Consider the following 57,353-nt stretch of genomic DNA (forward strand, 5'->3'; position numbering starts at 1 on the left):
ACCCACACCAGCCATGAAAGGCTTAGGTCCTCGCGCAGGGCCATGATGATGCCGCCAACGCACATGATCGGCGTGGAAACCATGAAGTTCAGGCCCATCAGGACCAGCATCTGCACCTGCTGGACATCGTTGGTGCCGCGCGTGATGAGGGTGGGCGCGCCGAACTTGTTAACGTCCTGGGCGGAGAAACTGCTGACTTGTCGGAACACACTGCGCCGGAGGTCGCGTCCGATGGCCATGGCCGTCCGCGAGCCGAAATAGACGGCCGCTATGGCTGTCACCACCTGGCCCAATGCCACCGCGAGCATAAGTGCGCCGGTCCGCCAGATGAAGTCGGTGTCTCCGCGGGAGACTCCCTCATCAATGATCCGGGCATTAAGGCTGGGGAGATAGAGCGTGGCGATGGTGGACGCCAGCTGGAAGATGAGGACGGCCACAATCTGCGGCACATACGGTCTTGAATAGCGCCGTATCAGGGTGACAAGCATGCCCACGAATCCTTAAGGAGAGAGTGAGTGAATGAGGTAAGAAAAGTTCTAGCAGCAGGCGCTGACAGTATTAGCCTCCCCACTCTACGAAATCCGTTGCCCCAGCGAAACAACCTCGGGGAAAGATCATCCCAGCGGAGTATCTCGTCGGCGGAAAAGGCATGCGACGGATAGGTAAGTCGCCGCCTCAACCGCGTCAGCGGAGCTGATCCCGTGCTTGTGTGCCGAGCGGCGGACGTTCACGCCGCGTGTGACCAAGCGGCCAATGCGGCGCGGATCGCTTCAGACCGGTTGAGGTGCTCCCGCTCGGCTCGTGCCATCACCGCTGCAAGCTCGTCGACTGTCAGTCGTACGGGAATGACCTGAGACGCCTCCGCTCCCCGGGCCGGGCGCCCCATCCGCGCCTTCAACTCCTCGGGGTCGTAACCGGCGTCGGCCTCCTCGACCCATTCATCGATCTCGGTCTCCGAGACCTCTCTGCCGTGCATCTTGCGTTCCATGCACACAATCGTATTACGAATATCGGTGAGTGACCATGGCAGACTCATCGAGGCTGGCGGGCCCAATCACGGCAAAGCGCCGGCTGGAATCCCAACCGGCGCTTTCATCATGCCCTGTCCGCTTCATTCCGCACAGTTCGGAGGAGCAAATCTGCACAGGAACTGCTGGCAGTTCTAGCCTGCGTGCTTGCCGTGGTCGGCCCGGGACTCAACTCCCTGCAGAAGCAGCAACGCCATGCGTTCCTGCTCGCGGCGCTCACGCCTGAGTTCCTTCCGGAGTGCCTTCAACTCGTCGGCAGTGCGGGCCTGCTGTTCCGCAACAGTCTGCTGGTCACGCAGACGCGCCTGGAGCTCAACATTGGCCCGGCTGAGCTGGAGCTGCTGTTCAGCCAGGACATACTGCGTCCTGGAGAGTTGCTCCTGGAGTTCCTTGACGTCGGACGCGGTGTGGGGCCGTTCCTGCGTCAGGATCCTGGCGAACTCGAGGTCAAGGTCATCGGCTGACCGTCCCCCCGCCGCCGGACGGCCGGGAACCTCACCGGAACCCGCACGCTCCCGGGAACCTGCACCCGGGCGGTTCCCCGCATTCCGGGGAGCTCCGGCACCCAGCCGCGTTCCGGCGTCGTGCGCCTGGTCCGCACCGGACGGGCCCGGCTCCGCGTTCATGGACGTCGTATCCAGTGCCATCGCGGCCTCGCCGGAAGCGGCGGCGATCAGTTCCTTTTCGGGTGCCGCATCAACGGTCCGGCGAAGCGGGCGTTCCTTGATGAACAGGACAGCCAGGAGGGCAACGACGCTGATGAAGGCAGAGATCAGGAAGATCTGCGCGGTGGCATCGCCGTAAGCGGCACGCATGATGTCGCGGATCGGAGCGGGCATGTCCGCCAGGTCCATACTGGCCCCGGAGGCACCGCCCTGGACGGGAATGCCTGCCGCTGCCAGGCCTTCGGTGGCCAGGTCCTTCACATGGTTGGACATGATGGCCCCGAGGACCGAAACGCCGATCGCGCCACCTACGGAGCGGAAGAAAGCAACCGAAGCACTGGCAGTACCAATGTCCTTGGCCTGCACGGTGTTCTGTACCGCGAGCACCAGGTTCTGCATGAGCATGCCCAGGCCGAGGCCGAACACGCCGGTGTAGATGGCTACGATCCACAGCTCGGTGGTGTGGTCCATGGTGCCCGCAAAGGCGAGCCCGCCGATCAAAAGGACAGAACCTGCGATCAGGAACCGCTTCCATTTGCCGAAGCGGCTGATCAGCACACCTGAAGCCACCGAACCCACCAGGTTTCCTGCGATCATCGGCAGCGTCAGGAGGCCTGCCTCAGTGGGTGTGGCGCCGCGGGAGACCTGGAAGTACTGGCCCAGGAAGGTGGAGGAACCGAACATCGCAATACCAACGGCAACGGATGCCAGGATGGCCAGGGCGGTGGTGCGCTCAGAGATGATCTTGAGGGGAATGATCGGCTGGGAAACCTTGGTCTCCACGAACACCAGGAGGGCCAGGAGCGCCACGCCGCCGCCCACCATGAGGGCCGACTGCCAGGACACCCAGTCGTAGTATTCGGGGTTGCCCGCGAAGGAAACCCAGATCAGGAGGAGGCTCACGCCGGAAGTCAGCAGGATCGCACCGAGCCAGTCGATCCTGGCCGGCCGCTTGATGTGTTCGATCTTCAGGGTGATCTGGAGCAGGATCAGCGCAATGACGGCCAGCGGCACGCAGACGAAGAACGTCCAGCGCCAGCCGAGCGGACTGTCCACGATGAAGCCACCCAGCAACGGGCCACCGGCTGTACCTACAGCCATGACTGCACCCATGTAGCCGGAGTACTTGCCGCGGTCCCGGGGCGGGATCATGGAGCCGATGATGGCCTGGGCAAGGGCGGTGAGACCGCCCATCGCCACACCTTGGATGACGCGTGCGGTCAGCAGCAGCGGAATGGTCTCGGACAAACCGGCCATGACCGAGCCGGCTACGAAGATGATGATGCTGAGCTGGACCAGGAGTTTCTTGTCGAAAAGGTCGGCCAGCTTGCCCCAGATGGGCGTTGTGGCGGCGTTCGCCAGGAGTGCCGCGGTAATGACCCAGGCGAAGTCCGTCTGGGTGCCCTTGAGCTCGGACATTATGGTGGGCAGGGCATTTGCAACGATGGTGCTGCTCAGGATGGCGGTAAAGAATGCTGCCAGGAGACCGGTGAGGGCCTCCATGATCTGGCGGTGCGTCATAGGTGCCGGGGCTGCATTCCGCCCTGCGGCCGGTGTTTGGACTACTGGTGTGGCCATAGTTGTGGCTCCTGAACTGTGGGATTCGTTGTTGTGGAACCGGCCGCCGTTGCCCGGATTGAGTCTTTGAGGGACCCGGTGAGTTTCTGCAGCACCAGGGATGCCTCGAGCGCATCTTCTTCACTCCAGTCCGCGAGATAGTCGCGTAGCCTGGCGCTGCGTTGTTCTTCGACCTCGCGGAGCTTTGCCGTCCCGCTTTCGGTCAATGCAAGGAGTTGCGCCCTTCCGTCTGCGGGGTCGGGCCGGCGCACCACGTAGCCAAGCTCTTCCAGCTCGGACACGTGCCGGCTGAGGACCGGCGCGCTCACTCCCAGCCGTGCGGCCAGGTGCGTCGCGCGGGTCTCCCCCTCGCCAATGAACCGCATCACGCCCTGGACTGCCATTCCGACGTCGGGAACGCGGGCCAGGTGGGCGGTCACCACACAGCGCAGAGTCCGCTGGAGGTCAAAGATGTGATGAACAAGATCGGTTGCCGTGGCTGAACCGACGGACATGGAAAACACCCCTTTTTGTTTGCCTAAAGCAACTATACTCCTAAATGATTGCTTTGGGAAACTAAAGAAGGTCACCCCCAACTGACTGGCAGTAGTGGTTGTATTGACGTCTCAAAACAACCACTACTGCCAGTCAGTTGGGTTCTGGATACTCCGGTTGCCGCGTCAGCGCCCTGGCCGCGAGAATCACTTCCTCCACGCGCCGGGGGCGGCTGACACCCGGCGGAACCACTGCTACGAGCTCGTTGGCCGGCAACTTGTCTTCGATGGGAACCAGCGCCACCCGGGCACCTGTGTAGAGGGACTCGATGCCAGGCCAGACGTTGGTCACAGAGTAAGCCTGCCCGCTGGCCACGATGCCACGGATGGTCTGCGCCACCACGCTCCTCCACCGCACCTTGGGTTCGATGCCAGCCGAGTGGAACATCGCAATGACACGCTCGGCACTGGGTGGAACATCGAACAGGACCACGTCTTCCCCGGCCAGGTCGGCGAACCTGAGGGACTTCCGGCTGGCCAGAGGATGGTCTGCGGCCAGCATGAACTGCGGCCGTGACGCGGCTACCGTCAGGATTTCGACGCCGGGCACCGCCTGGAGCGAATAGATGAAGGCAACGTCCAACTCACCTTCCCCCACCGCCCTTTGCAGCTCCTCCGCGTTGCCTTCCACGAAGTCCAGTTCCACCTCCGGCCACTTGGCGGCGAAGGCCCGGATGAGTTCGGGGATCAGCCGGGGCGAGATCGCAATCATGCACCCGATGGACACGCGCCCCCGCATGTCTTCGTGGGAACCGCGCAAGGCCCCTTGCAAGTCGGCCGTTTCGCGGAGGATCCGCCGTGCCCGCACACCCAACTCCACCCCCGCAGCTGTGGGCTCCACGCGCTTGGCGCGGGTCCGGATCAGGAGGTCCAGCCCGAGGCTCTTTTCCAATTGGGCAATTGCCATGGAGGCAGCGGCCTGGGAGATATTGCTCTCGCTGGCGGCCTTGGTCAGCGATCCGTGATCCAGCACGGCCACAAAATACTCGAGCTGCCGCAGCGTGAACTCACCCATCAGTTCTCCTTATGAACTCCTTAGAATTGATTGATTATACAAGTGACGTGGTGCGGACCACACTGGAAGAAAGCCATTCCGAACAAGGAGAACCATGACGCCGACGTCATCCCTCAAGCCGCACATCGTCACGCTGGGAACAGCAGGCGGACCACGTTGGTGGGCCGCAGCCGACTCCGGCGAGCGCACGGGAATCGCCACGGCCGTTGTGGTTGGGGATGCCTTTTACCTGGTGGACTTCGGACAGGGCGCGGGACGTCGGCTCAGCCAGTCAGGGTTGCAGCTGAAGGACCTGCGTGCCCTCTTCATCACGCACCTCCACTCGGACCACGTCTACGACCTCGCCGGTCTCGGCATCTTCGGGCTCTACGCCTTGACCGACCGCACGGAGAATCCAGTGCGCATCATTGGACCCGGCAACCGGGGCGAGCTTCCCGCTGTGTCGCCGCGCGCCGTCGTCGAACCCCAACCGCTGGCGCCGGAGAATCCGACGCCGGGCACCCGCCAGATGTTCGAACAGCTCATGAAGGCACATGCGACGGACCTCAACGACCGCATCCTGGACAGCCTTCGGCCAAGCCCGCTGGACATCTTCCACGCTGAGGACATCGTCATTCCGGCGGACTCGGGCTACCACCCCAACAACAATCCGACTCCGGACATGGAACCGTTCGAGGTGTACCGCGACGAACTGGTGACCGTGACGGCCATCCTGGTGGAACATCCTCCTGTGGCCCCGGCTTTCGCCTTCCGGTTCGATACCGCCGAAGGCTCGGTCACGATCTCCGGAGACACCGCGTACACGCAGAACATGATCACCCTGGCACAGGATACGGACCTCCTCCTGCACGAGGCGATCGACTTCGCGTGGGTGGAGTCGCTCTATGCCGACAAGACCGACGAATCCAGCCGCGCCTCCCGCGACCACCACTACAAATCCCACACCAGCGTCCGCGAAGCGGCCAAGCTGGCCGAAGTTGCCGGCGTCGGGCATTTGGCCCTGCACCACCTGGTTCCCGGGTCCGCTTCCGCAGCCGTATGGCAGGAGGCCGGCGAGCACTTCAGCGGCACCTTCACCATTCCCAACGACCTCGACGCCATTCCGTTCAACCGTCAGCGCTGACGGACGAAGAACCCAACCTGAGGAAGCACATGAGCACAGCACCAACAGCCCCTGACACAGGCGCTGCCACTCCCACAGCCACGTCCATGAACTCCAAGGACATGCGCCGCATTCTCGCCTCCAGCTTCGTCGGCAGTGCCATTGAGTACTACGACTTTGTCCTTTACGCGACGGCGGCGAGCCTGGTCTTCAACAAGGTCTTCTTCGCCAACCTTGGCCCCGGATTCGACCTCTTCGCTTCCTTCGTGACGCTCGCCGTAGGGTACATCGCCCGGCCCTTGGGCGGCCTGATCTTCGGCCACTTCGGCGACCGCCTGGGCCGCAAAAAGATGCTGGTCCTGTCCATGCTGATCATGGGACTCGGCACGACGGCGATCGGCCTGCTTCCGCCCACCGCCCAGGTTGGCATGGCTGCACCGATCGCCCTGGTGATTCTCCGCCTGGTCCAGGGCGTCGCCGTAGGTGGCGAATGGGGCGGCGCGGCACTCATGGCCATTGAGCACGCACCCAAGGAGCACCGGGGGTTCGCTGCGGCCTTCGCCAACGCCGGCGGGCCGGCGGGCGCGATCCTTGGCACGCTGGCACTGTCCCTTTTCGCGGCGGTTTCCGGCAACGATTTCCTTGTCTGGGGCTGGCGCATACCGTTCCTGCTGAGCGCACTGCTCATTGTGGTTGGCATGGTGATCCGCTTGAAAGTTGCCGAGACACCTGCGTTCCAACGCCTTGAAGCAGCCGGCGAAAAGCGCCGCGTGCCGCTGCTCGATGTCCTGAAGAACAACCCCCGGGCCGTGGTACTTGGCCTGCTCGCGACCACGTCGTTCTATGTCTGCCAGTCGATGACCACCGTATGGGGCGTTTCCGTCGCAGTGGAAAGCGGCGCCGACAAGAACGGCGTCCTGAACATCAAGGCCCTGGCTGCGCTCCTGACCTTGGTGATCTGCTTCTACTCCGCACGCCTCAGCGACCGGATCGGCCGCCGTCGGGTGCTGATCGGGGCCTCCCTTTTGGGTGTGGTGCTGGTCTACCCGATCCTGCTGCTCATGAGCAACGGTGAACTGTGGGGCTTCGCCCTCGCGATCATCCTGGGCAACGGGCTGGTTCAGGGTTTCCTCTACGGTCCGATTGCCGCCTACGTGGCCGAGCAGTTCCCCACCCGCAACCGTTACACCGGCGCCTCCCTCGCCTACCAAGGCGCTTCGATGGTGGGCGCAGGCTTCACGCCGATGATCGTGGCTGGCCTGAGCCTCGTTGCCGGTGGTGGATTGTGGCTGATTGCCGCGTTCTGGATCGTCGCCCTGCTGGCCTCGGCCATCGCCGTCAAGGCCACGCCGGAAGGCACCCACCGCGAACTCGACTGACGTGCGTGGCCCGCAACGCAGGAAGCCCCCGCATGGTGTTCCATGCGGGGGCTTCCTGCTGTTCGTTAATCGTCCAGGTGGGTGGGACCGAACATCTTGAGGAGCGTTTCAACCACGACGACGTTGGGTCCGTCCGCGGCGAAGGACGCCTTGAGCGCGTCCCCCACCTGGTCCGGGTCGACTCGAACGGCCGGCACGCCGAAGGACTCGGCCAGCTTGACGAAGTCGGGGCGGGCGAGCTCGGTGGCCGTGGCCTTGCCGAAGGCGCCCACCATGTATTCGCGGAGGATGCCGTAGCCGCCGTCGTCCACGATCAGCCAGGTGACCGGGATGTTGTGCTGTTTGGCGGTGGCGAGTTCGGAGATGGAGTACATGGACGAACCGTCACCGGAAACAGCCAGTACCCGGCTCGGCTTTCCCGTAGTTTCCAGGCCCACGGCCCCGCCGATCGCAGCCGGGAAGCCGTAGCCGAGCCCACCGGCTCCCTGGGCGGAGTGGAACTGTCCGTCGCGGGAATCCCAGCAGGACCATCCCCAGTACGCGGAGATGGTCATGTCCCAGAAGGTCTGCATGTCCGCCGGTACTGCTTCGCGGATATCGGCCATGAACTTCAGTTCCTTGGCCAGGTCCTGCGATTCCAGGCGGGCCTTGACCTTGGCCAGGGACTCCTTGACCAGTTCTTCCGGGCTGGCGCCGTGCCAGGACCGGACCGCCGACGTCGCTGCCCCGGCCTCGGAGAGGGCCGCATCCAGTGCTGCGAGGGCCTGCCCGGCATCGGCGCGGATGCCCAGGCCGGGGCGATTGGATTCCAGGACCCGGGGTTCGGCGTCGATCTGGATGATCCGGCCGCGGGGTTCGAACGTGAAGTAGTTCGAGGTCACCTCGCCCAGGGACGAACCGATCACGATCAGCACATCCGCGTCCTCAAGGACATCGGTCATGTACCGGTCCTCGATCCAGGACTGCAGGGACAATTCGTGGTTCCACGGGAACGCACCATTACCGCCCGGGGTGCAGATGACCGGCGCCCGGAGCTGTTCGGCGATGGAGAGCAGCGACTTCTCCGCCCGGCCACGGCGCGTACCGCCGCCTGCGATGATTGCCGGACGTTCCGCCGTCGAGAGCCACTTCACGGCTTCGCGGACCAATTCCACGCGCGGCGGGTTATCGAAGGCTTCGGCCAGCGCGTCCTCCACCGGCGGCACCACGATCGGGTCCAGAAGCACGTTCTGCGGGATCTCGATCCACACCGGGCCCTGCGGGGAGGAAATGGCCTCGGTCCACGCGTCCTGGATGGCCGACGGGATACCAGAAGCATGCTGGATCAGCCGCTGGCTCTTGGTGACGTTGGCGGCGGAGGCCTTTTGGTCATCGAGCTGGTGGAGCATGCCCTTGCGGCGGGCACCCAAACCCTCCAACGGGATCTGGCTGGCAACCACAACCATCGGCACACCCGTGGCATACGCCTCCTGCAACCCCGCAAGCGAGGTCAACGCCCCCGGGCCGGTGGAAAGAAACAAGACGCCCACCTCACCCGTGGCACGGGAATAACCATCAGCGGCGAACGCCGAGTTGTTCTCCACCCGCGAGGAAACGAAGTGCAGGTTCCCGCGGCCCATGGCGTCGAACAAGCCAAGGGCGTGTTGGCCCGGAATACCGAAAACCGTCTTCGCGCCGAGCGCTTCAAGGGTTTCGACGACGAGGTCCCCGCCGTTACGCTCCCCGGTCTCCCTGGTAGGGGCTGCCGTGCCCGGGTCGAAATCGATCATCGCTGCGTGGCCTTCGCGAGTTCCTCAATGCGCGCACTGAGGGCCTGCTGGGCGTAACCGTTCGGCGCACCGTGTCGGTCCCCTTCCACGGCGTTGTCGGCCATGAGGGTCACCAGTTCATAGGCCACGTGGCTGCCCGCAACACCGGTGATTTCGGCGTGGTCGTAAGCCGGAGCAACTTCCACTACATCAGCGCCAACGAGGTTCATGCCGCGGAAGCCACGGATGATCTCCAGGAGCTCACGGCTGGTGATGCCGCCGGCTTCCGGTGTTCCCGTGCCGGGTGCGTGGGCCGGATCCAGGACATCAATGTCAACGGAAATGTACAGCGGGCGGTTGCCGATGCGGTCCCGGATCTTGGCCACCGTCTCGGCCACGCCCTGGTAGTAGACGTCCGCGGAGGTGACGATGCCGAAGCCAAAGCGGTGGTCGTCGTCGAGGTCCTTCTTGCCGTAGAGCGGACCGCGGGTACCAACGTGGCTGATGGCTTCAGTGTCCAGGATCCCCTCTTCCACTGCGCGGCGGAACGGGGTGCCGTGCGTGTACTCTGCACCGAAGTAGGTGTCCCAGGTATCCAGGTGAGCGTCGAAGTGCAGCATGGCGATGGGTTCACCGGCACGTTCGGCCGCGGCCCGCAGAAGCGGCAGTGCGATGGTGTGGTCGCCACCGAGGGTGACCAGCTTGCTGCCGTTCGCGGTCAGGTCCAGCGCGTTCTGCTGGATGGTCTCAATGGCCTCGTTGATGTTGAACGGGTTCACGGCCATGTCACCGGCATCGGCGACCTGGATGTTCTCGAACGGGCTGACGTCCCAGGCCGGGTTGTACGGGCGCAGCAGACGGCTGGCCTCGCGAACATGGTTGGCGCCGAAACGGGCGCCTGGACGATAGGAAACGCCGGAGTCGAAAGGCACGCCGACAACGGTGACGTCGGCCTTGGTGACCTGGTCCAGACGGGGAAGCCGGGCATAGGTCGCAGCGCCGGCATAGCGCGGGATACGGGATGAATCGATAGGGCCGAGGTTCCCGTTGGCTTCAATGCGGAGCTCTTCCAAAGTTGCGCCACTCCTTAGATAGATGGATCTGGGTTGTGACACCCATCATACACTCAAAGTTGTCCAATATGCATCATCTGTTTACGACAGAGGCAGCGTATCCGGATGCAGTGAGATGCCGGTCACAGGAGGCGTTAAGATTCCATAAAAACCGGGGTCCGCGGCGGAAACGGCGTCCTACGCTCCTTGCTGAAGCAGCAGGGTGCTGCGCGAGAGGACACCGTGACAACGCTGACGAGGCCCCCGGCCGATCCGTCCAACCGGCCCAAGGGCGGCTTTCACTTGAAGGCCTGGCTGCTGGAAGGCATGCCGGACACGTCGGGGAAACGGCAGGGGCCCCACGGGAGGCCGTCGGAGTCCCACAAGCCCCAGTCATGGTGGAAGGTCATGTGCCTGACGGGCCTGGACTACTTCTCCACCCTCGGCTACCAGCCTGCCATCGCCGCGCTTGCTGCCGGCCTTCTGTCGCCACTGGCCACCCTTCTGCTGGTAATCGCTACACTGGCCGGCGCATTGCCCGTCTACCGGCGGGTTGCCAAGGAAAGCCCCCGCGGCGAAGGATCCATCGCCATGCTTGAACGGCTCCTTCCGCGCTGGGGTGGCAAGCTCTTTGTCTTGGCACTCCTGGGCTTTGCCGCTACCGACTTCATGATCACCATTACCCTCTCCGCCGCCGACGCGACAGCCCACCTGATCGAGAATCCGTTTGCTCCGCATTTCCTCGAGGGACAGCAAGTGGTCATCACCCTTGCCCTGATCGCAGGGCTGGGCATTGTCTTCCTTCGCGGATTCAAGGAAGCCATCAACGTGGCGGTCGTCCTGGTGGGTGTCTTCCTGGCCCTGAACCTTGTTGTGGTCGTTGTGGCGCTCAGCCACCTCTTTACCGAATCCCACGTCATCACCGACTGGTGGGCGGCACTGACCACGTCCCATGGCGATCCCCTCCTGATGATCGGCCTGGCCCTCCTGGTCTTTCCCCGCCTGGCACTTGGCCTGTCCGGGTTTGAGACCGGCGTGGCCGTCATGCCGCAGATCAAGGGCCACGCCACCGATACGGACAAGAACCCCGCAGGTAGGATCAAGGGCGCGCACAAGCTCCTGACCACGGCGGCCATCATCATGAGTTCGTTCCTGATCACCTCCAGCTTCACCACCGTGATGCTGATTCCCGCAGCGGAATTCGAAACAGGTGGGAAGGCCGAGGGGCGCGCCCTTGCCTACCTGGCCCATCAGTTCCTGGGTGACGGATTCGGCACGGTTTACGACATCAGCACCATCGCCATCCTGTGGTTCGCCGGGGCGTCGGCCATGGCAGGACTCCTCAACCTGGTCCCGCGGTACCTTCCCCGCTACGGCATGGCCCCCGCCTGGGCCCGCGCACTGCGCCCGCTGGTCCTCGTTTTCACCGTGATCGCCTTCGCCGTGACCATCATCTTCCAAGCGGACGTGAACGCGCAGGGCGGTGCGTACGCCACCGGCGTGCTGGTCCTCATCACCTCGGCTTCCATCGCCGTGACCCTCTCAGCGCGACGCAAGAAGCAGCGCGGCCAGTTCATTGGCTTCGGCATTGTCTCCCTGGCGTTCATCTACACCACGGTGGTCAACTCGATCGAGCGTCCCGACGGCCTGAAAATCGCAGCCTTGTTCATCCTGGGCATCGTGGCGGTCAGCTTCGTTTCACGGATACGACGGGCCTTCGAGCTCAGGGCCACCCACATCAAAATGGACGAGGCGGCCTTGGAATTCACCGCTAACAACGCCGACGGTCCGGTGCGGATCATCGCCCACGAGCCCAAGCACCTGAGCGCCAGCCGGTACCGGGAAAAGCTGCGGCACGCCCAGCAGGCCAACCACTTGCCCGTGGACAGCGACGCCGTATTCATCGAGATCATCGTGGACGACAGTTCCGACTTCGAGCAGGAACTCCAAGTGGTGGGCAGGAAGCGCCACGGCTTCAAGATCCTGGAAGTCCACAGCAACAACGTGCCCAACACGCTGGCAGCCGTTCTCCTCCACATCCGGGACGTCACCGGCTACATGCCGCACATCTACTTCCGGTGGACGGAGGGCAACCCCATCTCCAACCTGAGCAAATTCCTGTTCTTCGGCGAAGGCGAGATCGCTCCCGTGACCCGCGAAGTGCTTCGGGAAGCAGAGCCGGACGTGACCCGCAGGCCTTGGGTCCACGTGGGCTAGCAATCCCCGCCCAGATGGCACTTAATGACAATGTTTCCCCCCGACATTGTCATTAAGTGCCATCTCGCGGAGACGGAAAATTACCGACTGGCTGCCGGCACCAGGACCCAGAGCACTTCCACGGTTTCATCGGTGGGATTGATCCACGTGTGTGGTTCCCGGCCGGGGAAGGAAAGGGTGTCCCCTTCCTCGAGGTCATATTCCTCATTGGTCAGGATGAGCTTGATACGTCCCTTGACCACATGGAGGACGTCAACATCGCAGTCCACGGCGTAGAGCTCATTCTCACCACGGCCATGCGGTTCGATGGTTGCCTGCAGGATCTGCAGCCGGCGCTCCGATCGCGCGGTAAGAAGCCGTTCAACGATGCCCTGGCCACCCAGGGAAATGCGGGGACCATCATCCCGCCGCGTCAGGTGGGTTTCCGGCGCCGCGAACAAATCGCCAACCGACACTGAAAGCACCTGGCACAGGGTAACCAGTGAGGCGACCGACGGCGAGGTCAGGTCCCGCTCCACGCGGCTCAGGAAGCCTTTGGTCAGGCCGGTGGCATCCGCCACTTGCTCAATGGTCAGCCGCTGGGCCTGCCGCGCGGCGCGGATGCGGGAACCGATGGCAACGGGGACGTTGCTCGGTTCAACGGGGAGAGCCTTCATTCACGAACCTTTCAGGCCTGCCATGCGGCCCTGTCATTGGAGCAATAGTAGCCGGATCATCTTCCGCGCAGCGCTGTTCCGGCGTAACCATAACCAAAGGACCTTGACTGTTACTCCAGTCACAACATATCCTCATAGGCAACAAGTGTTGTCTGTGAGGCACACAACACGAGCCAATCTCCCGTCATCACGCACAGAGCTTCCGGCCAGCCCAACACAGCGCCGGAAATCCCAACCTCTGTGCATCAGCTCCAAGGAGCCACTCATGGACTCTTCGTTCATAAACATCGCCATCGTGGTGTTGTACTTGCTGGCCATGCTGGCCTTCGGTTGGTGGGGCAAGTCCCGCACCAAGAACAACAGCGATTTCCTGGTGGCCGGCCGCCGCCTGGGTCCCTTCCTGTACACAGGCACCATGGCCGCCGTGGTCCTTGGCGGCGCATCCACCGTGGGCGGCGTTGGCCTGGGCTACAAGTTCGGTATCTCCGGCATGTGGCTGGTGGTGGCCATCGGTTCAGGCGTGCTGCTGCTCAGCCTCCTGTTCGCCGGCACCATCCAGAAGCTCAAGATCTACACCGTCTCCCAGATGCTGACCCTTCGCTACGGCAGCAGGGCGACGCAGACCTCCGGCATTGTCATGCTGGCCTACACCCTGATGCTGTGCGCCACGTCCACCGGCGCCTACGCCACCATCTTCGTGGTGCTGTTCGGATGGGAGCGCTGGCTGGCCATCGCCATCGGCGGTGCGATCGTGCTGGTGTACTCCACCATCGGCGGCATGTGGTCCATCACCCTGGCCGACCAGGTCCAGTTCGTCATCAAGACGGTGGGCATCTTCTTCCTGATGCTTCCGTTCGCCATGAACGCTGCCGGCGGCCTGGACGGCATCCGTGCACGCGTTGATGAAAGCTTCTTCGACATCGGCGGAATCGGCCTCCAGACGATCATCACGTACTTTGTGGTCTACACGCTCGGGCTCCTGATCGGCCAGGACATCTGGCAGCGCGTCTTCACGGCCAAAACGCCCAAGGTAGCCCGCTGGGGCGGCGCAACCGCAGGCGTGTACTGCATCCTCTACGGCCTGGCCGGCGCCCTGATCGGCATGGCTGCAAGCGTTGCCTTGTCCGGTATCGAGATCGAAGCCAAGGACGACGTCTACGCCGAAGTCGCCACCAACCTGCTCCCGATCGGCATCGGCGGCCTGGTCCTCGCCGCAGCCGTCGCAGCCATGATGTCCACCGCCTCCGGCGCACTCATCGCAGCCGCAACCGTGGCCCGCGCCGACGTTCTCCCGTTCGTGGCCGGCTGGTTCGGCAAGACCGTCAACACCGACGACTCCGACAACCCTGAGCACGACGTCAAGGCCAACCGCTACTGGGTCCTGGGACTCGGCATCCTGGCCATCATCATCGCCATCTCCACCAAGGACGTCGTGGCGGCACTGACCATTGCGTACGACATCCTGGTGGGCGGCCTCCTGGTCGCGATCATCGGTGGCCTGGTGTGGAAGCGTGGCACGGGAATTGCCGCCGCTGCGTCCATGGCCGTGGGCTCCGTGGTCACCCTGGGCACCATGATCATCCTTGAGATCAACGCCAAGGCTCCCATGGACGGCATTTACGCGAACGAGCCCATCTACTACGGCCTGCTCGCCTCTGCGATCGTCTACGTGGCTGTTTCACTGTTCAGCAAGCCCACCGACCCGGCGGTCATGAAGGCCTGGACGGACCGTGTTGCCGGTACCCGCGTGGCCGAGGATGAGCTGAGCTCACCGGCCAAGTAGCTGCAGCTTCTGCAAGCAACGTCCGACGGCGGCGCTTCCCTTTGCGGGGAGCGCCGCCTTGTTGTTTTCCCGGGCCAGGGGACCGAATCCGGCAAACCTCTCGTTGCCCGGGTGCTGTGAGTGGGCAGTGTCAGGCAGCCAGCACCTTGGCGAGGTTCTTGAGGTTGCGGCGGAGGGACAGACCCAGGAACCATTCCACCAGCGGCCCAGGCAGTTTGCCCATCAGGCCCTCCATGGGTGTATTGAGCCGCAGTTGCTCGGTAACGCGGGTCCCGCCATCAACGGATTCCAGGGTGAACGTCGCCGTCAAATCCCGCTCACCTTCGATCGAGCGGGACACCATGCGGCGGGGTGGATCGAATTCCGTATATTCAACCATCCAGTCAAACTGCCGCCCCATGATCCTGGTGGTTCCCCGGCCCCGGGTTCCCAGCCCTGGCGGAGCATCGCCGAGCGGCCCGGACGAAATGACAAAAGCATCATAGGTGGAGAGTTTTCGAACCGTGCCAGGAAGTCGAAGACCTCCTGCTGGGGCCGGGGAATATCCACGCTTTTCTCTATCGAGGGCATTGGGCCTCCTGGTGCTGGCTGATGCTTCCTTGAACAGTGTGTTCCTGCGGACGGGACCGGAACAAGAAGGCCCATGCGGTAGGGTGGTGCCAGCTTCAAGAGAGGTGGCGCCAAGCTCCGACTGGCCACACACCAACCCCATGTTCACGGGTGGTTCGGATGAGGAAGCGGCCCGTTCCGGACCAGAGACAACCGAGCGGGCAAGAGCACTCCCCAGGAGATCCATCCTTGCCGTTCCAAGCCCACCCCCTGAGCGAAACAAACACCCCTGCCCTCCCCCAACGTCCCGGCGTGCCGGTGGTTCCCGGCGTGGACGTTGTCAGGGGAACCGTGACGCTGTTCCTGGACGGCCGCTTGCAGCGGTTCCTCTGCGCGGACGCTCACAGGATGGAACGCGCCCTGGGCCAAGCGGTCCGTCCCACGCGATGGTGCAGCGCGATGCGGACGCTGACGGTGACCGTTGCCGCCGTCGGACAACCTCGGGGGCGCGAGCGGCACTTCCTGCTGAGCGACATGCAGGACTAGAGTTCGTCGTCGTCCTCGCGGAAGTCGTCCGCGTCGTCGATCGGGACCACCCGCTCGTCGTCGTCGGGAGCGTCCACTTCCTCAACCCACGGTTCGTCCACTTCCTGGTCCTCGCCGTAATCGTAGGCAGGATCCGACTCGATGGTTGCCCGTTCGGGGTGGCTTGCGTGCGGTTCGGTGCTGTTCATGCTCCAACCTCCGTGTGGTGGGCCGGCAAGCAGCCCTTCGGCCGAATGCGGGGAGTCCCCCGCCCCTGTCCTTCCATCTGAGCACCGGCCCCGGCGAACGGTCAAGACACCCGACCGGCACGTCGGAACGCAGGTGGAGCGGGGCTCCGAATTAAGGTCCGCCGAACATTCCGGTTGAGGAATACCGGCCAAAAAACCGCGGAAATAAGCGGTACAGTGGGCGGTGCAATGGGGCCGAAACCACCCCACCCAGCACAGGAGATAACGTGCAGAAGCACCATGAATCCCATGATCCGTTGAGCCCCGCTCCGGGTCCCGCCCCTGAAACGGCCCCGGCAGCGGAATCAGCTCCGGCAGCGGAAACGCCGCCACCGCCGTCCGCCTCCGACATCAAGCGCTGGCGCCAGTACCTGGCCGACGAACGGGCCGAAGCCGCGGTGTACCGGGAACTCGCGCAGCGGCGTGAGGGCGAAGAACGCCAGATCCTGCTGGCCCTGGCCGAAGCCGAGGGCCGCCACGAGGCCCACTGGCTCAAACTCCTCGGCGAACACGCCGGAATGCCCAAGGCAGCATCCGGCCGGAGCCGCTTCCTGGGCTTCCTCGCCCGCAACTTCGGATCGGTCTTTGTCCTTGCGCTCGCGCAGCGGGCCGAAGGCAGGTCGCCGTACGGTGCCGAGCCGGCCGCCACGCCCGCCATGGTGGCCGACGAGCAGATCCACGAGGAAGTTGTCCGCGGCCTGGCAACCCGGGGGCGGAACAGGTTGTCGGGCACCTTCCGGGCAGCCGTGTTCGGTGCCAACGACGGCCTGGTGAGCAACCTTTCGCTGGTCATGGGCATGGCGGCCACCGGCGTTCCCAGTTCCGTGGTGCTGATGAGCGGCGTGGCCGGCCTTCTCGCCGGAGCGCTGTCCATGGGTGCCGGCGAGTACGTATCCGTCCGGTCCCAGCGGGAGCTGCTCAGCGCCACCCTCCCCACCCAGGCGACGCTGACCGCGGCACCGTCACTGGACATCGAGCACAACGAACTCGTGCTGGTCTACCTGGCCCGCGGCATGACGCGTGAGGCAGCCGAACACCGCGCCGCCGAACGCCTGGGCCTGTTCAGCTGCGACTGCGACCCCAGCCTGTCCCTGCAGCCGGAAAAGCCGCCCACCGACGACCACGAAACCGTAGGGTCTGCTTGGGGAGCGGCACTGTCCAGCTTCTGTTTCTTCGCCTCCGGAGCCATCGTCCCCATCATCCCCTTCATCTTCGGCATGACGGGCGTGGCCGCGCTGGCAGTAGCCGGTGCGCTGGTGGGCATCGCACTGTTGGCGACGGGCGCCGTCGTGGGCTTGCTGTCCGGAACATCGCCGCTCAGCCGGGGTCTGCGGCAGCTGGCCATCGGCCTGGGGGCAGCGGCCGCCACCTACGGGTTGGGGCTGGCTTTCGGCGCCGCGATCGTTTAGGACGGGCCTTTCCTGGGCACATGTGAATGGACGCCATAGAGCAGGTGCCCGTAATGTTGGTTCGTCCTCCGCGCGGCCCGCGTGACCGGGGCGCAAGGAATGGAGAGCCGTGGAGCCGGAAAGTGAGACGCCGCGCGCGCCGAAACACCGGCGTGCGCTGACCACGTTGAAGGTTGTCCGCGGCCTGCTGATGGCCGCCGTGGCCGCTGTCGTGGCAGTCCTGGTGAGCGGATTTCTCCACGGCGACCCGCGCATCACGGGCCTCTTCCCGGGCGTTGCGCTGCCTGACACCCCGCAGATCGGGCAGGTGGTTCCATCGCCGGCACGGGCATTGGATGCGCCACCGCCGGGACTCGAAGAGGCAGATGCGCCACTGGCCTCGCCACTTCCTCCGGGCGCGCCCAGTGACTCGTACAAGTTCCTGGCCACCAACGACGACGGCACACCGGTGGGGTACTCACCGTGCCGTCCCCTGCACTACGTGGTGAATGACGCCGGCGCCCCCGCCGGAACCGGGCAACTGCTGGCGACCGCGATCGCCAACGTGTCCGAAGCCTCCGGCATCCAGTTCGTCAACGACGGAACCACCGACGAACCACCCGCTGACAAGCGTGAGCCCTACCAGCCGGACAGGTACGGCGACAGGTGGGCTCCACTGCTGATCTCGTGGACCACCCCGGCTGAAGCTCCGGCACTGGCCGGGAACGTGATCGGCACCGGCGGAAGCACCATGTACTCCCTGAACAATGGCGCCAAAAGCTACATCACCGGCAGCCTGGAACTGGACACCCCGCAAGTGGCCGAGCTGCTGGCAGAAGAAGGCGGCTCGGACTACGTGCTCGCCGTCATGCAGCATGAACTGGGGCATGTGATGGGCCTTGACCACGTGGAGGACCCCATCCAGCTCATGTACCCGGAGATCGGCGCCCCCGACGGGCTGGCCGACGGGGACCTCAACGGGCTGCACCTTTTGGCTTCCGCACCGTGCCGCAAGGACATTTAGCCGCGACGGCCCATGGACGCGTCGCCGGAGCGGCTCTATGCTTGCGGGAAGCGGCCGACGGCGGCGCCCCCACCGTCCGCCCGGACCGCAGCGTCAGGGGGTTCAATGGAACCTTATGGGTCGCCGCAGTGGCCGGACCCCTATCCCCCTCCGCCCGGCCGGCCACCTGACCCGCCGGGCAGGCCGCCGATCAGGCACACCAGCATCGCAGCCATTGTGTTCCTGCTGGCCGTGCTGGCGTTGGTCTGCGCCGGCGCATACTTCAGCGGCGGACTGCAGCAGTTCTGGAATGGCTCCTCTTCCCAGAGCCAAGGAGTTCGTCCGGGACTCCTGCCGTTCGGCCAACGCCAGGAGCCACCACCAGGCCTGGAGGAAGCCGATGCACCCCTGGGGACACCGGGACCCGTGCAACGCGCCAGCACCTCCTACAAATTCCTGGCCGTCAAGGAGGACGGCACTCCCCTGGCCTACTCCCCCTGCCGGCCCATCCATTACGTGGTGAACTCCGGAGCGGCACCGGCGAGCTGGCAACCATTGGTGGAAGAAGCCGTGCGGCAGGCCAGCCTGGCGTCGGGCCTCCAATTCATTTACGACGGCCCGACCTCCGAGACACCCACCACCAACAGGGACGGGTATCAGCCTGAAGTGTACGGGGACCGCTGGGCACCGGTCCTGATTGCATGGACCACCCCCGAACAGGTGCCCCGCCTCACCGGCCAGACCGTGGGGCTGGGCGGGAGCTCCTCGATTGGCCTGAGCAACGGCTACCAGGCGTACGTGACGGGCACGGTTTCCCTGGATGCGCCGCAATTCTCGGAGATCATGGACTCGCCCCACGGAAAGGACATCGGGGTGGCGGTGATCATGCACGAGCTGGGGCACCTGCTGGGACTGGACCACATCGACGACCCCCGCCAGCTCATGTACGACGAAGCGTCTTGGGTGCGTGACTACGCCTCCGGCGACCGGACGGGACTGGCGAAGCTCGGGTCCGGGCCCTGCAGCAAGGACTTCTGAGCCGCCTCAGCGCTGGACCACGGCGAGCGCTTCCTCCACGGTGTCCACCAGGAAGATCCTGTCCGCCATGGGTCTACCGGCCGCGAGGCTCTGCAGCATGGGCCACGCCGGGTATGTGTGCTCCCAGTGCCGGCGACCAACCAGGACCATGGGAGTGATGGTTTCCGGGGCGGCGTAGTAGTTCTCGCAGGCATCCTGGAAGATCTCCTGGACTGTGCCCGCGGCACCGGGCAGGAAGACAATGCCGCCATTGCACAGCTCCAGCAGGATGGCTTCGCGGATGGCATTGGCGAAGTACTTGGCGATGTGGGTGGCAAACAGGTTGGGCGGCTCATGGCCGTAGAACCATGTAGGGATGCCCAGCGTCGGGGTTCCGCCCGGATAGCGTTCGACGACGGCGGCTGCTTGCCGCGCCCAAGCCGTCACCGAGGGCCTGAACCCGGGAACAGCGGCGAGCGCCTGCAGCGCAACGTCAGTGCCGTCGTCGGGCAGTCTGCTCAGGTACGCCCCCATGTTGGCCGCTTCCATGGCGCCCGGACCTCCTCCGGTGGCGACGGTGAAGCCGGCGCATGCCAACAGCCGGCCCAGGCGTGCGGCTTGGGCGTACTCCTGGCTGCCGCGTTGGGCTGCGTGGCCGCCCATGACTCCCACCAGTGGTTTACCGGCGAGCTCACCGTCGGCGCGGAGTTCATCCAGGGCGTCGCCGATCGCGTGGTCGTGGAGTGCTGCGGCGAGGGTCGCTTCGAGGCTGGTGCGCTGGCCCGGCAGGATGCTCCACTGGTACACCCGGGCGTCGGGGGTGGATTCGTACTCCGTGGCGGCGATGTCCTGGTACAGCTCGGCGGCGGTGTAGAGACTGCCGCGATAGGGATTGAACGGGACCCCGTGCAGCTTTGGGAAAATGAGCGCACCACGGCTCCGCAGGCTGGCTTCCACGCCGTCGTCGAAGGTACAGCCCAGGAAGATGGCTCCTTGGGCGTCGAGTCGGCGCAGTTCCTGGGAGCGGCCGCGCAGGTCCAGCGACTGGGCGTGCCAGCCCCGCATGGTCACGGCTCCGGTGTGCAGGAGCCGGTCGAAGTGGGCCACGCTCTCGATGTCCAGGGTGCGGGGACTTGGGTTCAAAGCGCCGGAGGGGTTCATGCCCAACAGCGTAACGGCGCCCTTTGATGACGGACGTGTTTGCCTGGGCGCGGCCGGTCGGGTACTCATGGAGCATGACCCCTGCAGATGGGACCGGCGCACGGCCCAGGATCGGTGTCCCGGTCCGTTTGAGCGATCCGCACACTGCTGATGCCCGGGTAGGCGAAGCGAATGGGCTGTTCACGTACATCATCGATCTCCTCCGTGAGGCCGGCGGGGAGCCGGTGCTGTTGGAGGACGCTGCCGACGTCCGTGCTGACCTCGCGACGCTCGACGGCGTGCTGTTGCCCGGTGGCGGCGACCTTGACCCGCGCCTCTACGGCCAGGAACCGGTGGAGGCGGTGTACGACGTCAATCCCGACCAGGACCGCCTGGATCTGGAGGCCGCCCGTGCAGCCATCGACGCCGGCCTGCCGCTGTTCGGCATCTGCCGTGGCCACCAATTGCTGAACGTCCTCTATGGGGGCACCCTGGTCCAGGACATGGACCCTTCCGGGGTGTTTCACAACGGACTGGCCGGGCAGGGAGGGCTGGCCGGGCAGGACGCCGCACCCGCCGGGGAGTACGCCGGACTGGCCGGGCAGGACGCCGAAGGCAGCCTGTGGGCGTGGCATGAGGTAGTCCTTGCGGCCGGTTCGCGGGCGGCAGCCCTGTACGGCTCGGAGGGCGAAACCACCATCAGGATCGCCTCCGGCCATCACCAGGCTGTAGCCACCGTGGGCGAGGGACTCACAGTTACGGCAATCGCCGACGACGGCACGGTGGAAGCGCTGGAAGACCCCTCGCGGTGGGTAGCCTCGGTGCAGTGGCACCCGGAAGCCTCGCAGCTTCCGGAAGGCGAGCGCCTTGCGCCGTTCAGGGCCTTCGTCAATGTCTGCCGGAGCCCTATCAATCAGCTTCCCGGAGGAGTACAGTAGCGCTCACTGGTCCGGTGCCCGCAAGGCAGCGGACGGTAAAACTTCATTCGCATGGCGTCCTGGGGGCGTCGTAAAGTTTGCCGGCTGGGGGGCCCAACATCTGCTCAAAGGAGCATGGTTGTGGACCGTCCAAATCACTTTCGCCGTCCGAGTCATCCGAAATCCCCGTTCAAAAAGTTCCGTTCCGCCACCCGCCGGCTGCTGGGCTTGCTGCTTGCACCAGCCGTAGCCACGGGTGGCTTTGTTCTTTCCACCGCCGCCCCGGCCACTGCTGCGGTTCCGCCGTGCGCAGGGACGGGCGGGGCCATGCAGATCGTCGCGCACACGGACGACGACCTGTTGTTCCTTAGTCCCGACTTCATGCGGGACATCCAGGCAAAGCGGTGTGTCCAGACCGTATTCACCACCGCCGGCGAGGCCGGCGAAGGCGCAGCGTACTGGCGAAGCCTGGAAGCGGGCATCCGGGCAAGCTACTCCAAAATGGCCGGAGTGGCGGACTCTTGGACCACGTCCGATGCCGGGGTCCCCAACCGTCCCCTGACCATGCAGACCCTGAACGGGGCACCCAACATCTCCGTGGTGTTCATGCGCCTCCCGGACGGCTTTCCCAATGGTGACGGCAGTGCGGCGTACAACGACCAAAGCATCCTCAAGCTCTGGGACGGCCGGTTGTCCTCCATCCGGCCCGTGGACAACGCCGCCACGTTCACCAAGTCGCAGTTCCAAACAGCACTGAACCGCCTGGTGGCCAACTTCCAACCCACCACATTCCGCACCCAGGACTGGACCGGGAACTTCACCAGCCCCTACGACCACAGTGACCACTGGGCCACCGCCAAGTTCGCCCAACTGGCCACCCGCAGCTTCACGGGACCGCACACGTCCATGGCCTACGATGCCTACGTCATTGACGAGTACCCGCAGAACGTCACCGGAGCCGAGCTGACCAACAAGGTGGACACATTTGTCCGGTTCGCCGACTTCGATATGTACCTGTGCAGCAGCCCCGGGGAAGGTTGCCCCGATTCGCCCTACAACGAGTGGTTGAAGCGGCAGTACATCACGGCCATCGAATGGGTGGGCAACGCAGCCAAGTCGGCCGGCACCACTGTCACCGCGTCCACTCAGAAAGCAACAGGCCAAAGCCCTGAAAAGGCCAGGGACGGCTACTTCTGGGGTGCGCCCATGGACGCCAACCGGGAATGGGTCACCGCCGCAGAAAAAACCGGCAGCTGGATCCAGTACAACTTCTCACCCACCCGGACCATCAACGCCGTCACGCTTTCCGACCGTCCGCTCCTGAGCGACCAGGTCACAGCCGGCAACCTGCAGTTCTCCGACGGAAGTACCGTCCCGGTGCCTGCGCTGCCCAACAACGGTTCCGGCCTGACCATCAACTTCCCCGCCAAGACCGTGAGTTCGGTTCGGTTCAACATCACCGGTGTCAGCTCCACCACCACCAACGCCGGCCTGGCGGAGTTTGAGGCATACCTGGGAGCGGACACGGTTGCTCCCGTGGTTACTGCCGATCCCCCGGGTGGAACGTACGCCGCCGGCCAGACCATCGCCCTCAAAGCCAATGAAACGGCCACGATCTACTACACCACCAACGGCACCACTCCCACGACGGCCAGCACCAGGTACACCGCTCCGTTGACCCTCAGCGGGCCACTGACGCTCAAGTACTTTGCCGTGGACGGTGCCAACAACTCCTCCGCGGTGGTGACACAGACCTACTCCACCGGGCCCGATGTCACCAAACCTGTTGTCACGGCAAACCCGGCCAGCGGAGCCTACGCGGCCGGTACCACCATCGCACTGAGCGCCAATGAACCGGCCGAGATACGGTACACCACCGACGGCACCGATCCTTTGACAGCAGGCCTGCTGTACTCGGCTCCCATCACCTTCAACGGACCCGGTCCGATGACGCTCAAATACTTCGCCAAGGACACCGCAGGAAACAGCTCGGACGTCGCGACACAGACATACACGATTCCTCCGGACACCACCGCACCGGCGGTAACGGCCAACCCCACAGGAAGGGCACTGGCCAGCGGAGCAACCATCACCTTGACCGCCAACGAGGCAGCAGCCATCTACTACACCACCGATGGCAGCACACCCACCGCCACGGAATCGGCCACCAACATCAAGTACGCCACTCCAATCGTGATGGGCAGCTCCACGCTGACCCTCAAGTACATCGGCGTGGACACCGCGGGCAATGCCTCGGCAGTGGGAACTCAGACCTACACCGTTCCCGCAGCCGGACCGCCGTCGGCCCATGACTTCACCGGTGACGGCCGTGCGGACGTCCTCGCAGCCGATACGGCAGGAAACCTGTACATCTACCCGGGCAACGGCACCGGCGGCCTGTCCGCCAGGACCCTCGCCCTCCCCGCCCCCGCGTGGTCCTCCATCACGGACACCATCACGCCGGGCGACTTCAACAGGGACGGCAAGAACGACCTTTTGGCAAGGGCGGGAGACATTCTGTACTTCTACCCCGGCAACGGTGCTGGCAGCTTCGGCACCCGCACACAGGTCAGCATCGGCTGGAGCACCATGACGCAGCTGTTCTCCCCCGGCGATTTCAGCGGCGACGGCATCCCCGATTTCATCGGCCGCCGCAGCAACGGTGAACTGCGCCTTTACGAGGGCAACGGCACCGGAGGGCAGCGTACTCCCTACACCGTCGGCTGGGGCTGGGGCGTCATGAACTCCATCTTCAGCACCGGCGATTTCAACGGCGACGGGAAGGGCGACGTACTGGCGCGGCGTGCCGATACAGGAGCATTATGGCTATATCCGGGTAACGGTTCCGCCGGCTGGTTGCAATGGACACAGATCGGGACAGGCTGGGGAACCCGGACTGCACTGGCAGGACCACGCGACCTTGACGGCGACGCAAGGAACGACGTCCTGGGGCGGATCGGAGACACCTTGTACCTGTATCCCGGATCAGGCAGCGGAACGCTCAGCAACGTCCCGCCCATCAGCCTCGGCACCGGCTGGCAGAACATGAAAGTGATTGCCTGACCAGGTGCCCCCAGACCTGGCGCGGGTCGGAGTTTTCCCCCAGACTCATCCGGCCCGCGTCAGCCACGCCCGATCCTCTCTCACTTGCCTGAAGAAAGCCGGCGGTACGTGGGAGAGCGTCAGGGGGCTACTCTCACGGGAACGCCGGTTTCCAGTGATTCCTGGGCGGCGTCAGCCACCTTGGACGCGGCAACAGCGTCCTCGGGAGTGCACGGATTCTTCCGCTCTCCGAGGATCACTTCCACAAAGGCGGCCATTTCCGAACGGTACGCCTGGTCGAAGCGCTCGGCGAACGTCTTGTGCGGGGTCCCGGCAGGGAAGACAATTCCGGGCTCCGCCGACCTAAGGGCCAGCTGCTGATCCATGCCCACCAGGACGGAACCCTCCGATCCCTGCAGTTCCAACCGGACATCATGGCCGGCCCCGTTGTAGCGGCTGGCCGAGACCGTACCTACCGTGCCGTCGTCGAGCGTCACCACCGCCAGGGCGGTATCGACGTCGCCCACCTCGCCGATGGCCGGATCGCCGTTGTTGGACCCCTTGGCGTAGACCTCCACGATTTCCTTGCCCGTGAGCCAGCGCAGGATGTCGAAGTCGTGAACCGAACAGTCCCGGAAAAGTCCGCCGGAGGTGGCGAGGAACTCCACCGGCGGCGGTGTCATGTCGCAGGTGACAGCCCTGAGTGAATGGATCCAGCCGAGTTCGCCGGCATCGTAGGCACGCTTGGCTTCAAGGTAGCCCGCGTCGAAGCGGCGCTGGTGGCCGATCTGGACAGTACCGCCCTTCTCCCGGATGTACTCAACCACCGGCAGGGACTCGGCCACGTTGACAGCAACGGGCTTCTCGCAGAACACCGGAATGCCCGCGTCCACGCCCGCCCTGATCAGGTCCGGGTGGGTTGCCGTCCCGGTTGCAATGACCAATCCATCGATGCCGGAGGCGATCAACTCCGGCACGGACGGAAGGAAATCCGCGCCGAATTCCCCGGCCACCGATCGGGCATGCTCCTCGGCAACATCCGTGAGCTTGAGCCGAAGATGGACTCCGTCCGGGTTGAGGATCCCGTTCAATGCGGTGATGTTCCTGGCGTGCATCACGCCGATCCTTCCCACCCCCACCAGCCCGAGCGTCACTTGCCTGGTCATATGTCATGGTCCTTTTCGTTGTATGGCCTGTTTATAAGAAATGGGCGGTTTCGCAACGCCACCCCGTGCCGGATGTCACCTTCGTCAGGCAGGGACGTTCAGTGACGCTTCCAATGCTGCATCGGCATCCCGCAGAACCTTCGCGGCTACTTCAAGGCCCTCGATCCGGCCGAGGGAAACGTCCTCGTGCTCGATGTTGACCAGCATGTCCGGGTCAACCTCGTACAGCGCGCGGAGGAATTCGGTCCAGTAGGCGGTGTCGTGTCCACGGCCCAGGGCAACAAAGTCCCACGCAGAATTCTTTGGCCATTCGTTCGCCCACTCGTCTCCGCCCAGGTTGGTGCGGTTCTCCTCTGGTGACAGCCGGCGGAAGCTGTTGTCCAGCACACCGTAGAGCGCGGCATTCTCTGTGTTGATGCGGACGTCCTTCGCGGCAGCCTGGAAGACCAGGGAACCCAGTTCGCGGACCACCGCTACAGGGTCCATTTGCTGCCAGAACAGGTGTGAGGCATCCAGTTCCACGCCAACGTGCGTGGCGCCCGTGAGCTCAATCAGTTTGTACACGTCCGCGGTGTTGAACACGATGTTCTGCGGGTGGAGCTCCAAAGCGACCTTCACGTCGTGGTCGGCGGCGAGCCGGTCTGTTTCCTTCCAGAACTCCGCCGCGACGCCCCATTGGTACTCCAGGACATCAAGGGCTGCCGAGTTCCACGCGTTCACCACCCAGTTGACGGTGGTTGCTCCGGGCTCGCCGCCGGGCAGGCCGGACATGGTGACCACGCGGTTCTGGCCCAGGCGGTGGGCCAGTCGAATGGAGCGGCGGATGTCCTCGGCGTGCTGTTCGCCGATTTCGCGCCGTGGGTGCAGCGGGTTGCCGTTGCAGTTCAGGCCGGCAATCGAGACGCCGGTGCCCTCGAAAAGGCCCAAGTAATCATCCCGGGCGGCATCCGAGACCAGGATGTCGTCCATGGTGGGCACATGCACGGCCGGGAGGAACCCGCCGGTGTTGATCTCAATCCCTGTCAGGCCCAAATCCGCAATAACCTTCAAAGCCTCGGGCAGGGACCGGTCATGCAGGATCGCGTTGTAGACGCCGAGTTTCATAGCGTGATCTTCTTTCCGTTGTTCAAAGCTGATTCAGTGACGGCACCGAGGAGTTCCATGTTGCGGACGCCCTCGTCGAACGTGGCGCAGCGGGGCAACGACTCTGCTTCGGACAGTCCGGCGACCTCTTCCAGGAACGCCCGGGCCTGGTAGCCGAAAGCATCGTTCTGGCCGAAACCGACCTCTGGGGCATCCATGGCGAGGCCGCCTGCAATGTAGGGGTGCCCCGGGCCTAGGATGACTTGCCGGTAGCCGTTCTGCAGGCCGGAGTCGTCGTTGAGGAAGAGCTGGATTTCATTGGGGCGGCGCTGGTCGAACTTGGCGCCACCGTTTTCGCAGAACACCTCGAACTGGAGGCTGTTGGCGTGGCCGGCAGCAACACGGGACACTTCGAAACTTCCGGCGCCATTGGCGAACTCTGCATTGAAGGCCGCATAGTCGTCGTTCTCCACCGCTTCGAAAGTGTCACTGACGGCAACGTGGTCGTGACCCATGACGGCACTCAGGGGCAGCGGGCGCTTGTCGATCGAGGTGGCCAACCGGCCACCGCTGATGGACTTGATGTCGCCGCACAGGAACTCGGAAACGTACGTCAGGTGGCTCCCGACGTCGGCCAGCGCACCGGAGCCGGGTCCGCCCTTGTAGCGCCAACTCATGGGAGCGGAAGGGCTGAAACCGTAGTCGGTCCAGTACCGGCCACTGAAGTGCAGCACGTTTCCGAGGACGCCGTTGTGAATGAGTTCACGGATGTAGGCGATGCCGGGAGTGCGGCGGAACGTGAAGCCGATCCGGGCCAGGTTTCCGCGGGACTCGGCGGCACGGGCAGCACCGGCCATGGCACGGGCGTCCTCCAGGGTGTCGCTGAGGGGCTTCTCGCAGAGCACGTGCTTTCCGGCAGCGAGCAGGCCTTCCACCACTTCGCGGTGCAGCGAGTTGGCGATTACCACGCTGACAACGTCAATGTCGTCGGCCTCGGCAATGGCCTGCCACGAGGTGTCGTTGCGCTCGTACCCAAACCGGCGGGCAGCGAGGGAACCGAACTCCGCATTCACATCGCCAATGGAAACCAGCCGGATCTGTGGCAGCACAGGGCTGTAAAGGGCAGATGCTGTGCGATAAGCGGCAGCATGGGCCTTGCCGGCCATGCCTGCACCGATGACGGCGACGCCGAGGCTTTCAGCCATTGATTTCTCCTTCGAAATTTCACCGACACATGGGGCTCTGTGCGGATTTTGTAGCGCTACAATTTTGACGCTGAACTCGATCGTAACCATGTCCATATGTCCTGTCAATCCTTCACCGACTATCCTCGAAGCAGACATGAAAGGCACCGAACATTCCGTGAACAGTCCCCAGACCCGACGCCCCACCCTCTACGACGTCGCCACCCAGGCCGGCGTCTCGCCGTCGTTGGTTTCGCTCTTCCTTAAGAACCCCGAAAGGGTCAGCGCGAAACGCCGGGACGCTGTCCAAAACGCCATCAGCGAACTCGGCTACCGGCCCAGCCGCGCCGCGACTACCTTGGCCAGCACCCGCACCAAGAGCATCGGATTGGTGATCGACGACTACCGGAACCTGTGGTTCGTTGACCTCCTCCGCGGCATGGAATCCGTCCTCTCCGAGCGCGGCTACCAAGTCACGCTCGCCGATTCCCGGCCTGGCGAGAACCGCATCAAGGAGGCCACCGACGGCCTGCTCGCCATGCACGTGGACGCACTGGTCATCGCAGCAGAACCAAGCGAAGCGATGCTGGAGCGCACCTGGGTGCCCACGGTCGTGGTCGGCTGGCGTAACGGCCTCCCCGAGGGCGCCGACTTGATCACCAACGACGACGACGCCGGTGGAAGCATGGCAACCAACCACTTGCTGCAGTTGGGACATCGGCGGATCGGGCACCTGTCAGGGCACGACGGCGCGTCCCGGCACCGGCGGTCGGGTTACCAGCGGGCCATGGAGACTTCCGGCCTCGAAGTACTGACAGGCCAGGCCGAGGGAACCTCCGAGGAGGACGGATACCAGTCGGCAAGCTGGCTCCTGGACCACTATCCGGACATCACAGCGATCTTCGCCGCCAACGACACCATGGCACTGGGGGCCTTCGCCGCCCTCAAAGCCCGGGGACTGTCCGTTCCAACAGATGTCTCCGTGATCGGCTACGACAACTCCCCCCTGGCCAAGTTCCGCTACCTGGACCTGACATCCATCGACAACCGAAGCGACCTGGTGGGCGCCGATGCAGCGAACAGGCTCCTTGCCCGGCTCGAAGAACCTTCTCTTCAACTGGAGCAGAAGTTGATCGAACCTCTGCTGGTCCTGCGGAGCACAACTGCAACCCCACGTTAAAAGACGACTCTGCCCGGAGCCACGCAAGGCACCGGGCAGAGTTGACCGAGGAAGGCCTAGTGGCGTTTCGTGGTGTTCTCCGGTGCGGCGTCAGCCACCCCGGCCACTTCTGCCTTCACTTCCTCAAGGGCCTCGTTGTGGCCGCCGAGTTGCTCGAGCTCATGGGCCAGTTCAGCCAGTTCCGCGCCGCCGGCCATCTGGGCGGTGAGCTCTTCCAGGGTGATGTCCTTCTTCTCGTAGTAGCCGATCGACTTACCGCGCTTTAGCAGCAGGAACCGGTCACCGACAGGGAAAGCATGGTGCGGGTTGTGGGTGATGAAGATGACGCCGAGGCCGCGGTCGCGGGCCTGCAGGATGTAGCGGAGTACGACGCCGGACTGCTTGACTCCCAGCGCGGCCGTCGGTTCGTCGAGGATCAGGACCTTGGCGCCGAAGTACACGGCGCGGGCGATTGCCACACACTGGCGTTCACCGCCGGAGAGCTGCCCGATGGGCTGTTCAACGTCGCGCAGGTCAATGCCCATGTCTGCCAGTTCCTTCTTGGTGATGTCCTTCATCTTCTGGACATCCATGCGCCTGAACGGTCCCACGCCGGTGGTCAGCTCGGAGCCGAGGAAGAAGTTCCGCCAAATCGGCATGAGCGAGACGACGGCGAGGTCCTGGTACACAGCCGCGATGCCGGCGTCGAGGGCCTCACGCGGTGAGCCGAGCTTGCGGTCCTCGCCCATGATCTTGAATGAACCTTCATCGTGCTGGTGCAGGCCGGCGATGATCTTGATCAGGGTGGACTTGCCGGCGCCGTTGTCGCCCAGGACACACGTGACGCGGCCGTTGTCCACAGCCATGGTCACGTCCCGCAGGGCGATGATGTTGCCGTAATGCTTGCCCACGGCTTCGAGGGAGAGCAGGTGTACGGGCGTGTGGGTCAAGGGGTCCTTCTCGTCTTTCAGCAGGGTCTGCTGGTCGATCTGTTGTGCGTTCATTGGTCCGGCCCCTTACTTCAGCTCTGCCCGGCGTTTGACGATGAGGTTGACGATGGTGGCCAGCAGCAGCATCAAGCCCAGGAAGAACTTGAACCAGTCCGGGTTCCATTGTGCGTACACGATGCCCTTGTTGGCCATGCCGAAGATGAAGGCACCAATGGCGCCGCCGATCGCCGAACCGTAGCCACCGGTCAGCAGGCAACCGCCGATGACTGCGGCGATGATGTAAAGGAACTCGTTACCCACGCCTTCGCCGGATTGGACGGCGTCGAAGGCGAACAGGTTGTGCATGCCCAGGATCCAGCCACAGAAACCAACGGCCATGAACAGGCCGATCTTGGTCTTGGTCACGGGAACACCCACGGCGCGGGCAGCGTTGGCATCGCCGCCGACGGCGAAGATCCAGTTGCCGATGCGGGTGCGGAGAAGGACCCAGGACGCAACGGCCACGAGGGCGATCCAAATGAAGACGGTGATCTTCACTTCCACGCCTCCGATGCTGATGGAGGAGGCGAACACGGCACGGGCGGAGTCGAAGCCGTCCAGTTTGGAGATCGACGGCGAGGAAACGGAACCGCCGATGAGCCGGGTCAGTGCCAGGTTCAGGCCGGTCAGCATAAGGAACGTAGCCAGGGTGACGATGAAGCTGGGCAGCTTGGTCTTGACAAGGATCCAGCCGTTGATGAAGCCAATACCCAGGGAAACCACCAGGGCCAGCAAGACACCCACCCAGGCGTTCATGGAGAAGTACCAGCTGAACAGCGAGGCGGTCAAGGCCGAGGAAATAACGGCCACGCCGGTGGAGAGGTCGAACTCGCCACCGATCATCAGCAGCGACACGCCCACTGCCATGATTCCGATGGTGGAAGAACCGTAAAGCACCGTAGCCAGTGCGTTTGGCTGGGTGAACGTCTGGGAGACCGAGGCGAAAAAGATGAAGAGGACAACGGCTCCAACGAGCGCACCGACCTCGGGGCGGGCGAGGAACTTCTGGAACGGGTTGCGGCGCCCTACCCGTTCATCACCGGACGCGGAGGCCGGCGCCGGGGGCAGGGTTGCTGTGTTTGCCATGGGGATGACTCCTTGTTGATCTGGCTGCGCTGATGGTCAGGCTGCGCGGCGTGCTCCGCCGCGCAGCCTGAAGCCTCATCTAGCGGACGCCCTGCTGGGCGAACTTGAGGACGTCGGAAGCGTTGGCCTTGTCCACGATGGTGGGACCGGTAAGGACGGGCTGACCGCCGCCGATCTTGAAGCCACCACGCTTGGCCTGCCACAGGGCGTCAACAGACATGTAGCCCTGGAGCCACGGCTGCTGGTCAACAGTGAAAATTACCGCACCGTCCACGATCTTCTGGGCCAGTTCTGCGTTGAGGTCGAAGCTGGCCACCTTGGCCGCGCTGCCGGCGTCGGACACCGATTTCAGGAGGGTCAGGGTGATGGGCGCCCCGAGGCCGATAATGACGTCAGCGTCCTTGGACGCCTGGAGCTTGGCGGTGGCGGTGGACTGGACAGCGGTCATGTCCTTGCCATCCACATAGAGAATCTCGGTGGCGGGAACCTTGGCCTTAACGCCCGCGCAACGTGCTTCCAAGCCGACGTGGCCCTGCTGCTGGATAACGCAGACCGGGTGCTTGTATCCCTCGGCGGCAAGGCGGGTGCCTACGGCTTCACCGGCCAACTGTTCGTTGGAGCCGAAGTGGGTGAAGGCACCGAGCTTGGCGGACTCGGACTCACCAGCGTTGAGGCTGACAACCGGGATGCCGGCGTCGGTTGCCTTCTTGAGGACGTCCTTCAGGGCGTCGGGGGTAGCAACCGTAACCGCGATGCCGTCAACCTTCTGGTCGATGGCCTGCTGCACCAGCTGCGCCTGGCGCCCTGCTTCGGGATCGCTCGTGTAAAGCAGTTCCACATTGTCCTTGGCGGATGCTTCCTCAGCACCCTTGCGCACGATGTCCCAGAAGGTGTCGCCGGCTGCGGCGTGCGTAATCAGGGCCACCTTGATGCGATCGGTGGATGCCACCTGGCCTCCGGCAGCACCACCGCCGGAATCGGACGGCCTGCCGCCCTGGCTCGAACAAGCGCTCAGTGCTACCAGGGGAACCACTGCTGCGGCGAGGGCCGCTTTGCGCCACGAGAATTTTGCCACCGTTATCTCCTTTGATGTCAGCTTGAGGGCGTCCATAAGACTCGTATCCGGATCACCCACTACTCAGATCATGGTGACTCGCCTCACACTTTGTCAATACTTTGTCCTGACATTAGGATGTTTTTACTTATCACCTCGAGTAGATGGGGTTTACGACGGTGGCCGAAGGTCACCAAGCGCCCGGGCGGCCGCAACTTCCCTTGACGCTCCAAACCCGGCTGCTATGATCAGAAAAAGGCAGTATGTCCTATCAAGAGAACATGAGCGGACAAATCTGTCCTTCCGGCAGAGGAGCCGAAACCCTGCTCCCGCCGGTCTTGCGCAGCCGTCCAGGAGGAAACCGTGGCGAACCAACTCAGCCTCAGCATCGATCGTTCGTCCCCGGTGCCGCTTTACCATCAGGTTGTCCAAGGCATCGAAAATGCCATCCACAGCGGCGTGCTCGAACCGGGCAGCAGGCTGGACAACGAGATCGAACTGGCAGCCCAACTGAACCTTTCCCGGCCCACCATGCGCAAGGCCATGGATGAACTGGTCCGGGCAGGATTGCTTGTACGCAAGCGGGGCGTGGGCACTCAGGTAGTAGCCAGCCAGGTCCGTCGGCCGCTGGAACTCTCCAGCCTCTACGACGACCTCAGCAACAACGGCAAAAAGCCCACCACCGAGGTCCTCAGCTTCTCCCACGTCGAGGCCGACGCCGCAACGCTCACCGCCCTCCAGCTGCCTGCCGGGTCCAAGGTCTACCACTTCACCCGGCTCCGCAAAGTGGGCGGGAAGCCCTTGGCCCTCATGGAAAACTGGGTCCGGGACGACATCACCAGCATGGATGAAGCCCAGCTCGCCAGCGAAGGCCTCTACGCCATCCTGCGGCGCGGCGGCGTCAATTTCCGCCTCGCCTCGCAACGCATCGGCGCCATGATCGCCAATGACTACCAGGCTCCCCTGCTCGAAACCGAAGTGGGCTCGGCCTTGGTCACCATGGAACGCACCGCGGTGGACGACACCGGACGCATGGTCGAAACCGGACACCACGTCTACCGCGCCGATTCCTACAGCTTTGAAATGACCCTCGTACAGCGCTAACGCAAGGACTTAACTTATGGCCAACTGGGTATACCCGCTGGGAACCGCCACTGACGGCAAGTGGGACATCTCCCTCGGCACCTCCGATTCGTCCCTCGCCGTCGACGGCTGGGCCCACACGGGACTGAAGGCCGCCACGCTCGCCCCGGGTGCCGCCGTCGAGCTTTCCGCCGCCGCTGAAGAGCGCATCGTGGTGCCGCTGAGCGGCTCCTTCACGGTAACGGTCGACGGCCAGGCGTACAGCCTCGCCGGCCGGCAGTCCGTTTTCCACGGCCCCACCGATGTCCTCTACACCGGCATCGACAAAGCGCTCACCATCAGCTCGAACGACGGCGGCAGGGTCGCGGTCGCGACCGCCCCCGCCAAAGCGTCGTACCCCACCAGGCTGGTCACCGCCGCAGAAACGCCCGTGGAACTGCGCGGTGCAGGCAACTGCTCCCGCCAAGTCCACAACTTCGGCACCCCCGCCGCGCTGGAAGCGGACCGCTTCATCGTCTGCGAAGTCATCACCCCCGCCGGCAACTGGTCCTCCTACCCTCCGCACAAGCACGACGAGGAAAAAGAAGGCGAAACCAGCCTCGAGGAAATCTACTACTTCGAAACCCGCGTAGCTCCAGGCTCCCCGGCCCCGCAGGAAACCGACGCCATCGGCTACGCCCGCGTCTACGCCTCCGACGAACGACCCATCGACGTCTCCGCCGAAGTCCGCACCGGAGACGTGGTCCTGGTCCCCTACGGCTGGCACGGCCCCGCCATGGCAGCCCCCGGCTACGACCTCTACTACCTCAACGTCATGGCCGGCCCCGGACGCGTCCGCGACTGGCTCATCAGCGACGATCCCCACCACGGCTGGATCCGCCAGACCTGGGAAGGGCAGGACGTGGATTCCAGGCTCCCGTTCACTGCCTGATTCCAAATACCAAGAAAGCCCCTGAGACTCGACGAGTCAAAGGGGCTTTCGTGGTTTGGGCTTACTTCGCCTGGGCGATGAAGTCCGTCATCGTCTTGAGCTGGTAGCGGGAGACTTCCTCGGCGTTCTCGTCCTCGGCGAAGACGGAAGAGACCATCACCGTGTTTTCCTTGTCCAGGAACCCGATCTCCTTGAGGCCGCCGAAGAACTCGTTCCAGTTCACATCGCCGTCACCGATCTTCAGGTGCTGATGGACACGCACGGCGTTCCCGGGCGGGTTGGTGATGTACCGCAGGCCGTGGGAGGCGTGGTGGTTCATGGTGTCCGAGACGTGCACCAGGCGTAGCTTGTCCCCGGCGGCACGCATGATGTCAAGCGGCTTGTTGCCCATGTGGAACGTGTGCGAGGCAACGTAGACCATGCCGATGTTCGGCGAATTGACGCCACGGATGACGCGCAGTGCGGCCAGTCCATCCTCCACGAAGTCGTCCGGGTGGGGGTCGATCAGTACGTCCAGGCCTTCGCGCTCGATGATCGGCAGGAGTTCCTCCATGGAGCGGTAGAAGGCCCGCTCGGATTCCTCGGCCTTCTCGGGGCGGCCGCTGAACTCGGTGTTCATGGTCTGCACGCCCAGGTCAACGGCGATCTGGATGGCACGCTTCCAGTAGCGGACCGCGGCTTCGCGGGCGTCCTCGTCCGGTCCGGACCAACGAAGCACGGGCAGGACAGAGGCGATTTCCACGCCGGCGTCCTTGCACGCTGCCTTGAGCTTGCCCACCAGTTCGTCGTCGGCCTTGGGGTGGTTGAAGAAGGGAATAAGGTCCGCGTGCGGCGTCATCTGCAGGTACTTGTACCCGAGGTCGGCAGCAACGCGGGGAAACTCCAACAGGCTGTGGCTGTGGTGGAAAGGGGTGGGGTCAAGTGCGATCTTCATGCCCGGGTCCTTACTTGTACAGTTCCGGCTTGGTGTTCAGCTGGACTTTGACCTTCTCGCCGGACTTCTGCGCTTCGACGCCAGCCTCGCAGCACGCCGCCGTGGCATAACCATCCCAAGCCGTGGGTCCGCCGATTTCACCGCGAAGTGCCGCATCCACCCAAGCCTGCACCTCGACGTCGTACGCGGCACCAAAACGTTCCTCGAAACCGGGGGTGACGTTGCCGCCCCACTTACCGGCGGTCTGGACGTACGGGCCGCTGTCACCACCGATGCTCACGATGCCGTCTTCGAAGGACGCCTGCGTGGCCACCTGGTAGCCGAACTTGGCATTGACGTAAATTTCGACGTCGGCCAGCACACCGGATTCTGTTTCGATCAGGACCTGCTGGGGATCGTGCTGACCGCTGGGCGCGTTGCGCGTCGGCTTGCCCAGCCGGACCTGCACGGACGTGATTTCCTCACCGGTAAAGTAGCGGATCGCGTCGAACTCGTGGACCACGGAGTCGTTGATCAGCATCTCGTTGGTGAAGCCCTCGGGAGTGCTCGGGTTCCGGTGCTGGTGGTGCAGCATCAACAGCTCCCCCAATTCGCTGTTGCGGATGATGGAACCCAAGGCCGAGTACTCGGCGTCGAACCGGCGCATGAAGCCGACCTGGATGCGCTTGTGGCCCAAGGCCAGCTCCGCCTGGACAACCTTCCAGGAGCTCTCGGCATCCGGGGTCAGTGGCTTCTCGCACAGGATCGGGAAGTCCCTCTCCAGCGACTTGTACAGGATTTCCTCGTGCAGGAATCCCGGCGTGGCGATCAGGACGGCGTTGACGTCACCGTTGCTGAGTGCCTCGTCAGCACTGGCCAGGGCCACTGCGCCCTCGATGCCTTCGATGGCGGCTTGCGCACGGGCCAGGTCAACGTCGACGACGGCGGCAACTTCAGCGCCGTGGATGCGCGTGCTGAGGCGCTTGATGTGGTCCGCACCCATGCGGCCTGCGCCGATGACGGCTACGCGGAGAGTCTTAGTCACTGTTTCTATCCTTCGTGAGGTGGGTTGGCGGTGCTACTGGACCCGGGTACGGGAACCGCAGGAGAGCAGGTAGTTGCGGGTGCGCTTGGCGATCGGCATCGGTACATCGAAGGCTACCGGGTACATGTCCTGCTCGACGATGCCGAAGATGGGACGGTTCAAGCCCTCAACGGCTTCGATGACGGCACGGAGGTCCGGCAGGCCGTTCGGCGGCTCCGTCATGACGCCAGCCAGATTTGCCGCTGCCCAGGTCATGTTCTCTTCGTTGACCTTCTTCAGGACCTCGGGGTTGATCTGCTTCAGGTGCAGGTAGCCGATGCGGTCCGGGTAGTTCTTGATGAGCTCCAGGCTGGAGGCTCCGCAGTATTCGGCGTGGCCGGTGTCCAGACACAGGTTCAGGTACTCCGGGTCCGTGGCCGCGAGGAGGGTCTCGATGTCCTTCTGGGCACCGACGTGCGAATCGGCGTGGGAGTGGAACTGCTGGTGCAGGCCGAAGTCCTCCAGGAGGACCTTGCCCATGCGGTTGTGGCCGGCGAAGAGATCCGCCCACTGCTCATCGCTGAGCTCCCCGTTTTCCACGGCCTCGCCAGTGACGTCGTCACGCCACATGGCCGGAATGACCACGATGTGCTCGCCGCCCATGGCTGCCGTGAGTTCCGCTACCTTGCGGGCGGGCTCCCAGGCTTCGTCGTACTGCTTGGCACCGCGGTGGAACGCAGTGAAGACGGTACCGGCGGTGACCTTCAGGTCACGCTGCTTGAGTTCTTCCGCGAGTCGGGTGGGGTCGTTCGGCAGGTAGCCGTACGGGCCCAGTTCGATCCACTTGTACCCGGACTCTGCAACCTCGTCCAGGAATCGCTCCCACGGTGTCTGCTGGGGGTCGTCCGCAAACCAAACGCCCCAGGAATCGGGTGCGGTGCCGATGATGAGCTTGTTCTCGACGTCTGTCATGACAACGGTGTCTTTCTTCGTGGCCGTGGGGGGGGGGGGGGGTTGGGTGGGGGCCCCCCCCGGGGGGGGGGGGGGGGGGGGCGGGGGGGGGGCGCCCCGCCCACCACAGTGGGGCTAGTTGGAGGGGAAGTTGTAGGAGGCGCCGGAGGCGTGGTGGGTTTCTGGCCAGCGGGAGGTGATGACTTTGCCGCGGGTGTAGAAGGAAACGCCTTCGGGGCCGTAGATGTGCTTGTCGCCGAAGAGGGAGGCTTTCCAGCCACCGAAGGAGTGGTAGGCCACCGGGACGGGCAGGGGCACGTTGATACCGATCATGCCCACGGTGACTGAGCGCTGGAACTTCCGTGCCGCGGCGCCGGAGGAGGTGAAGATCGCGGTGCCGTTGCCATAGGGGTTGGAGTTGATCAGCTTGATGCCCTCTTCGAGCGTGTCCACGCGGACCACCACCAGGACGGGGCCGAAGATCTCCTCGGTGTAGGCGGTCATTTCGGTTTTGACGTGGTCGATCACGGTAGGGCCGACCCAGAAGCCTTCTTCGTGGCCCGGGACCACCAGGTCGCGGCCGTCCACCACCATGGCAGCACCGGCTTGCTCGGCTTCGGTAACGATCTTCACGATACGTTCCTTGGAGGCCGGGGTGATCACCGGGCCCATTTCGGCGCCGGGTTCGGTGCCGTTGTTGACCTTCACGGCCAGGGCACGCTCCTGAACCTTCTTCACCAACAAATCAGCAGCGTCCCCGACCGCGACGGCGACCGAGATCGCCATGCACCGCTCCCCTGCCGAGCCGAACGCGGCAGCGGCGAGGTGGTCCGCGGCGTTGTCCAGGTCAGCGTCCGGGAGCACGATCGCGTGGTTCTTCGCCCCACCCAAGGCCTGGACACGCTTGCCGTGCTTGGTGGCGGTTTCGTGGACGTATTGGGCGATCGGGGTGGACCCGACAAAGCTGATGCCGTCCACATCCGGGTGGGTCAGGAGGCCGTCGACGGTTTCCTTGCCGCCGTGCAGGACCTGGAACACACCATCGGGCAGGCCGGCTTCCTGCCAGAGCCTGGCCAGCAGCAGCGACGGGGACGGGTCCCGCTCGGAGGGCTTGAGGATGAACGCGTTACCGGTGGCGATCGCCATCGGGGCCATCCACAACGGCACCATGACGGGGAAGTTGAACGGGGTAATACCGGCCACCACACCGAGCGGTTCGCGGAAGGAGAACACATCGATGCCGGTGGAAACCTGGTCCGAGTAATCACCCTTCAACAAAGAAGGAATACCGCAGGCGAATTCGATCACTTCCAGGCCGCGGCCGATCTCGCCCTTGGCGTCGGAGAGGACCTTGCCGTGCTCGGCCGTGATCAGCTCAGCGAGTTCGTCCACGTGCGCTGCGACCAGTTCACGGAACTTGAACAACACCGCGGTGCGCTTGGCCAGGGAAATATCACCCCAGGAATCAGCGGCTTTGCGGGCAGCGGCAACAACCGTGTTCAGGTCGGCCTCGTTCGCCAGGCGCAGCTCGGCGGTGACCTGCCCCGTGGCCGGGTTATAAACCGGCTGGGTCCGGTCACCCTCACCGGCAGACTCGGCACCGTTGATGAAGTGGTTGATAGTGGTCAAAGTGGTCGTCGTCGACATGCGTGGACTTCCTTGTCTGTCTGGGAAACTCAGCCGAGCAGTTTGCGCTGGCGGTTCTTGTGGTCGGTGTAGGTCTTGAAGGCCTGTTGGGTGGACTCGAGCTCCGAGACCGCGGAAACGGGCACGTCCCACCAGGACTCCGAGGACGGGGCGTCCAGGAGAGGATCGGACTCAACGTGGATCACGATCGGCCCGGTTTCCTCGGGAGCTGCCTTGGCGTCCCGGATGGCCTGCTCGAGCTCGGCGATGACCTTCTCGCCCGGTTCGACCCGGATGACCTTCGCGCCGAGGGATTCGGCGTTGGTGGCCAGATCGATAGGCAGGTGCTCGCCGGCGTCGAAACTGTGCTGTTCCTTGTCCAGGACCCGGTACTGGGTGCCGAAGCGCTGCGAACCGAGGGATTCGGACAGGGAGCCAATGGAGGCATAGCCGTGGTTCTGGATCAGGACCACGATCAGCTTGATGCGTTCGGCGACGGCGGTGACCAGTTCGGTGTGCATCATCAGGTAGGAGCCGTCGCCCACCATGACCACCACATCCCTGTTCACCCCACCGGCGGCGGCTTCGGCCAGCGCAGCACGCTTGACGCCCAGGCCGCCGGGGATCTCGTAGCCCATGCAGGAGTAGGCGTATTCGACGTGGTAGCCGAAGGAGTCCCGGACCCGCCACATCTTGTGCAGGTCACCCGGCAACGAACCAGCAGCGCAGATCACTACGTCCTGGGCGTCCATGGCCTTGTTCGTGGCCCCGATGATCGCATTCTGGCTGACCAACGGTGCGTAGTCCTGCCCGTACGCGGCATCCACTGTCGCGTCCCAGCGCTGCTTTTCGGCTGCGACCTTCTCTTCCAGGTCCGCGCCGACGCGGTAGCCGCCCAGTGCCTGGTTCAACTTCACCAACGCCTTGCGGGCATCGGCAACGATCGGCAAGTGGGTGCCATGCTTGTACGCATCGATTGCCGCGACGTTGATGTTCACGAACTTCACGTCCGGGTTCTGGAACGCGGTCCGGGACGCGGTGGTGAAGTCTTCGTAGCGGGTGCCGATGCCGATGATCAGGTCCGCCTCGGCAGCGATGGCGTTCGCCGCCGTCGTACCGGTTGAACCAATGGCACCGAGCGACTGCGGAGCATCCCACGGCAGCACCCCAACACCGGCCTGCGTGTTTCCTACCGGGATGCCGGTCAGCTCGGCGAACTTCGCGAGTTCGTCGTTCGCGTAGGCGTAGAGCACGCCGCCGCCGGCGATGATCAGCGGGCGCTTTGCTGCACGGATGGCTTCGACGGCGCGGCGGATGTCATCGTCCTCGGCCTCCGGGCGTCGGATGCGCCACTCCCGCTCGGCCAGGAACTCCTCGGGCACCTCGAACGCCTCAGCCTGGACATCCTGCGGCAGCGAAATGGTCACCGCACCGGTCTCGGCCGGGTCCGTCAACACCCGCAGGCCGTGGTGGAAGGCGGAGAACAACTGCTCCGGCCGGGACACCCGGTCAAAGAATTTGGACAGCGGACGGAAGGCATCGTTGACCGTGATGTCATATGCGTACGGCAACTCCAGCTGCTGCAACACGGGGTCGGCGGCGCGCGTCGCGAACGTATCGCTGGGAAGCAACAACACCGGCAGGCGGTTGGTGGTGGCCAGCGCCGCACCCGTGAGCAGGTTCGAGGAACCCGGGCCGATCGAGGTGCTGATCGCGAACGTCTGCCGGCGGCGCGTGTGGCGTGCGTACCCCACTGCCTGATGCACCTGGGCCTGCTCGTTCCGGCCCTGGTAGTACGGCATGATGGTCGGGTCCGCGGCCTGGTACTGCTTCAACGCCTGGCCCACACCGGCCACGTTGCCGTGCCCGAAAATACCGAACGTGCCCGGAATCAGGCGCTCATGGAACTCCACACCGGCAACAGAGTCCACGGTGTACTGCTTGGACAAGAACTCGACCACGGCCTGCGCCACGGTCATCCGACGGGTTGCTCCCACTGGTCTCTACTCCGATACTTTCACGGGAATACGGTCTGACGAGGTGTGCCCTGCAGCCTCGGCGACAGCGGGCGAACTGTTGTTCAGCAGCGAAGCGGCCGTTGCCACGGCCCCTGCGACGTCGCCGTCGTGCGGGTACAGCAGGGTGCGTCCGACGGTGAGGCCCTGCACGCCCGGAAGGGCGAGGGCTGCCTGCCACGAAGCGAATACTTCATCGGGGCTACCGTCAGGGTCACCGCCCAGCAGCACCGTGGGCAGCGTGGTGGAGGCCATGACGCGCTCCATCCCGGCGACCACCGGCAACTTCATCCAGGTGTAGGCGCTGGTGGAACCGAGGCCTTCGGCAATACCGACGGACTTGATCACGGCGTCGGCGCGGAGGTCGTTGCGCACCTTCCCGTGGGCGTCGCGAACAGACAGGAAAGGCTCCACCATGGCGATGAGCTTCCGCTCAGCCAAGGAGTCAATCGCCTTCGCGGTGGCTTCAAGGGTGGCCACCGTGTCCGGGTCGCCCAAACAAATCCGGGTGAGCATCTTGCCGCCATCGGCACCGAGCGCCTGCAAAGCCGCCGCAGTATGACCGGTGAAGCGGTCATCGAACTCGTTCACCAGGCCAGCAAGGCCGCCACGGTTCATCGAACCGAAGACCAGTTTTCCCTCGAGGGCACCGAGGAGCAGGAGGTCGTCCATGATGTCCGGCGAGGCCAGGATGCCGTCAACGGCGGGGTTGGCCAAGGCGATCTGCAGACGGTCCAGCAGGTCGCGCCGGTCTGCCATGGCCATCGGATCGGTACCAACTGCGAGGGCTCCCCGGGCTGGATGGTCGGCGGCGACGATGAAGTTCTGCACGCCGTGCTTCAGGCCGGGATGACGACGGCGGGTGGCAGCTGCGCGTGCCACGGCCTCCGGGTCCTCCAGCCGTAAGCGGCTCAAGTGTTCGTAACGGCGGGGGTCATCATTGATGCTCAACGCACGGCTCCTTCTGCGAGTGCGGCGGATGCGCCGGGGATGGGGCGGCCGCGTTCGGCCAGCAGCGAGGTGACCTCATCCGGCGTCGGCATGGCATCCGCGCAGGAAAGGCGGGAGGCGACAATCGCACCCGAGGCATTCGCGTAATCGAGGACCTCCGAGAGCGGCCACCCGGACAGCAGGCCATGGCAGAACGCCCCACCGAAGGAGTCGCCGGCGCCGAGGCCGTTGACGGTCTCAACGGGGACCGGCGCAGACACCACGCGTTCGGTGCGGGTCTTCGCCATGACGCCTTCAGCGCCCAGCTTCACGACCGCGATCTCGACGCCGGCGGCCAGGAGGCGGTCCGCCTGCTCATCAGGAGTGCCCTCCCCTACCGCCACGGAGCACTCCTTGTCGTTACCGATCGCGACCGTGACGTGCGGAAGGATCTTGGCGACCTCGGCGCGGGCTTCCTCTTCGGAGGCCCAGAACATCGGCCGGTAGTCCAGGTCCAGAATGGTGAACTGGCCATCCTTCAAGCTGGTCCGCGGACGGGCCTCATGCGCGGCAAGGTGTGCGGCGCGGGAGGGCTCCTGGCACAGGCCCGTCACGGTGGACCAGAAGATTCCGGCCTCGCGGATGGCGTCCAGGTCCAGCTCTTCGGCCTTGATCTGCAGGTCCGGGGCCGTGGGGAAACGGCCGTAGAAGTAAAGCGGGAACTCATCGGTAGCCGGCTTGATAGCACAGAACGTGGCCGGCGTCTGGCCCGGCGCCGGCGAGACGAAGGAGTCGTCCACGTTGAACTTGCGCAGTTCGCGGTGCAGGAAACTACCGAAAGGATCATCGCCCGTGCGAGTGATCACGCCTGTGCGGCGGCCGTGGCGGGCGGCTGCGACGGCCACGTTGGACGGCGAGCCTCCAAGGTACTTGCCGAAGGACGTCACATCCTCCAGTCCGACGCCGATGTCGTTCGGGTAGATATCAACGCTGATGCGCCCGATCGTGAGCAGTTCGTGGGTCACGGTACTCGTGGACCTTTCTCTTGTGAACTCTGAACCTTTGAGCGCTGGGCCCCAATGCCTTGCTACCCCTCAGTGAGCGGGGCCACATGACTACTGTGCACCAGAATCAATGTCCTGTCAAAGGTTTGTACTGACATATTTACAACATGACACAGCACTTGCTATTTGGCAGGAACAGCCAGCTCTCCGGTGACATACTGGCTGCGGCCAAAGCCGAAGGACCAATCCCCCGCCGTATTTTCGACGTATCCGACAAACACGTCCTCGCCGGCCACGCCGACCTCTGCCAGATTGGCCGCAAGAGCTTCGAACAGCGAACTCTTGGCCACCTGGCTGCGACCCCCCTGGGTGAAGATCTGGATCATCACCACCCCGGAACTGCGCTCGAATCCAAGCCCTGCATCCTGGGCAATGATGTGCCCCTGCGGATGCTCGGTCAGGATGTGGAAGTAGTCCCGGTCGGGAATTCCATACTCCTGCAGGATGGCGTCATGGATGGCGCGACTGAGACGGGCGAGCTCCTCGGGCGAGCGGCCCTGGTTGACGTCGATGCGAACGAGAGGCATTGTGGATCCCTTCGAAATAGTTTGTCCTAACATACTAACAAACTTGGAGGATTCTGGGTACAGCAAAGTCCCGCCGGAAGCACCGCCGGGACTTTGCTCCCCACAACGGGGCTTAAAGTACGACGGCGGCCCGCCACCTTCCATTCGAAAGGTGACGGGCCGCCGTCGGGGGTCAGCCGTGGAGACTAGAGCGCTGCGTAAACCTCGCGCAGGAGCTTGGCGGTCTCGGACGGCGTCTTGCCGACCTTCACGCCTGCTGCCTCGAGGGCTTCCTTCTTGGCCTGCGCGGTTCCGGCGGAACCGGAAACGATGGCGCCTGCGTGGCCCATGGTCTTGCCTTCGGGAGCCGTGAAGCCTGCCACGTAGCCCACAACGGGCTTGGTGACGTTGGCCTTGATGAAGTCGGCTGCGCGCTCTTCAGCGTCGCCACCGATTTCGCCGATCATGACGATGGCCTTGGTCTCCGGGTCGGCTTCGAACGCGGCCAGGGCGTCGATGTGGGTGGTGCCGATGATCGGGTCACCGCCGATGCCGATCGCGGTGGAGAAGCCGAGGTCGCGGAGTTCGTACATCATCTGGTAGGTCAAGGTACCGGACTTGGAAACCAAGCCGATGGGGCCCTTGCCTGTGATGTTCGCCGGGGTGATGCCAACCAGGGCCTCGCCGGGGGTGATGATGCCGGGGCAGTTCGGTCCGATGATCCGGGTGATCTGCTTGCCGTCAGCGTCCACCTTGGACTGGGCGAGTGCCCAGAACTCGGCGGAGTCCTGAACCGGAACGCCTTCGGTGATGACCACGACGAGGCCGATTTCGGCTTCGATGGCTTCAACCACGGCGTCCTTGGTGAATGCCGGCGGAACGAAGACGATGGAGACGTCCGCGCCGGTTTCGGCGATGGCTTCCTTGACGGTGCCGAAGACGTTGATTTCCTTGTCACCGTGCAGGACCGTGGTGCCGGCCTTGCGTGCGTTGACGCCACCGACAATGTTGGTGCCGGCCTTGAGCATCAGCGCGGTGTGCTTGGTGCCCTCGCCGCCGGTGATGCCCTGGACGATGACCTTGGAGTCCTTGTTGAGGTAGATAGACATTGTCGCGTCCCTTTACTTAGCTGCGTTGGCGAGCTCGGCGGCCTTGTCGGCGCCCTCGTCCATGGTGGCGGCCAGGGTAACCAGCGGGTGGTTGGCCTCGGTCAGGATGCGGCGGCCCTCTTCGACGTTGTTGCCGTCGAGGCGAACAACCAGCGGCTTGTTCGCCGAGGAACCGAGCTCAGCCAGTGCACCAACGATGCCCTTGGCCACGGCGTCACAGGCGGTGATGCCACCGAAGACGTTGACAAAGACGCTCTTGACCTGGGAGTCACCCAGGATAACGTCCAGGCCGTTGGCCATGACCTCGGCAGAAGCTCCACCACCAATGTCCAGGAAGTTGGCGGGCTTCACGTTGCCGTGGTTCTCGCCGGCGTAGGCAACGACGTCGAGGGTGGACATCACGAGACCGGCGCCATTGCCGATGATGCCTACTTCGCCATCCAGCTTCACGTAGTTGAGGTCCTGCGCCTTTGCCTTGGCCTCAAGCGGATCTGCTGCGTCCTTGTCCTCCAGTGCTGCGTGGTGCACGTGGCGGAAATCTGCGTTCTCGTCCAGGGTAACCTTGCCGTCCAAGGCAACGATGTCGCCGGCACCGGTACGGACCAGCGGGTTCACCTCGACCAGGGTTGCGTCTTCCTTCTTGAAAACGTCCCAGAGCTTCAGGATGACGTCCGCAACCTTGCCGCGCAGTTCTTCGGCGAAGCCTGCAGCCGCAACGATTTCGTCAGCCTTGGCCTGGTCGATTCCGACGGCCGGGTCGATGGCGATCTTGGCGAGGGCCTCGGGGCGCTCGACAGCCAGCTGCTCGATTTCCATGCCACCCTCGACCGAGCACATGGCCAGGTAGTTGCGGTTTGCACGGTCAAGAAGGATGGAGAAGTAGAATTCCTCGGCAATGTCCGCACCCTGGGCGATCATCACCTTGTTGACGGTGTGGCCCTTGATGTCCATGCCCAGGATGTTGGTGGAGTGCTCAAGCGCCTCGTCAGCGGACTTGGCAACCTTGACGCCGCCGGCCTTGCCGCGGCCACCGACCTTAACCTGTGCCTTGACGACAGTAACGCCGCCGATCTTCTCAGCAGCTGCCTTCGCTTCTTCAGGAGTGTGCGCCACGATGCCGGCGAGCACGGGTACACCGTGCGCCTCGAACATATCGCGCGCCTGATATTCAAACAGGTCCACGGTTTAGTGTCCTTCTACGTCGAAGTAGTTTTCTGTTCAGCCGGGAACCGCGATGACCGCGATAGCCAGCTGCGGAAAGTACGCGGTCACAACCAGGATTTAAGCCGGTCACATTGCGTAAGGTCCTCTCGGAACTTTAGCCCTTTGAGGAGTCCCGCCAGCCCCACACTACCGGTTAAGTGAGTAAGCTTACACTTCTATCGGACGTAGAAAATCCGCGCGATATCGCGGGTTTTCGCCCCCGGCCAGGTGTCCAGGAGCTCTAGCCCAGGGTTCCGCGGACTGTCTTGCCGCCGTCGGAAATCAACTGGTAGCCCTCACGGCTGACGAAGAACGCCACCCCGCCGGAAACATTCCCGCAGGCGACGCCGCCGTTGTAGGCCGAACAGCGCAGTCCATTGCGTTCAATGTTCTGCCCCTCCCCCAGTTCACGCAGCTTGGAGATCGGACCGTCCTTGGTGCCCTTGGGCCCAAATTCCGATTCCATCTGTGTTACGCCGGACCGACACGATCCATAGACTGCCTTGTCCGGCGTCAGGAGGACGGTCCCGCCCAGATAGCCGAGGCCGGTCCCTGCGCAGTCGTCACTGAAGTCCTCCGGCGCGGGCTTGCCGTACTTGGCGAGTTCGCAATGGACCACGGGCACCACAGGGAACTTATTGTTGGCCGCGTCCGAGTACGTGTTGGGCAGGTAGGGGACGTTCAGGTGCCCACCCCTGGATGAGGTCATGGCGCACACCACGTTCCGGTCGGCCGTAATGAAAGCGGTGACATCTTCCCCCGCGGACAACGTGGTCTGTTCCGTGACCGGTACCTGGGTCAGCTGCTCGAGCGGCGGCAGCGGGTCCGGCGGCACGTAGTGGGGGTCCTTGGCCGAGAACGAACAGGCTGTGCTGACCACCAGGAGCAAGGCGGCAAGAATCCCCAATACAGTCTGTCGCATGGGTTCAATTATGCCGTGGGTCTTCAGGCGTCCAGTTTGGTGAGCGGCGCGTAGCGCAACAGCAGGCGCTTCTCGCCGACGTCGAACTTCACCTTGGCGACCGTCTTGTCTCCCGCGCCTTCAACACCGAGTACCACCCCGTTGCCAAAGCTGGTGTGGTTGACTTTGTCCCCCGCCGCCACCGCAATGACTTCCTTCTGCGGCTGGACACGGTTGCGCGCGACGGCGGCAGGCACGTCGGCGTCGAACCCTGCGGTGGGGCTGGCAGCCGCCCCGCGGGAGGTGCCGGCACCCCAGAAGGACCCGCCGTAGCGGTTGGAACCGATGGGCGCACTGCCCCATCCCCCGGCCTGGCGGCTCATGCCCTCGCGCTTCCAGTCCACGAGTTCCGAAGGGATCTCTTCCAGGAACTGGCTGGCCGGGTTGTACTGGCTCTGACCCCACATGTTGCGGACCTCGGACCGCGTCACGTAGAGGCGCTTCCTGGCCCGGGTCAGGCCGACGTAGGCAAGGCGGCGCTCCTCGGCAAGTTCCTTGGGATCGGTGGCAGAGCGCTGGTGCGGGAAGATCCCGTGTTCCATGCCTGTCAGGAACACCACCGGGAACTCCAGGCCCTTGGCCGTGTGCAGCGTCATCAGGGTAACAACGCCCAGGCGCTTGGCTTCCGCGACGGCGGCATCGATGTCCGCTCCCGGAGCGTCCGGGATCTGGTCGGCGTCTGCCACCAGGGAGACCTGCTCCAGGAATTCACCGAGCGATCCCTCCGGGTTGTCGCGTTCGTATTCACGGACAACGGCCACGAGTTCAGCAAGGTTCTCCACGCGGGACTCGTCCTGGGGGTCGTTGCTGGCACGCAGCCCGGCCAGGTAGCCCGTCTGCTCAAGGACGGCTTCCAACGCAGCGGCAGGACCCGAGCCCGCGGCTACCTCGGCGAGGTCGTCCAGCAGTTTCACGAACCCTTGTACGGCGTTGACCGAACGGGTGGCCATGCCCGGCGCTTGGTCTGCGCGGCGGGCGGCCGCCATGAACGACGTCCGGTCCCGTTCCGCGAGGGCGGCCAGGGCGCCTTCGGCACGGTCGCCGATACCGCGCTTGGGTTCGTTGAGCACCCTGCGGAGATTGACGTCGTCATCCGGGTTGACCAGTACCCGAAGGTAGGCCAGGGCGTCCTTGATTTCCTTGCGTTCGTAGAAGCGTGTTCCACCGACCACCTTGTACGGCAGGCCCACACGCACCAGAACATCTTCGATGGACCGGGACTGCGCGTTGGTGCGGTAGAAGATGGCGACGTCGCCTGGACGCAGGCCTTCCTCATCCTGGAGGCGGTCGATTTCCTTGGCGATGAACTGGGCTTCGTCGTGTTCGTTCTCGCCCACGTAGCCAACGATTTTCTCGCCGTCCCCTTCAGCCGTCCAGAGCCGCTTCTCCTGGCGGTTGGGATTGCGGGAGATGACGGAGTTGGCTGCGCTGAGGATGTTCTGCGTGGAACGATAATTCTGTTCCAGTTTGATGGTGCGGGCGCTCGGGTAGTCGTGCTCGAACTCCACAATGTTGCGGATGTCTGCGCCGCGGAAGGCGTAGATGGATTGGTCGGAGTCGCCTACCACCGTCAGTTCGCTCGGCTCCACGCCACCCTCAGCGCTCAGGCCCACGATCTCCCTGACCAGCGCGTACTGGGCATGGTTGGTGTCCTGGTATTCGTCCACCAGGACGTGCCGGAACCGGCGGCGGTAGGACTCTGCGAGCGCGGGGAAGGCTCGGAACATGAAGACGGTCTGCGCAATGAGGTCGTCAAAGTCCATGGCGTTGGCCTGGCGCAGCCGTTGCGTGTAGCCCTTGTAGACCTCTGCCACGGCGGTCTCGAAAGGATCGTTGTAGTTGGCTCCGGACGCGAAGGAGTCGTCATCCACGAGCTCGTTCTTCAGCGCCGAGATCTTGTGCTGGATGGACTTGGGCGGGAACTTCTTGGGATCCAGGTCCAGGTTCTTGGCCACCAGCGTGATGAGCCGCAGTGAATCGGCGGAGTCGTAGATGGAGAAGTTGGAATTCAGCCCGACATTGGCCGCTTCCCGGCGCAGGATACGGACGCAGGAGGAGTGGAACGTGGAGATCCACATGGCTTTGGCACGGCCGCCCACCAGGGCCTCGATGCGCTCCCGCATCTCAGCGGCGGCTTTGTTGGTGAAGGTGATGGCGAGGATCTCGCCGTGGTGGGCCCGCTTGGTGGCAATCAGGTAGGCGATCCGGTTACTGAGCACACGGGTCTTACCGGAGCCTGCACCGGCCACGATCAGCAAGGGGCTGCCCGCGTGCTTGACGGCCTCTTCCTGCTGCGGGTTCAGGCCCTGCAGCAGGGCATCCGCACCGGGTAGTCCGGAATGGCCCTCCCCGGACCAACTGTTGGGTGCCGTGCCGTCCCCGGTCCCGGCGTTTGCGCCCCCAACGGAGGTGCGGGAGCCGCCGCTTCCGGCGTGCGAAAGCTCCGGGGCAGCTTTGGCTGCGGCTCTGGAGCCAGCGTTGAAGGGGCCGTCGGCATAGGGATCGAACAACATATCCATGGTGCCTACCAGTCTAGGCGGTGGGTGCGACACTCATTGATCGGGGTCGTTGAGCAGCCATCCTCCGGCCACCAGCCGCTCCCGCAGTGCCAGGCGGGTCAGTGGTTCCTGGTCCTCCTGGAACTTCCGGCGCACGGACGCCAGGTGTTTCTTCACCCCGTCCACCGAGATGCCCAGCATCCGTGCCGTGTCAGCCATGGTGGCCGCCACGCCGCCGAGGTAGACGGACACCACCTGGTGTTCCCGTGCGGAGAGCTGGGGCCCGGCCTGTCCGTCCGCGATGGCGGCGGCCACCTCGTCCGTGATGCACGGCAGCCCCTTGGCTGCGTTCCGCACCGCCATCTCCACCACGTCGGCGGGTGCGGTCTTGGGGATGTAGGCCAGCGCACCGGCGGACATCGCCTGCCTCATGACCGCCGGTTCAAGGATGGAGCTGCAGACCACCACCTGGGGGCCGGCCGAGATGATCGCCTGGATCTTGGCGCGCAGGGGCACCTGGTCTCCCAGCAGGACATCGAGGATGACGACGTCGGACAGCGCGCCGATGTTTGCCGCAGCTTCGGCCCAGGAAGCAAACCGCCCCACCACCTGGATCCCGGAAGAATTCGTTTGGAGCCACTCGGCCAGGCCCTCGCGCAGCACGGCGTGGTCTTCCACAATGTCCACCTCGATGGTGGGCCGGGACAGCGGGTATCGCGTCAAACCTTCCCTCCCCCTTTTATGATGTGGCTAGGTCGTCATCAGTTTAAGCGACACGTTTCGGGGGGAACATTCATGGGGGCATGGTTGGGCGGGGCCGCCATACGGCGGTTGGACGTGGATCATTCGGGCCTGTTGGCCCGCGCTGGTGCTGTCATCAGTTTCTCTTTCGTCGCGGGTGCGTGGCTGTACTTGCGGCCGGCCGTGGGCGGGCCCGTGTGGCACCGCGTGGCGGCGACAGTGCTCGTGGCTGTGGTGTTCGTGTGCCTGGCAGCCATGTTGAAGACGGATGCCTGGCCGTTGCGCCTGATCATCGTGTTCAGCCTTATCCCGCTCTCGGAACTCGCTGCCGGCGTGGACTTCCGCCTGGACTCCGAGTCCTTGTTGGTTGCGCACTCCATGCTGATGGCTGCGAGCGCTTCGGTGGTGCTGTCTTTGCGCGGTTCGTGGCAGTCCGCGGCCTTCACTGCCTTGCTGGGTGCCATGGTGTTCGGCCATACGGTGGCTACGTCCTTGGTCCACGGGCTGGGCCCTACTACTGTCCTGACGCTTCTGGCGGCCTGGTCCATCATGTTGGCGATCCGCTGGGCGGTTCCCCCGGCCTTGGCGCAGTACCGGCGGGACCAGGATGTCCGCCGGAAGTCGCTGGAGGCCCAGGCTGCGGCCCATCAACGCATGAGTGCGCGGCAGCAGGACGCACGGACGCTGCATGACACCGTCCTGCGGACGCTGGCCGTTATTGGACGGGGCGGCGAGGGTGCCACCCCGGACGAACTGCGGGAGCTGGTTTCCGCATCAGCGTACGACGGCGGCAGCCCGGGCTCCGCTGCCACCGGCAGCGCATCGCCGCGCGAGGCGGGTGACGCCCAGGGCGACGGAAAAACGGTGGCTCCGTCCGCCGTCGTGGTTGGCTCCAACGGGGCAGACGCAGCGGGGATGCTGGAGCGCATGGCGGAACGCCGGAGCGGAAACGGTTGTACCGTGGAGGTCTTCGGCGAGGCCGGGACGTTGCCGGAGGGCTTGGCCGCAGCGATTTGTGATGCCGCCGACGAATGCGTGGTGAACGCGGTCCGGCACTCGGGCACTGAACGCGTGGATGTTTTGCTGTCCCGTACCGGGTCAAGGGTCTGCGTGGTCATCAGCGATTCCGGGACGGGGTTTGATCCGGGCGCGATTCCGGCGGACCGGCTGGGCGTCCGGCATTCGGTGGTGGAGCGCATGCGCGACGCCGGAGGGGCGGCCAGGGTGATGTCCAGCCCGGGACGGGGAACCACTGTGGTCCTTGATGCGGAGGTTCCTTGAGGTCCCCGCTCCTGGTCTCCGCCGCGGCAGGGCCCTTGTTCATTTCCCGGTCCATCCTGGTGGTCACTGCCTTGGCCACCTGGATACTGTCCTTCGTTGCCACCGCCAGTTCCGTGGACGGGAGCCCGGCCGACCACGCCCGCCTGGGCGCGCTGACGTTCGATTTGCTGGGTTTGGCCATGGCCCTTTTGGCCTCCGACCCCCGGACACGGCGTCGTACCCTTCCGTACCTGCGTCTGCTGTGGCTGGGATCCTCCGTGGTCTCTGGTGTCATGACCGCTTCACTCGTGACGCCTACGTCCGGGTATTCGGCCCTGACCTTCAACGTGTTGCTGGGGACGTCAATGGTGTTCCTGGTGGCCATGCGCTGGGACCTGCCGGGGTTTTTGCTCCTGGTGGTTCTCAACGCAGTGCTCAGTGGTTTCTACTACTCCCTGACACCGCGGTTCGGGTCAGGCGAGGGAGCCCTGATCTTCTTCCTGTCCCTGATGCCGGGCCTGCTGGGGGCCGCCGCCGTGGTGGTCCTGCGCAGGTACCTGACAGACGCGGACACGACGGAATGCGCCCACCTTGAGGGGGCGGAAGCCGGTGACGGCCAAGGCGGTCCGGGCACCGGGGACGATCTTGCCCTGCTCCACCGCCAGATCCAGGACCTTTACGCGCAGGTGGCGGCGGCCCCCTCCGTTCCCTTGGCTCCGGAGCTGTCGCAGCACGCCCAGCGGTTGGCCGGACAGTTGAGGGCCCGGCTGCTGGTGGCCGGTAGCAAGGACTGGTTGACCGAGTCCCTGGCTTTGTCGGACATGGACGCCGTGGTGGCCGTGGTGGCACAACCTGACGTGGTGGCACGGATTCCGCACGCGTCAAGGCCACGGATCCTGGCAGTTACCATGTTGCTTGCGGCTCCGGTGGACCGTGACGCCGCCGGCGAAGAACTCTCCCGGCAGCTCCACATCTTCGTCGAACCGCATCTGGAACGGACCGTGCAGGTCACCTGGAACGTGGCCGGACTCCGGCCCAGCCGCTGCACGCCCGCTTTGTGGAGCGAGATCGAAGCCCTGGGCGTGCCCCGGGTCCTGTCCACCCCTGGCGGTGCCAGCATCACCATCAGGATTGAGGCAGAAGCATGACATCGGCCCGTGTGCTGGTGGTCGACCAGCATCAACTGATCATCGACACCCTGGATGCCTGGCTGCAGGCCAACGCCCCCGACCTCGTGGTGGAGGACGGGTGGCGGGCAGTCCCCCTTGCCCAGGACCCGGCTGCCGTGCAGCCCCCCGAATGGTTGCCTGCCGGAAAGGGGGCGGCCGTTGCCATCCTTGGCACTCTTGACCACCACTCGGAGTTGATTCCTGCCGTGCAATGGCTGATAGCCGCAGGCTTCCGCGTGGTGGTCCTCGCGGCAACCGCAGACGGTTGGGAAGCGGGGGCCGCCATGGCGGCCGGAGCCCACGCCTACGTCCCCAAATCCGCAGGCCCGGTAACCATCGAAGAAGCCATCAGGGCGGCAGTGGATGGGCAGCAGTATCTCCACCCGGAGGCCGCCGGAGTCATCCTGGACACCCCTCCGCAGCGGGTCAAGTTGTCACCTCGTGAACAGCGTCTTGCCCAGCTGTACCTTGGCGCCGACGCCCTGTCCGTCCGCGGGGTTGCGGACGCCCTGGACATCAGCGAACAGACCGTCAAAGCCCACCTGCACCGCATCCGCCAGCGCTACGCTGCGGCGGGAATCAAGGTCGGCAATGTGATCAGCATGCGCAAACAGCTACATCTCGACGGCTGGATCACTTGACCCGCGATCGGAGGCAAGGATGCTGATGAGCGCAACCAGCAGAGGCACGCAGAGTGCCGCCAGGAATGCCGTCACGATCAGCTGGCGGTAGATCTCCGGTTGTCCGGAACCCAGCACCACCACCCAGAAATGGAGCCATCCCCCGGCTACCATGACTACCGCCAGGCGCCCGATCGCAGCGCCTCGACGGAAAGCAACGGCCAGGCCCAGGAGCATGGTCAGCAGTTGCATGGCCACGAGGACCACCGGCGCCGCCTTCATTGCCGTCAGGAGCCCCAGCATCACCGGGAAGCGCCGGTCCTTGGCAAACGGTTCCTCCCCGGAGTCCTCCATGAAGGAGCCTACGTAGCGCAGTTCGGGTGAGAGCATCGCGGAGATTCCCCGCTCCCCCATGCCAATCAGGCGTTCAGGGTGGGTCGCGTAAAAGCCGGCCAGCTTCAGCGGTGTCACCTGTTCCCTGAACTGGTGGAAGTCCGGGTTGGTGACTGCTGAACCCGCGGACGCTGCCGTGGTTCCGCTGGCAGTGGCGAAGCTTTCGTCCAGGCCCAGCCAGGCAAGGTCTTCCTCCGGCGTGACAGAGTGGGGCAGCAACTCGGCGAAAACGGCATTGTAGAGGTTCAGGTCAGCCGTCCGCCCGGGTTGGGCAGCGACCACGGCCGCGGAGACGCCCACCAAGGCCACCACCGCCACGAGCGGCAGGGGCCTGCGGCGCCACCACCCCTGTTGTCCCGGGTTCCTGGTACGCGTTGCACCCCTACTCCGCCCGGCAGGCACCCACAGCAGCGCCAGAACCAGCACAGGAAGCCAGGACACCATGGAGGGTTTCGCGGAGACCAGGAAGGCCCCGGCCACCACCACCCCTGCCACGGCCACCCAGCGGACTCTCCGGCCATTCCAGTAGTGCAGCAAAGCCACGGCCAAACCCAGGATCCCCAGGAAAGCGGCAGGTTCCGGATACGGCGAAATAAAGAATGCAGCAAACACCCCGTCTGCCATCACGGCGACAACCAGCCCGGCCACCAGGAGCCGGAAGCTGGTGCGGCCCGGCAGTACCAGGACCAGGGCGGCGATCAGCGCGCCGAACACCACACAGCCCACCAGGCCCACGGCCCGCATATCAAGGCCCGGACCCCAGCCAAGGAGCGGAGTGAGCAGCTTGCCGAGCCACAGGAGCACAAGCTGCGAGGACATCACCGGCTCGCCGCTTCCGCTGGCACCGCATGCTTCCCCAAAGAATTCGTGCGGGACCCAGCGGGGGTAGATGTACCGGGTGAAATCGGAATAGTCCCACGGGCGGACATTGGTGACGCCCAGGGAGCACGCCAGGCCGTGGCCGTCGCCTTGATCGGCCATGCCCGAGGGCGAAGGCACGAACAGCCGCACCACCATGGCCACGGCTGCCACCAGACCTGCAAGGATCGCCGGGAGCAGCGCCGGCCGGCTGCCCAGGTCACCGGGGCCCAGCAAGCGGGCAAGGAAGCGGGCAATCCGCCGCACGGGGCCCGGTGATGTTCCCCTGGCGGGACGTACCCTCAAGGGCGCGAATTCTCCCGTTCCGCTGCTTTGTTCTTCAGTCCTTGCCTCAACCATTGGTGACACCTCCGACCGGGGCCAACGTTCCCGTCCACGGCGCGGGTACTTCCTGGCGGGGTGCCACGCCGCAGCGGACCGCGCGTGCACCGCCGTCGATCCTGACGATGGGCCGCACTTCCACGTTCTCCGGCAGAGTATCCACCTTGAGGAACTCCAGGACGAACGGCAGGCACCGTTGCACTTGGGCTTCCCTGCCCACCAGGGACGCGTCCTGACCGAACCAGGCGCTGACATCCTCCGTGGTGTGGGGCTCGGAACAGGTGGTGTCCGTGCCTTCCGTAGCAAGCACCCCGTCCTTGATGTCCTGCGCATAGCACAACCGGATGGTGGCAGAACCGGGCGCGGCGAGCGCACCCTCCAAGTCCATGGTGTTTTCCCGCGGACTCCCGTCAGGGGCGGTCAGCAGGACGTCGCACCTGACCGTCCGTTCTCCGGCAGCCCATCCGGCACGGCTCGGGTAGTACGCCGTGATGGTCATGCCAGCGGTGGCATCCCGGTCCACACCGCCCAGGTACTTCCGGAGTTCAGAGGCAGGGCACAGATTGCCGGTGGCGTCCTGCAGTTGCTCTGGAAACGGGCGTTCCGGGTAGGTGGCCAGTGCCGCCGGGACCTGGGCCGTCAGGAACGTCTGTGATGTATGCGGCTCGGTGCAGGGCACCGCCGGCGAACCGTCACTGGGCGAGGCGAACTCCTCCGGCGTGGTCAGGCTGTGGCACAGTCCCACCACCGCGGTTTGGTCCGTCGAGGCAGTAACCACCGCGGCTCCGGATGCCCCGCCGCTCCGGGCATCGCCGCAGCCGGACCCGGCGAGCAGCACTCCCAGCCCCAGGGCCGCGGCCCGAAACAGGTTACGCGGCACGTTTGCCCTTCCCGCCGGCCTGCTTGTCGTGGCGGACGACGGCGGCACGCACCAGCACGATGATGGCGGCCACGAAGCCAAGAATCACCACGAAGGAACCGAGGAAGTGGTGCATCAGGTCGAATCCCTGCTGCCCCCAGCTCTGCTGCGCGGCGGCGATCATGAAATACCTGGTGGCATTGCTGATGCACACGATGACCAGCGCCAGGAAGGCTGCGGGCAGCAAGCGTGACACCGGGATGCGGCCCATCAGGAACAGGATTCCTGCCAAAGCGGCGATGGGTGTCAGGAGCACGGCGCTGGAACACAGTCCCGTGACCATCAGCGCGTAGGGCTGGCCGCCCCCGACGTTGTGGAAGATGATGTCGTCCACGCTGTAGGAGGCGCCCCCCAGGATGCCGTCGAAGACCGCGGCCATGAGCCAGGCCTCTGCCGCCCTCACGGTTTCCTGCTGCAGCATGGCCACGGCAGCGGCAGCCAGGAACAATAATCCGGGTATCCCCCCGCCGCGTCCGCCACGCACGGGGAGGGCACGTGGTCCAAGGGGAAGTGCGGGGCCGCTGGTTTCTGCGCTCGTGGCCATCAGGCTTCCTTCGCTAGGAGGTTGGCGTCGTTCTCATGGTTGCGCCGGGTCTTGGCCCAGCCTTGGCGCCCGGTGATCAGGCGGTAGGTGGCCCGGAGCACGGTGACATAGTTCTGGTACATGTAGATCCAATAGCCAAGGCCCCACCCGACACCGAGCAGGAAGTTCTTCTCCGGCGTGACCTGCCTGCGGTAGACAACTCCCCAGAGGGCAAATGGCAGCACGCCAGTGGCAAAGATCAAGGGGATGATGTACCAGGCCTCCGTGATCCACGCCTGGAAGCTGCCCATGGTCAGTGACCCTTGCGCCACCATGGTGACAAACAGGGTGGGCCAGAGGACCAGCCCGATGATCTGGATGAAGGGCTGGATGAGGAAGTAGCTCGATTCGATGGCGCCGACATTACTGAAGTACGGCGATTCGAAGATCCGCTTCAGGTAGGTGCTGCACTGCATCCCCCCGTGGCACCAGCGGGTCCGCTGCGTGAGGAGTCGCCGGACATCCGGCAGCGCTTCCTGGGCCACATGGGTGTCGTGCATGTAGACCGTTTTGTAGCCGCCCAGCATGATGTGGATCGCCAGCTCGTAGTCCTCCAGGAGGGCGCCGTGCCACGGTTGCCCGGACGTTCTGGCAATCACGTCCAAGGCGGAAAGCCGGGTGAACTGTCCATTTCCTCCCAGGCCCACCGTCAGGGTGTGCCTGCGCAGGGACTGCATGGCGGCGATGGTGGTGCGGAACTCCATGTCCTGCATCAGGACGAGGTAGCGGCCGAAGGCCCGCTTGATGCGGTCCCGGCCCTTGCCTCCCACCAGGTCGGGGTCGTCCAGGTTGGACATCCAGACGGCGGTTTGCGCGGCGCCGACTTCCGGGTCGCCGAAGGCGAGGGGACCGGCCGCCTGACGGAAGGCGTTGTCAGCAAGGTGACCGTCGGCGTCGACCACCAGGACGATCACCGAGGAACGGTCGACGCCGGGCGGCAGCCACCGGTCCAGGGTCCGGTAGGCGGCGTTGAGCGCATCGCCCTTGCCGGTGCGGGCCAGGGGCCTGCGCCGCCGGACGAGGTGGACCATGCTGTCCCGGTCCGCAGCGGCCTCCACCAAGGCGGCTGTGGCGTCGTCGCTGTCGTCATCGACCACCCAGACATGCGCCCCGGGAAACTTTCCGCGGAGCAGTTCCAGTGTTTTTCCAATCACCACTTCCTCGTCCCGGCACGGAACGAACACATGCCACGAGAAGGCGGAAGGGTCACCCTCGGGGTCCGGCTTGCGCCGCAGGAACGGCACCAGGATCACCAGGATGTAGGAGAGAAATACCACCAACAGCACAAAAGCCAGTGCCTGTGCGGACTCGAGTACCGACATTTACTTCCGATGCTTGGGCATGGCCT

The 57,353-nt window shown here is 64.5% G+C and carries 50 protein-coding genes and 1 riboswitch (1 of these 51 only partly in view); of the genes, 16 read left to right on the forward strand and 34 right to left on the reverse strand.

What is annotated here, in order from left to right:
- The 5 genes from ACSVIE_RS11265 to ACSVIE_RS11285 all read right to left on the reverse strand — a co-directional run.
- A protein-coding gene (locus tag ACSVIE_RS11265; protein ID WP_442423874.1) for an ABC transporter ATP-binding protein crosses the window boundary here: on the reverse strand, positions 1-488 show its 5' end (the start). Its footprint begins 1,246 nt before the window's first position; only the first 488 of its 1,734 coding nucleotides appear in the window; its start codon is at positions 486-488; the stop codon falls past the left edge of the window.
- A 239-nt stretch (positions 489-727) separates the two neighbouring features.
- A complete protein-coding gene (locus ACSVIE_RS11270) occupies positions 728-988 on the reverse strand; it encodes a ribbon-helix-helix protein, CopG family (RefSeq protein WP_442423875.1) in 261 nt (86 codons plus the stop codon).
- Between the two features lie 174 nt (positions 989-1,162).
- Positions 1,163-3,271, reverse strand: a complete 2,109-nt coding sequence (locus ACSVIE_RS11275; RefSeq protein ID WP_442423876.1) for an MFS transporter — start codon at positions 3,269-3,271, stop codon at positions 1,163-1,165.
- Entirely contained in the window at positions 3,256-3,765 is a 510-nt protein-coding gene (locus ACSVIE_RS11280; protein WP_426006245.1) for a MarR family winged helix-turn-helix transcriptional regulator, read from the reverse strand. Before ACSVIE_RS11280 ends, ACSVIE_RS11275 begins: the two co-directional genes overlap by 16 nt.
- A gap of 133 nt (positions 3,766-3,898) precedes the next feature.
- Positions 3,899-4,819: a LysR family transcriptional regulator gene (locus ACSVIE_RS11285; RefSeq protein WP_442423877.1), complete on the reverse strand. Its 921-nt coding sequence runs from the start codon at positions 4,817-4,819 to the stop codon at positions 3,899-3,901.
- Positions 4,820-4,913: 94 nt separating this feature from the next.
- Here ACSVIE_RS11285 and ACSVIE_RS11290 point away from each other — a divergent pair, with 94 nt between their 5' ends.
- Together ACSVIE_RS11290 and ACSVIE_RS11295 are read left to right on the forward strand one after the other, a co-directional pair.
- A complete protein-coding gene (locus ACSVIE_RS11290; protein WP_442423878.1) occupies positions 4,914-5,942 on the forward strand; it encodes an MBL fold metallo-hydrolase in 1,029 nt (342 codons plus the stop codon).
- A 29-nt stretch (positions 5,943-5,971) separates the two neighbouring features.
- Positions 5,972-7,300: an MFS transporter gene (locus ACSVIE_RS11295; RefSeq protein ID WP_442423879.1), complete on the forward strand. Its 1,329-nt coding sequence runs from the start codon at positions 5,972-5,974 to the stop codon at positions 7,298-7,300.
- A 65-nt stretch (positions 7,301-7,365) separates the two neighbouring features.
- Here ACSVIE_RS11295 and ACSVIE_RS11300 read toward each other — a convergent pair whose 3' ends face one another.
- Both ACSVIE_RS11300 and speB read right to left on the reverse strand, forming a co-directional pair.
- Complete coding sequence (locus ACSVIE_RS11300; RefSeq protein ID WP_442423880.1) at positions 7,366-9,069, reverse strand: thiamine pyrophosphate-binding protein; 1,704 nt, start codon at positions 9,067-9,069, stop codon at positions 7,366-7,368.
- Positions 9,066-10,121 carry an agmatinase gene (speB, locus tag ACSVIE_RS11305; protein ID WP_426006240.1) on the reverse strand — a complete coding sequence of 352 codons (1,056 nt, stop codon included), beginning with the start codon at positions 10,119-10,121 and terminating at the stop codon, positions 9,066-9,068. The genes ACSVIE_RS11300 and speB overlap by 4 nt, the downstream gene beginning before the upstream one ends.
- Positions 10,122-10,343: 222 nt before the next feature.
- On the opposite strand from speB, the gene ACSVIE_RS11310 reads away from it, so the two are divergent.
- Positions 10,344-12,317 (forward strand): amino acid transporter, encoded by a 1,974-nt coding sequence (locus tag ACSVIE_RS11310; RefSeq protein WP_442423881.1) that lies wholly within the window; start codon positions 10,344-10,346, stop codon positions 12,315-12,317.
- Between the two features lie 80 nt (positions 12,318-12,397).
- On the opposite strand, the gene ACSVIE_RS11315 is transcribed toward ACSVIE_RS11310, so the two are convergent.
- Complete coding sequence (locus tag ACSVIE_RS11315) at positions 12,398-12,973, reverse strand: helix-turn-helix domain-containing protein (RefSeq protein ID WP_426006238.1); 576 nt, start codon at positions 12,971-12,973, stop codon at positions 12,398-12,400.
- Positions 12,974-13,238: 265 nt separating this feature from the next.
- Here ACSVIE_RS11315 and ACSVIE_RS11320 point away from each other — a divergent pair, with 265 nt between their 5' ends.
- Complete coding sequence (locus ACSVIE_RS11320) at positions 13,239-14,756, forward strand: sodium:solute symporter (protein ID WP_442423882.1); 1,518 nt, start codon at positions 13,239-13,241, stop codon at positions 14,754-14,756.
- A gap of 130 nt (positions 14,757-14,886) precedes the next feature.
- Here the strand turns inward: ACSVIE_RS11320 and ACSVIE_RS11325 are convergent, their stop codons facing one another.
- Complete coding sequence (locus ACSVIE_RS11325; RefSeq protein WP_442423883.1) at positions 14,887-15,459, reverse strand: SRPBCC family protein; 573 nt, start codon at positions 15,457-15,459, stop codon at positions 14,887-14,889.
- Positions 15,420-15,539: riboswitch (SAM riboswitch) on the forward strand. It overlaps the preceding gene by 40 nt.
- A 15-nt stretch (positions 15,540-15,554) precedes the next feature.
- Here ACSVIE_RS11325 and ACSVIE_RS11330 point away from each other — a divergent pair.
- Complete coding sequence (locus ACSVIE_RS11330; RefSeq protein WP_426006235.1) at positions 15,555-15,851, forward strand: hypothetical protein; 297 nt, start codon at positions 15,555-15,557, stop codon at positions 15,849-15,851.
- Here the strand turns inward: ACSVIE_RS11330 and ACSVIE_RS11335 are convergent.
- Entirely contained in the window at positions 15,848-16,039 is a 192-nt protein-coding gene (locus ACSVIE_RS11335) for a hypothetical protein (RefSeq protein ID WP_426006234.1), read from the reverse strand. The genes ACSVIE_RS11330 and ACSVIE_RS11335 overlap by 4 nt on opposite strands.
- Before the next feature lie 266 nt (positions 16,040-16,305).
- Between ACSVIE_RS11335 and ACSVIE_RS11340 the strand changes: the two genes are divergently transcribed.
- From ACSVIE_RS11340 to ACSVIE_RS11350, 3 genes are all read left to right on the forward strand, one after another.
- Positions 16,306-17,487: a VIT1/CCC1 transporter family protein gene (locus ACSVIE_RS11340; protein WP_426006233.1), complete on the forward strand. Its 1,182-nt coding sequence runs from the start codon at positions 16,306-16,308 to the stop codon at positions 17,485-17,487.
- A 109-nt stretch (positions 17,488-17,596) separates the two neighbouring features.
- Positions 17,597-18,490 (forward strand): matrixin family metalloprotease, encoded by an 894-nt coding sequence (locus ACSVIE_RS11345; protein WP_426006232.1) that lies wholly within the window; start codon positions 17,597-17,599, stop codon positions 18,488-18,490.
- A gap of 105 nt (positions 18,491-18,595) precedes the next feature.
- Positions 18,596-19,507 carry a matrixin family metalloprotease gene (locus tag ACSVIE_RS11350; RefSeq protein ID WP_426006231.1) on the forward strand — a complete coding sequence of 304 codons (912 nt, stop codon included), beginning with the start codon at positions 18,596-18,598 and terminating at the stop codon, positions 19,505-19,507.
- 6 nt (positions 19,508-19,513) lie between these two features.
- Here ACSVIE_RS11350 and ACSVIE_RS11355 read toward each other — a convergent pair whose 3' ends face one another.
- A complete protein-coding gene (locus ACSVIE_RS11355; RefSeq protein ID WP_442423884.1) occupies positions 19,514-20,647 on the reverse strand; it encodes an LOG family protein in 1,134 nt (377 codons plus the stop codon).
- Between the two features lie 74 nt (positions 20,648-20,721).
- Between ACSVIE_RS11355 and ACSVIE_RS11360 the strand changes: the two genes are divergently transcribed.
- Together ACSVIE_RS11360 and ACSVIE_RS11365 are read left to right on the forward strand one after the other, a co-directional pair.
- Positions 20,722-21,564 (forward strand): gamma-glutamyl-gamma-aminobutyrate hydrolase family protein, encoded by an 843-nt coding sequence (locus ACSVIE_RS11360; RefSeq protein WP_442423885.1) that lies wholly within the window; start codon positions 20,722-20,724, stop codon positions 21,562-21,564.
- Between the two features lie 207 nt (positions 21,565-21,771).
- Complete coding sequence (locus ACSVIE_RS11365) at positions 21,772-24,606, forward strand: chitobiase/beta-hexosaminidase C-terminal domain-containing protein (protein ID WP_442423886.1); 2,835 nt, start codon at positions 21,772-21,774, stop codon at positions 24,604-24,606.
- Between the two features lie 119 nt (positions 24,607-24,725).
- Here the strand turns inward: ACSVIE_RS11365 and ACSVIE_RS11370 are convergent, their stop codons facing one another.
- The 3 genes from ACSVIE_RS11370 to ACSVIE_RS11380 form a co-directional block, all read right to left on the reverse strand.
- On the reverse strand, positions 24,726-25,751 hold the full coding sequence (locus tag ACSVIE_RS11370; RefSeq protein WP_442423887.1) for a Gfo/Idh/MocA family oxidoreductase: 1,026 nt from the start codon (positions 25,749-25,751) through the stop codon (positions 24,726-24,728).
- 84 nt (positions 25,752-25,835) lie between these two features.
- Positions 25,836-26,855 carry a sugar phosphate isomerase/epimerase family protein gene (locus ACSVIE_RS11375; RefSeq protein ID WP_426006226.1) on the reverse strand — a complete coding sequence of 340 codons (1,020 nt, stop codon included), beginning with the start codon at positions 26,853-26,855 and terminating at the stop codon, positions 25,836-25,838.
- On the reverse strand, positions 26,852-28,039 hold the full coding sequence (locus ACSVIE_RS11380; RefSeq protein WP_426006225.1) for a Gfo/Idh/MocA family protein: 1,188 nt from the start codon (positions 28,037-28,039) through the stop codon (positions 26,852-26,854). The genes ACSVIE_RS11375 and ACSVIE_RS11380 overlap by 4 nt, the downstream gene beginning before the upstream one ends.
- Before the next feature lie 136 nt (positions 28,040-28,175).
- Here ACSVIE_RS11380 and ACSVIE_RS11385 point away from each other — a divergent pair, with 136 nt between their 5' ends.
- Positions 28,176-29,198 (forward strand): LacI family DNA-binding transcriptional regulator, encoded by a 1,023-nt coding sequence (locus ACSVIE_RS11385; RefSeq protein ID WP_442423888.1) that lies wholly within the window; start codon positions 28,176-28,178, stop codon positions 29,196-29,198.
- Between the two features lie 56 nt (positions 29,199-29,254).
- Here the strand turns inward: ACSVIE_RS11385 and ACSVIE_RS11390 are convergent, their stop codons facing one another.
- The 3 genes from ACSVIE_RS11390 to ACSVIE_RS11400 form a co-directional block, all read right to left on the reverse strand.
- Positions 29,255-30,181: an ATP-binding cassette domain-containing protein gene (locus ACSVIE_RS11390; RefSeq protein WP_442423889.1), complete on the reverse strand. Its 927-nt coding sequence runs from the start codon at positions 30,179-30,181 to the stop codon at positions 29,255-29,257.
- A gap of 12 nt (positions 30,182-30,193) precedes the next feature.
- Positions 30,194-31,252: an ABC transporter permease gene (locus ACSVIE_RS11395; RefSeq protein ID WP_442423890.1), complete on the reverse strand. Its 1,059-nt coding sequence runs from the start codon at positions 31,250-31,252 to the stop codon at positions 30,194-30,196.
- Between the two features lie 79 nt (positions 31,253-31,331).
- Positions 31,332-32,327 carry a substrate-binding domain-containing protein gene (locus ACSVIE_RS11400; RefSeq protein ID WP_442423891.1) on the reverse strand — a complete coding sequence of 332 codons (996 nt, stop codon included), beginning with the start codon at positions 32,325-32,327 and terminating at the stop codon, positions 31,332-31,334.
- A 342-nt stretch (positions 32,328-32,669) separates the two neighbouring features.
- Here ACSVIE_RS11400 and ACSVIE_RS11405 point away from each other — a divergent pair, with 342 nt between their 5' ends.
- Entirely contained in the window at positions 32,670-33,410 is a 741-nt protein-coding gene (locus ACSVIE_RS11405) for a GntR family transcriptional regulator (RefSeq protein WP_426006220.1), read from the forward strand.
- A 16-nt stretch (positions 33,411-33,426) separates the two neighbouring features.
- Positions 33,427-34,320: a 5-deoxy-glucuronate isomerase gene (gene iolB / locus ACSVIE_RS11410; RefSeq protein WP_442423892.1), complete on the forward strand. Its 894-nt coding sequence runs from the start codon at positions 33,427-33,429 to the stop codon at positions 34,318-34,320.
- 61 nt (positions 34,321-34,381) lie between these two features.
- Here the strand turns inward: iolB and ACSVIE_RS11415 are convergent, their stop codons facing one another.
- The 13 genes from ACSVIE_RS11415 to ACSVIE_RS11475 form a co-directional block, all read right to left on the reverse strand.
- Positions 34,382-35,254, reverse strand: a complete 873-nt coding sequence (locus tag ACSVIE_RS11415) for a sugar phosphate isomerase/epimerase family protein (RefSeq protein ID WP_426006218.1) — start codon at positions 35,252-35,254, stop codon at positions 34,382-34,384.
- A gap of 10 nt (positions 35,255-35,264) precedes the next feature.
- Positions 35,265-36,278, reverse strand: a complete 1,014-nt coding sequence (locus ACSVIE_RS11420) for a Gfo/Idh/MocA family protein (protein WP_442423893.1) — start codon at positions 36,276-36,278, stop codon at positions 35,265-35,267.
- A 33-nt stretch (positions 36,279-36,311) separates the two neighbouring features.
- Positions 36,312-37,229, reverse strand: a complete 918-nt coding sequence (locus ACSVIE_RS11425; protein ID WP_442423894.1) for a sugar phosphate isomerase/epimerase family protein — start codon at positions 37,227-37,229, stop codon at positions 36,312-36,314.
- A gap of 114 nt (positions 37,230-37,343) precedes the next feature.
- The gene (locus tag ACSVIE_RS11430) at positions 37,344-38,855 is read right to left on the reverse strand and encodes a CoA-acylating methylmalonate-semialdehyde dehydrogenase (protein ID WP_442423895.1); all 1,512 of its coding nucleotides are present in this window, start codon (positions 38,853-38,855) and stop codon (positions 37,344-37,346) included.
- A gap of 29 nt (positions 38,856-38,884) precedes the next feature.
- On the reverse strand, positions 38,885-40,813 hold the full coding sequence (iolD, locus tag ACSVIE_RS11435; protein WP_442423932.1) for a 3D-(3,5/4)-trihydroxycyclohexane-1,2-dione acylhydrolase (decyclizing): 1,929 nt from the start codon (positions 40,811-40,813) through the stop codon (positions 38,885-38,887).
- A 24-nt stretch (positions 40,814-40,837) separates the two neighbouring features.
- A complete protein-coding gene (locus ACSVIE_RS11440; protein WP_426006214.1) occupies positions 40,838-41,800 on the reverse strand; it encodes a Cgl0159 family (beta/alpha)8-fold protein in 963 nt (320 codons plus the stop codon).
- The gene (gene iolC, locus ACSVIE_RS11445; RefSeq protein WP_442423896.1) at positions 41,797-42,804 is read right to left on the reverse strand and encodes a 5-dehydro-2-deoxygluconokinase; all 1,008 of its coding nucleotides are present in this window, start codon (positions 42,802-42,804) and stop codon (positions 41,797-41,799) included. The genes ACSVIE_RS11440 and iolC overlap by 4 nt, the downstream gene beginning before the upstream one ends.
- Positions 42,805-42,965: 161 nt before the next feature.
- A complete protein-coding gene (locus ACSVIE_RS11450) occupies positions 42,966-43,370 on the reverse strand; it encodes a tautomerase family protein (RefSeq protein ID WP_442423897.1) in 405 nt (134 codons plus the stop codon).
- Between the two features lie 185 nt (positions 43,371-43,555).
- Entirely contained in the window at positions 43,556-44,458 is a 903-nt protein-coding gene (sucD, locus tag ACSVIE_RS11455; protein ID WP_426006211.1) for a succinate--CoA ligase subunit alpha, read from the reverse strand.
- 12 nt (positions 44,459-44,470) lie between these two features.
- Positions 44,471-45,640: an ADP-forming succinate--CoA ligase subunit beta gene (gene sucC, locus ACSVIE_RS11460; RefSeq protein WP_442423898.1), complete on the reverse strand. Its 1,170-nt coding sequence runs from the start codon at positions 45,638-45,640 to the stop codon at positions 44,471-44,473.
- Between the two features lie 262 nt (positions 45,641-45,902).
- Positions 45,903-46,583, reverse strand: coding sequence for a hypothetical protein (locus tag ACSVIE_RS11465; RefSeq protein ID WP_442423899.1), 681 nt, complete (start codon positions 46,581-46,583; stop codon positions 45,903-45,905).
- Positions 46,584-46,606: 23 nt separating this feature from the next.
- Entirely contained in the window at positions 46,607-49,141 is a 2,535-nt protein-coding gene (gene pcrA / locus ACSVIE_RS11470) for a DNA helicase PcrA (protein WP_442423900.1), read from the reverse strand.
- A 33-nt stretch (positions 49,142-49,174) separates the two neighbouring features.
- Positions 49,175-49,843, reverse strand: coding sequence for a response regulator (locus ACSVIE_RS11475; RefSeq protein ID WP_442423901.1), 669 nt, complete (start codon positions 49,841-49,843; stop codon positions 49,175-49,177).
- A gap of 72 nt (positions 49,844-49,915) precedes the next feature.
- On the opposite strand from ACSVIE_RS11475, the gene ACSVIE_RS11480 reads away from it, so the two are divergent.
- From ACSVIE_RS11480 to ACSVIE_RS11490, 3 genes are read left to right on the forward strand one after another with little or no spacing between them, the layout of a single operon-like run.
- Positions 49,916-51,142: a sensor histidine kinase gene (locus tag ACSVIE_RS11480; protein WP_442423902.1), complete on the forward strand. Its 1,227-nt coding sequence runs from the start codon at positions 49,916-49,918 to the stop codon at positions 51,140-51,142.
- The gene (locus ACSVIE_RS11485; RefSeq protein ID WP_442423903.1) at positions 51,139-52,269 is read left to right on the forward strand and encodes a hypothetical protein; all 1,131 of its coding nucleotides are present in this window, start codon (positions 51,139-51,141) and stop codon (positions 52,267-52,269) included. Before ACSVIE_RS11480 ends, ACSVIE_RS11485 begins: the two co-directional genes overlap by 4 nt.
- A complete protein-coding gene (locus ACSVIE_RS11490) occupies positions 52,266-52,931 on the forward strand; it encodes a LuxR C-terminal-related transcriptional regulator (RefSeq protein ID WP_442423904.1) in 666 nt (221 codons plus the stop codon). Before ACSVIE_RS11485 ends, ACSVIE_RS11490 begins: the two co-directional genes overlap by 4 nt.
- On the opposite strand, the gene wsfD is transcribed toward ACSVIE_RS11490, so the two are convergent.
- The 4 genes from wsfD to ACSVIE_RS11510 are packed head-to-tail and all read right to left on the reverse strand — an operon-like array spanning position 52,905 to position 57,327.
- Complete coding sequence (gene wsfD / locus ACSVIE_RS11495) at positions 52,905-54,521, reverse strand: glycan biosynthesis hexose transferase WsfD (RefSeq protein WP_442423905.1); 1,617 nt, start codon at positions 54,519-54,521, stop codon at positions 52,905-52,907. The genes ACSVIE_RS11490 and wsfD overlap by 27 nt on opposite strands.
- Positions 54,514-55,383 (reverse strand): septum formation family protein, encoded by an 870-nt coding sequence (locus ACSVIE_RS11500; RefSeq protein WP_426006202.1) that lies wholly within the window; start codon positions 55,381-55,383, stop codon positions 54,514-54,516. The genes wsfD and ACSVIE_RS11500 overlap by 8 nt, the downstream gene beginning before the upstream one ends.
- A complete protein-coding gene (xrtS, locus tag ACSVIE_RS11505; RefSeq protein WP_426006201.1) occupies positions 55,373-55,966 on the reverse strand; it encodes an exosortase S in 594 nt (197 codons plus the stop codon). Before xrtS ends, ACSVIE_RS11500 begins: the two co-directional genes overlap by 11 nt.
- A complete protein-coding gene (locus ACSVIE_RS11510; protein ID WP_442423906.1) occupies positions 55,966-57,327 on the reverse strand; it encodes a glycosyltransferase family 2 protein in 1,362 nt (453 codons plus the stop codon). The genes xrtS and ACSVIE_RS11510 overlap by 1 nt, the downstream gene beginning before the upstream one ends.
- Positions 57,328-57,353 lie beyond the last annotated feature (26 nt).

The organism is Paenarthrobacter sp. NCHU4564, assembly GCF_052156435.1.
Lineage (GTDB): Bacteria > Actinomycetota > Actinomycetes > Actinomycetales > Micrococcaceae > Arthrobacter.

Excerpts from the sequence above, each read along its gene's own strand:
- ACSVIE_RS11300 (WP_442423880.1), bottom strand. The coding sequence starts at position 9,069 with ATGATCGATTTCGACCCGGGCACGGCAGCCCCTACCAGGGAGACCGGG.
- ACSVIE_RS11360 (WP_442423885.1), top strand. The coding sequence starts at position 20,722 with ATGACCCCTGCAGATGGGACCGGCGCACGGCCCAGGATCGGTGTCCCG.
- ACSVIE_RS11480 (WP_442423902.1), top strand. The coding sequence starts at position 49,916 with ATGGGGGCATGGTTGGGCGGGGCCGCCATACGGCGGTTGGACGTGGAT.
- ACSVIE_RS11395 (WP_442423890.1), bottom strand. The coding sequence starts at position 31,252 with ATGGCAAACACAGCAACCCTGCCCCCGGCGCCGGCCTCCGCGTCCGGT.
- ACSVIE_RS11335 (WP_426006234.1), bottom strand. The coding sequence starts at position 16,039 with ATGAACAGCACCGAACCGCACGCAAGCCACCCCGAACGGGCAACCATC.
- ACSVIE_RS11380 (WP_426006225.1), bottom strand. The coding sequence starts at position 28,039 with ATGGCTGAAAGCCTCGGCGTCGCCGTCATCGGTGCAGGCATGGCCGGC.
- ACSVIE_RS11490 (WP_442423904.1), top strand. The coding sequence starts at position 52,266 with ATGACATCGGCCCGTGTGCTGGTGGTCGACCAGCATCAACTGATCATC.
- ACSVIE_RS11390 (WP_442423889.1), bottom strand. The coding sequence starts at position 30,181 with ATGAACGCACAACAGATCGACCAGCAGACCCTGCTGAAAGACGAGAAG.
- ACSVIE_RS11270 (WP_442423875.1), bottom strand. The coding sequence starts at position 988 with ATGGAACGCAAGATGCACGGCAGAGAGGTCTCGGAGACCGAGATCGAT.
- ACSVIE_RS11315 (WP_426006238.1), bottom strand. The coding sequence starts at position 12,973 with ATGAAGGCTCTCCCCGTTGAACCGAGCAACGTCCCCGTTGCCATCGGT.
- ACSVIE_RS11385 (WP_442423888.1), top strand. The coding sequence starts at position 28,176 with ATGAAAGGCACCGAACATTCCGTGAACAGTCCCCAGACCCGACGCCCC.
- wsfD (WP_442423905.1), bottom strand. The coding sequence starts at position 54,521 with ATGGTTGAGGCAAGGACTGAAGAACAAAGCAGCGGAACGGGAGAATTC.
- ACSVIE_RS11375 (WP_426006226.1), bottom strand. The coding sequence starts at position 26,855 with ATGAAACTCGGCGTCTACAACGCGATCCTGCATGACCGGTCCCTGCCC.
- ACSVIE_RS11510 (WP_442423906.1), bottom strand. The coding sequence starts at position 57,327 with ATGTCGGTACTCGAGTCCGCACAGGCACTGGCTTTTGTGCTGTTGGTG.
- pcrA (WP_442423900.1), bottom strand. The coding sequence starts at position 49,141 with ATGGATATGTTGTTCGATCCCTATGCCGACGGCCCCTTCAACGCTGGC.
- ACSVIE_RS11275 (WP_442423876.1), bottom strand. The coding sequence starts at position 3,271 with ATGGCCACACCAGTAGTCCAAACACCGGCCGCAGGGCGGAATGCAGCC.
- ACSVIE_RS11425 (WP_442423894.1), bottom strand. The coding sequence starts at position 37,229 with ATGACAGACGTCGAGAACAAGCTCATCATCGGCACCGCACCCGATTCC.
- iolB (WP_442423892.1), top strand. The coding sequence starts at position 33,427 with ATGGCCAACTGGGTATACCCGCTGGGAACCGCCACTGACGGCAAGTGG.
- ACSVIE_RS11415 (WP_426006218.1), bottom strand. The coding sequence starts at position 35,254 with ATGAAGATCGCACTTGACCCCACCCCTTTCCACCACAGCCACAGCCTG.
- ACSVIE_RS11350 (WP_426006231.1), top strand. The coding sequence starts at position 18,596 with ATGGAACCTTATGGGTCGCCGCAGTGGCCGGACCCCTATCCCCCTCCG.
- ACSVIE_RS11465 (WP_442423899.1), bottom strand. The coding sequence starts at position 46,583 with ATGCGACAGACTGTATTGGGGATTCTTGCCGCCTTGCTCCTGGTGGTC.
- ACSVIE_RS11320 (WP_442423882.1), top strand. The coding sequence starts at position 13,239 with ATGGACTCTTCGTTCATAAACATCGCCATCGTGGTGTTGTACTTGCTG.
- ACSVIE_RS11430 (WP_442423895.1), bottom strand. The coding sequence starts at position 38,855 with ATGTCGACGACGACCACTTTGACCACTATCAACCACTTCATCAACGGT.
- ACSVIE_RS11355 (WP_442423884.1), bottom strand. The coding sequence starts at position 20,647 with ATGAACCCCTCCGGCGCTTTGAACCCAAGTCCCCGCACCCTGGACATC.
- sucD (WP_426006211.1), bottom strand. The coding sequence starts at position 44,458 with ATGTCTATCTACCTCAACAAGGACTCCAAGGTCATCGTCCAGGGCATC.
- iolD (WP_442423932.1), bottom strand. The coding sequence starts at position 40,813 with ATGACCGTGGCGCAGGCCGTGGTCGAGTTCTTGTCCAAGCAGTACACC.
- ACSVIE_RS11290 (WP_442423878.1), top strand. The coding sequence starts at position 4,914 with ATGACGCCGACGTCATCCCTCAAGCCGCACATCGTCACGCTGGGAACA.
- ACSVIE_RS11450 (WP_442423897.1), bottom strand. The coding sequence starts at position 43,370 with ATGCCTCTCGTTCGCATCGACGTCAACCAGGGCCGCTCGCCCGAGGAG.
- ACSVIE_RS11280 (WP_426006245.1), bottom strand. The coding sequence starts at position 3,765 with ATGTCCGTCGGTTCAGCCACGGCAACCGATCTTGTTCATCACATCTTT.
- ACSVIE_RS11370 (WP_442423887.1), bottom strand. The coding sequence starts at position 25,751 with ATGACCAGGCAAGTGACGCTCGGGCTGGTGGGGGTGGGAAGGATCGGC.
- ACSVIE_RS11285 (WP_442423877.1), bottom strand. The coding sequence starts at position 4,819 with ATGGGTGAGTTCACGCTGCGGCAGCTCGAGTATTTTGTGGCCGTGCTG.
- ACSVIE_RS11295 (WP_442423879.1), top strand. The coding sequence starts at position 5,972 with ATGAGCACAGCACCAACAGCCCCTGACACAGGCGCTGCCACTCCCACA.
- xrtS (WP_426006201.1), bottom strand. The coding sequence starts at position 55,966 with ATGGCCACGAGCGCAGAAACCAGCGGCCCCGCACTTCCCCTTGGACCA.